At 61.0% G+C, this 57,671-nt stretch carries 41 protein-coding genes, 1 tRNA gene, 2 pseudogenes and 1 riboswitch (2 of these 45 cut by a window edge); of the genes and pseudogenes, 13 read left to right on the forward strand and 31 right to left on the reverse strand.

Going from position 1 to position 57,671, the window contains the following annotated elements:
- Both T518_RS11950 and T518_RS12420 read right to left on the reverse strand, forming a co-directional pair.
- Nucleotides 1-3,948: the 5' end (the start) of an S-layer homology domain-containing protein gene (locus T518_RS11950; RefSeq protein ID WP_248617143.1), read on the reverse strand. It extends 4,749 nt beyond the left edge of the window; 3,948 of the gene's 8,697 nt are visible here — the first part of the coding sequence; its start codon is at nt 3,946-3,948; its stop codon lies beyond the left edge, outside the window.
- 198 nt (nt 3,949-4,146) lie between these two features.
- Nucleotides 4,147-4,668 (reverse strand): annotated as a pseudogene (locus T518_RS12420) (hypothetical protein); the annotation flags it as partial.
- Here T518_RS12420 and T518_RS12300 point away from each other — a divergent pair.
- Nucleotides 4,618-4,875: a hypothetical protein gene (locus tag T518_RS12300; RefSeq protein WP_244881877.1), complete on the forward strand. Its 258-nt coding sequence runs from the start codon at nt 4,618-4,620 to the stop codon at nt 4,873-4,875. The pseudogene T518_RS12420 and the gene T518_RS12300 overlap by 51 nt on opposite strands.
- A 141-nt stretch (nt 4,876-5,016) precedes the next feature.
- Here T518_RS12300 and T518_RS12425 read toward each other — a convergent pair.
- Nucleotides 5,017-5,334 (reverse strand): annotated as a pseudogene (locus tag T518_RS12425) (ESPR domain-containing protein); the annotation flags it as partial.
- Nucleotides 5,335-5,568: 234 nt separating this feature from the next.
- On the opposite strand from T518_RS12425, the gene T518_RS03000 reads away from it, so the two are divergent.
- Nucleotides 5,569-6,744 (forward strand): class I SAM-dependent methyltransferase, encoded by a 1,176-nt coding sequence (locus tag T518_RS03000; protein ID WP_036375110.1) that lies wholly within the window; start codon nt 5,569-5,571, stop codon nt 6,742-6,744.
- A gap of 338 nt (nt 6,745-7,082) precedes the next feature.
- On the opposite strand, the gene nifJ is transcribed toward T518_RS03000, so the two are convergent.
- The 5 genes from nifJ to T518_RS03025 all read right to left on the reverse strand — a co-directional run bounded on the left by nifJ (nt 7,083) and on the right by T518_RS03025 (nt 17,290).
- A complete protein-coding gene (gene nifJ, locus T518_RS03005) occupies nt 7,083-10,607 on the reverse strand; it encodes a pyruvate:ferredoxin (flavodoxin) oxidoreductase (RefSeq protein WP_036374927.1) in 3,525 nt (1,174 codons plus the stop codon).
- A 207-nt stretch (nt 10,608-10,814) separates the two neighbouring features.
- Nucleotides 10,815-12,203, reverse strand: a complete 1,389-nt coding sequence (locus tag T518_RS03010; protein WP_036374931.1) for an amino acid permease — start codon at nt 12,201-12,203, stop codon at nt 10,815-10,817.
- A 112-nt stretch (nt 12,204-12,315) separates the two neighbouring features.
- Nucleotides 12,316-12,392: transfer RNA gene (locus T518_RS03015), tRNA-Pro, on the reverse strand.
- A gap of 534 nt (nt 12,393-12,926) precedes the next feature.
- Nucleotides 12,927-16,004, reverse strand: a complete 3,078-nt coding sequence (locus T518_RS03020; RefSeq protein ID WP_036374934.1) for an efflux RND transporter permease subunit — start codon at nt 16,002-16,004, stop codon at nt 12,927-12,929.
- The gene (locus T518_RS03025) at nt 16,001-17,290 is read right to left on the reverse strand and encodes an efflux RND transporter periplasmic adaptor subunit (protein WP_036374937.1); all 1,290 of its coding nucleotides are present in this window, start codon (nt 17,288-17,290) and stop codon (nt 16,001-16,003) included. Before T518_RS03025 ends, T518_RS03020 begins: the two co-directional genes overlap by 4 nt.
- 195 nt (nt 17,291-17,485) lie before the next feature.
- Between T518_RS03025 and T518_RS03030 the strand changes: the two genes are divergently transcribed.
- From T518_RS03030 to T518_RS11955, 11 genes are all read left to right on the forward strand, one after another.
- Nucleotides 17,486-18,652 (forward strand): FprA family A-type flavoprotein, encoded by a 1,167-nt coding sequence (locus T518_RS03030; RefSeq protein ID WP_036374940.1) that lies wholly within the window; start codon nt 17,486-17,488, stop codon nt 18,650-18,652.
- Between the two features lie 169 nt (nt 18,653-18,821).
- Nucleotides 18,822-19,571 carry a nucleotide-binding protein gene (locus T518_RS03035; RefSeq protein ID WP_036374943.1) on the forward strand — a complete coding sequence of 250 codons (750 nt, stop codon included), beginning with the start codon at nt 18,822-18,824 and terminating at the stop codon, nt 19,569-19,571.
- A 51-nt stretch (nt 19,572-19,622) separates the two neighbouring features.
- Nucleotides 19,623-22,130, forward strand: coding sequence for a nitrogenase component 1 (locus tag T518_RS12095; RefSeq protein ID WP_072003561.1), 2,508 nt, complete (start codon nt 19,623-19,625; stop codon nt 22,128-22,130).
- Nucleotides 22,127-24,472 (forward strand): carbamoyltransferase HypF, encoded by a 2,346-nt coding sequence (gene hypF, locus T518_RS03045; RefSeq protein ID WP_036374946.1) that lies wholly within the window; start codon nt 22,127-22,129, stop codon nt 24,470-24,472. Before T518_RS12095 ends, hypF begins: the two co-directional genes overlap by 4 nt.
- A 37-nt stretch (nt 24,473-24,509) precedes the next feature.
- Nucleotides 24,510-24,728 (forward strand): HypC/HybG/HupF family hydrogenase formation chaperone, encoded by a 219-nt coding sequence (locus T518_RS03050; RefSeq protein WP_036374949.1) that lies wholly within the window; start codon nt 24,510-24,512, stop codon nt 24,726-24,728.
- Entirely contained in the window at nt 24,725-25,786 is a 1,062-nt protein-coding gene (gene hypD, locus T518_RS03055; protein WP_036374952.1) for a hydrogenase formation protein HypD, read from the forward strand. Before T518_RS03050 ends, hypD begins: the two co-directional genes overlap by 4 nt.
- Complete coding sequence (gene hypE, locus T518_RS03060; RefSeq protein WP_248617144.1) at nt 25,783-26,832, forward strand: hydrogenase expression/formation protein HypE; 1,050 nt, start codon at nt 25,783-25,785, stop codon at nt 26,830-26,832. Before hypD ends, hypE begins: the two co-directional genes overlap by 4 nt.
- A 40-nt stretch (nt 26,833-26,872) precedes the next feature.
- Entirely contained in the window at nt 26,873-28,219 is a 1,347-nt protein-coding gene (locus tag T518_RS03065) for a nitrogenase component 1 (protein ID WP_036374954.1), read from the forward strand.
- Nucleotides 28,216-29,415, forward strand: coding sequence for a nitrogenase component 1 (locus tag T518_RS03070; RefSeq protein ID WP_036374956.1), 1,200 nt, complete (start codon nt 28,216-28,218; stop codon nt 29,413-29,415). Before T518_RS03065 ends, T518_RS03070 begins: the two co-directional genes overlap by 4 nt.
- A gap of 48 nt (nt 29,416-29,463) precedes the next feature.
- Nucleotides 29,464-29,745 carry a hypothetical protein gene (locus T518_RS03075; protein ID WP_155948051.1) on the forward strand — a complete coding sequence of 94 codons (282 nt, stop codon included), beginning with the start codon at nt 29,464-29,466 and terminating at the stop codon, nt 29,743-29,745.
- A 141-nt stretch (nt 29,746-29,886) separates the two neighbouring features.
- On the forward strand, nt 29,887-30,057 hold the full coding sequence (locus T518_RS11955; protein ID WP_155948053.1) for a hypothetical protein: 171 nt from the start codon (nt 29,887-29,889) through the stop codon (nt 30,055-30,057).
- A gap of 85 nt (nt 30,058-30,142) precedes the next feature.
- Here the strand turns inward: T518_RS11955 and T518_RS03080 are convergent, their stop codons facing one another.
- The 23 genes from T518_RS03080 to T518_RS03190 form a co-directional block, all read right to left on the reverse strand.
- The gene (locus tag T518_RS03080) at nt 30,143-34,120 is read right to left on the reverse strand and encodes a PolC-type DNA polymerase III (protein ID WP_036374961.1); all 3,978 of its coding nucleotides are present in this window, start codon (nt 34,118-34,120) and stop codon (nt 30,143-30,145) included.
- A 126-nt stretch (nt 34,121-34,246) separates the two neighbouring features.
- Nucleotides 34,247-35,287, reverse strand: a complete 1,041-nt coding sequence (locus T518_RS03085; RefSeq protein ID WP_248617145.1) for an ABC transporter substrate-binding protein — start codon at nt 35,285-35,287, stop codon at nt 34,247-34,249.
- 38 nt (nt 35,288-35,325) lie between these two features.
- Nucleotides 35,326-36,114, reverse strand: coding sequence for an ABC transporter permease (locus tag T518_RS03090; protein WP_036374967.1), 789 nt, complete (start codon nt 36,112-36,114; stop codon nt 35,326-35,328).
- Nucleotides 36,114-36,947, reverse strand: a complete 834-nt coding sequence (locus T518_RS03095; protein ID WP_036375119.1) for an ABC transporter permease — start codon at nt 36,945-36,947, stop codon at nt 36,114-36,116. The genes T518_RS03090 and T518_RS03095 overlap by 1 nt, the downstream gene beginning before the upstream one ends.
- Nucleotides 36,940-38,010 carry an ABC transporter ATP-binding protein gene (locus tag T518_RS03100; protein ID WP_036374970.1) on the reverse strand — a complete coding sequence of 357 codons (1,071 nt, stop codon included), beginning with the start codon at nt 38,008-38,010 and terminating at the stop codon, nt 36,940-36,942. Before T518_RS03100 ends, T518_RS03095 begins: the two co-directional genes overlap by 8 nt.
- Nucleotides 38,011-38,180: 170 nt before the next feature.
- On the reverse strand, nt 38,181-39,635 hold the full coding sequence (locus tag T518_RS03105) for an alanine/glycine:cation symporter family protein (RefSeq protein ID WP_036374973.1): 1,455 nt from the start codon (nt 39,633-39,635) through the stop codon (nt 38,181-38,183).
- A gap of 169 nt (nt 39,636-39,804) precedes the next feature.
- The gene (locus tag T518_RS03110) at nt 39,805-40,206 is read right to left on the reverse strand and encodes a methylglyoxal synthase (protein ID WP_036374976.1); all 402 of its coding nucleotides are present in this window, start codon (nt 40,204-40,206) and stop codon (nt 39,805-39,807) included.
- Nucleotides 40,207-40,392: 186 nt separating this feature from the next.
- On the reverse strand, nt 40,393-41,598 hold the full coding sequence (locus T518_RS03115) for an L-lactate MFS transporter (RefSeq protein WP_036374979.1): 1,206 nt from the start codon (nt 41,596-41,598) through the stop codon (nt 40,393-40,395).
- A gap of 67 nt (nt 41,599-41,665) precedes the next feature.
- Nucleotides 41,666-41,748: riboswitch (ZMP/ZTP riboswitch) on the reverse strand.
- A gap of 77 nt (nt 41,749-41,825) precedes the next feature.
- Nucleotides 41,826-42,260 (reverse strand): hypothetical protein, encoded by a 435-nt coding sequence (locus tag T518_RS03120; RefSeq protein ID WP_036374982.1) that lies wholly within the window; start codon nt 42,258-42,260, stop codon nt 41,826-41,828.
- Nucleotides 42,261-42,380: 120 nt separating this feature from the next.
- The gene (gene hisIE, locus T518_RS03125) at nt 42,381-43,100 is read right to left on the reverse strand and encodes a bifunctional phosphoribosyl-AMP cyclohydrolase/phosphoribosyl-ATP diphosphatase HisIE (protein WP_036374985.1); all 720 of its coding nucleotides are present in this window, start codon (nt 43,098-43,100) and stop codon (nt 42,381-42,383) included.
- Nucleotides 43,100-43,858 (reverse strand): imidazole glycerol phosphate synthase subunit HisF, encoded by a 759-nt coding sequence (hisF, locus tag T518_RS03130; protein WP_036374988.1) that lies wholly within the window; start codon nt 43,856-43,858, stop codon nt 43,100-43,102. Before hisF ends, hisIE begins: the two co-directional genes overlap by 1 nt.
- Before the next feature lie 5 nt (nt 43,859-43,863).
- The gene (gene hisA / locus T518_RS03135; RefSeq protein WP_036374991.1) at nt 43,864-44,595 is read right to left on the reverse strand and encodes a 1-(5-phosphoribosyl)-5-[(5-phosphoribosylamino)methylideneamino]imidazole-4-carboxamide isomerase; all 732 of its coding nucleotides are present in this window, start codon (nt 44,593-44,595) and stop codon (nt 43,864-43,866) included.
- Nucleotides 44,596-44,616: 21 nt separating this feature from the next.
- Nucleotides 44,617-45,228 (reverse strand): imidazole glycerol phosphate synthase subunit HisH, encoded by a 612-nt coding sequence (hisH, locus tag T518_RS03140; RefSeq protein WP_036374994.1) that lies wholly within the window; start codon nt 45,226-45,228, stop codon nt 44,617-44,619.
- Between the two features lie 31 nt (nt 45,229-45,259).
- Nucleotides 45,260-45,853, reverse strand: a complete 594-nt coding sequence (gene hisB, locus T518_RS03145) for an imidazoleglycerol-phosphate dehydratase HisB (RefSeq protein WP_036374997.1) — start codon at nt 45,851-45,853, stop codon at nt 45,260-45,262.
- On the reverse strand, nt 45,850-46,917 hold the full coding sequence (gene hisC, locus T518_RS03150) for a histidinol-phosphate transaminase (RefSeq protein WP_036374999.1): 1,068 nt from the start codon (nt 46,915-46,917) through the stop codon (nt 45,850-45,852). The genes hisB and hisC overlap by 4 nt, the downstream gene beginning before the upstream one ends.
- 47 nt (nt 46,918-46,964) lie before the next feature.
- Entirely contained in the window at nt 46,965-48,308 is a 1,344-nt protein-coding gene (gene hisD / locus T518_RS03155; RefSeq protein ID WP_036375002.1) for a histidinol dehydrogenase, read from the reverse strand.
- Nucleotides 48,309-48,350: 42 nt separating this feature from the next.
- Nucleotides 48,351-49,025: an ATP phosphoribosyltransferase gene (gene hisG, locus T518_RS03160; RefSeq protein ID WP_036375004.1), complete on the reverse strand. Its 675-nt coding sequence runs from the start codon at nt 49,023-49,025 to the stop codon at nt 48,351-48,353.
- A 142-nt stretch (nt 49,026-49,167) separates the two neighbouring features.
- Complete coding sequence (locus T518_RS03165; protein ID WP_051652170.1) at nt 49,168-49,707, reverse strand: HD domain-containing protein; 540 nt, start codon at nt 49,705-49,707, stop codon at nt 49,168-49,170.
- Between the two features lie 2 nt (nt 49,708-49,709).
- Nucleotides 49,710-50,894 carry an ATP phosphoribosyltransferase regulatory subunit gene (hisZ, locus tag T518_RS03170; RefSeq protein WP_036375007.1) on the reverse strand — a complete coding sequence of 395 codons (1,185 nt, stop codon included), beginning with the start codon at nt 50,892-50,894 and terminating at the stop codon, nt 49,710-49,712.
- 53 nt (nt 50,895-50,947) lie between these two features.
- Nucleotides 50,948-51,265: a YerC/YecD family TrpR-related protein gene (locus T518_RS03175; protein WP_036375010.1), complete on the reverse strand. Its 318-nt coding sequence runs from the start codon at nt 51,263-51,265 to the stop codon at nt 50,948-50,950.
- 230 nt (nt 51,266-51,495) lie between these two features.
- Complete coding sequence (locus tag T518_RS03180; RefSeq protein ID WP_051652171.1) at nt 51,496-52,758, reverse strand: HlyD family secretion protein; 1,263 nt, start codon at nt 52,756-52,758, stop codon at nt 51,496-51,498.
- Nucleotides 52,759-52,852: 94 nt separating this feature from the next.
- Nucleotides 52,853-55,468, reverse strand: coding sequence for an alanine--tRNA ligase (gene alaS, locus T518_RS03185; protein ID WP_172674682.1), 2,616 nt, complete (start codon nt 55,466-55,468; stop codon nt 52,853-52,855).
- A gap of 165 nt (nt 55,469-55,633) precedes the next feature.
- Nucleotides 55,634-57,671: the 3' portion of an FtsK/SpoIIIE family DNA translocase gene (locus tag T518_RS03190; RefSeq protein ID WP_081828398.1), read on the reverse strand. Its footprint extends 710 nt past the window's final position; 2,038 of the gene's 2,748 nt are visible here — the last part of the coding sequence; its start codon lies beyond the right edge, outside the window; the stop codon is at nt 55,634-55,636.

Raw genomic sequence — 57,671 nt, forward strand, 5'->3', positions numbered from 1 at the left:
GTCGTTGAGCTTGATGTTGTAGGTTGTCTTGCCATTTTCATCCTTAGATGCGATAAGCAGGTTTCCTTTGGTAGAATCGCTATAGGCACCATATTTTCCGTTGGTTCCAACAGTAGCTGTTGTTTCACTACTATCTTTATCGTTGACCGTAACGACTGTATGCTTACCAGCTGTCGATGCAGCCTTATTGACCGCGTCACTGATTGTCTTGAGCTGGTCTTCTGTAGCCGCGCGACCGCTAACATAGGTCGGATTGCTTACATCCCAAGCCTTATTATCAAGGCCCGTGACATAGTCACCAGCCTTACCTTCCTTAGCGGTAATCAACTTGCCATTCTCGTCGACGCCTGTGATTACATCGAGCGTCTTATCGTCAAAGTGCTTGATGACAATCGGATCATCCACCGTTTTAGAACCATCCTTCTTATCGCCGCCGACGGTCAAGGAACCAGCCTGATGCAGGTTGATCGTGTCGCTCAGCGAAACCTTGACAGCACCATTGTCGACAGACGTCTTGATGTTGCCATCATCAGCTACAGTATTCTGTTTCTCATCATAACTACCGTCGCCGCGAATCTGCAGGGTTTCGTTGAGTTTCTTGTCAACTGTCTTAGAAATGTCATCACCAGCAAACTTCAGGCCATCACTCAGAGTAGCCACGGTCTGAGGATTGCTGCCATCCTTATCGGTATAGACAATGCGGTTGATGTCCGTGCCGCCAAGATTTTCCTTGCCGGTCTTCCCATCTTTGCCTGCCTGTCCTTTTTCCGTCTTGATAATGGTAGTGCTATATCCCTGCTTGCCATCAGTGCCCGGAAGACCATCTTTACCGGTGAGGCCAATGGTGCCTTCCTGGCCATCTTTGCCGTCAGAGGTATCCTTGCCAAGAATGACATTATCATTGAGTTTCAGGTCATAGGTAATCTTGCCGGTAGTAGTATCTTTCTTCTGTGCCAGGAGCAGGTTGCCTTTTTCTTTATCCGTATAGTTCCCAAGTTTTCCATCAGCAGCGACAGCAGGAGCTTCCACGCTACCATTGACGGTAACAGCCGTATGGGCAGAAGTGACGGCATTCTGTACGTTTTTCAGGTCTCCTACATTGACTGCATTGTTCAGCACATCACCGGTAGCATTTTTCAGTTCAACCTCATGGCCAGCTGCATCTTTCAAGCCGCTATCAACATGGGTAATCTGATTGCCGCCGTTGCTGAGGCCATTGTCTGTCAGCGATACAGTCGTCTTTCCAGCGCCCAACGTAGACGGAATGATTGTGATGCCCTTGCCATTCTGAACCGTCTCGCTCGTCTTATTCCCCTTGGCATCCTTTGTTACCGTGGTGACGCTGGTCAAGTCAGTGAGTTCTTTAGCGAGGCGAATGGTCAACGTATCTGTACCATTTGAAACAACGCCGACGTTATTTCCTGTCGACAGAGCATCCAGCTTTGTGACTCCACCGACAATATTGGTCTGTTCATTGAGCTTGCGGCTGAATGCATTCGCCTTTGCATCGATGGCCTGTACATCACCGGCATACTTCTGACCGTCATCCATCGTGGCGACTTCATAGGTAGTGTTGCCGTTCTTGTACTGGATGCGCGGAGCTTGGGTCGTGGTTGTCTGCTGTTCCCCTTCACCACTGGTCGTTTTGGTATTCTTACTATCATCCAGTGTAGGATCAGACATGATTGTCGACATCTGGATGGACGTGCTCGTGCCATCTGTCCCCTTCGGACCGGTCAGGCCGATGGAACCATCCTGGCCGTTGATGGCAACGGAAGAACCGTTCTTGCCATTGACCGTAATAGAACCATTAGTGCCCGGCACATCCTGCTGCTTATCATCTTTGCTATCAGCAGACCCCAAGTTGAGGTTGTCCTTCGTGGCGATCGAGATCTTGCCTTTATCCTGGGTCAAGGAAATATTCTTGCCGGCATCGATTGTCACGGTATCGCCCGGATGGATTAAGGTCTCTTTGTTGCCAGTCACCGCACCTTCGGACGATGATGCGGTCAGCTTGAAGCCGGAGTTGTTGATGGCATCTGCCACGCTATTGCCTGTTACATAGGCATTCTCGTTTGTAACAGGTTTTCTGTCACTGCCTGTATATGTCGGATTGGTAACGGTAACCTTACCAGTTGCCACAGCACTGTTTCCCGAGCCATTCGTTTCCGGCGACAAGGTGGCCGTGGCAATCTTCAAGTCATAGTTCTTGTGATAGTCTGTTAAATCAGTGGATGTAGCAATGGTCACAGAGTGGTCATTCGACGTGACAGTCGGCTGAGCGGCTTTGAGCTGGGCGACATTGACGGCGTCAGTATCATCGGAACCGGCTGCTACGTTGGTAATCTGACGGGTGAGCAGCTTCGTTTTCTTAACAAGGTTTCCATTGTCGTCATATTCTTTATATGTGGCCTGACCGCCAACCGACACAGCACCTGTGGTCGATTCCCAGGTACTTATCTTGTCCGTGGAGAGAGTATCCGGTTTCAGATAAGCCTTCTTTTCATCACCATAGGTTATGGTTGTCTTACCTGTATTAATATCGGTGGAGACGATGCTTTCCTTATTTCCTGCACCTCTCGTTGCAATGGATCCGGCACCGATGGCCACACTGCCTTCAGCCTGAGCTGTCGTAGAATCACCAACGGCAGTAGTGAACTGCGAATCTGCTGCTGTTGCACCGGTACCGATGGCAATACTGCGGGAGGCTTCAGCTGAAGCAGCATAACCTATGGCTACGCTACCGCCGCCATCCAGCGGATTTTTCTCATCATTTGTTTCCGTGCCGGCAATCGAACTCAGGCCCAGAGCTACCGAGTAGCGGCCAGCTGCCTTTGTACCACTGCCGATGGCCACAGACGAATCTTCGACGGCATGCGTGTCAAAGCCAATGGCCACCGACGAGTCTTTGGCTGCATCGGTATGAGAGCCCATGGCTATAGAATGTTCCCCTTTAGCGCCGGTATTGATACCAATAGCAATGGCCCCTTTGGCAGCAGCCTGTGTTGCGCTGACAGGATATGGCGTGTTTCCGGACTGATTGGTCTCAGACACATTGCCAAAACCGATGGCCAAGGATTGTGCACCGGAAGCCTCTGCATTCTGTCCAATGGCTACGGAGACTGCACTATCTGCATTATCAGCCTTGGTATCCTTACCGAGTGCAATCGAGTTCTCGTTACTTGCGGTGCCGCCCAGACCGGCGAGAGAATTGTTACCCGAAGCGGTGGAATCGATGCCGAAGGCGGTTGCGGCTTCGCCGGAGGCAGTGCTGTTTTCGCCGAAGGCGGTGGCGTTGTCACCGGAGGCAGTTGTCGAACTGCCGAAAGCCGTGGTCTGTTTGCCGGAAGCTGTAGTGCTGAGACCGAAGGCCGTGGCATTGTCGCCCGAAGCCGTCGTTGTCTTACCAAAGGCCGTAGCAGCTGCCGCCTTGGCCTTAGTGTCGTTGCCGAAGGCCGTGGCGTTGTTGCCGGAAGCTTCAGTGGAATAGCCGAAGGCGGTGGCATTCTTGAAACCGTTCAGCGTATAGCCATTGCTGCCCGGTGTTGCTTTGTCCAGGGTGACGGGAATGCTCTTCATATCCGCAGACGCCGTTACCACAGGAATTCCCTTTGCATTTCTTACTAATTTTTCATTTTCGTCATACTGGTACCAACCGCCATATTTACCGCTATAGAGATCCTTGACCTTGGTGACAGTTCCATCGGCATTGACCTTGACTTCCGCAATGCCGCCCTGATAGTCCTCTACGTAGGTCCCAGTCGTACGATCGGCCTTGGTGCCGGTCACTACCACATAATCATGGATATCGCCGCCACTGGGGATGCCCATGCCTTTGATGGAGTAAGTAGTCGTTTTTCCTTCTGCACTGGTTGTCGTATACGCCTTGTTGCCGTAAGAATCCATGCGCGAGCCATCGGTCAGCTCAAGGGCTCCATTATCGTCCAATGCCGCACCGGCTATGTTATCTGTGCCAAAGGCAAAGGACATGGAGCCGGCTGATACTGAATTGTCACCGAATGAAGTAGCGTACTGCGACAGCGCCCGTGAACGATTGCCAAAGGCCGTAGCGCCGCTGGAAAAAGCAGCAGCTCCATTGCCAAAGGCCACAGAATCATTATAGTTAGCTGTTGTGTTTTCACCAAAAGCCAGAGAACGTCCGCCAAGCGCCTTGGTTCCGTTACCAAAAGCCACGGCATTCTGGCCGGTATACTTGCCATTTTTATCTGTTATCGTATTGCCTGCCTGGGTGCCATAGCCAAAAGCAACGGATCCCTCAGACACTGCCCACGAACCTTCGCCAAAAGCAACTGATGCTGTGCTGCTGGCTTTGTTCCCTTTGTTCGCATCATTATAGCCGCCGCCAAAAGCCAGCGAGTTCTGGCCTTCCGCAGTATTATACTGGCCAATGACCATCGCTCCCTGTCCAGTTGCGACAGCATTCGTGCCAATGGCAATAGAGTCTACCCCTTGTGCCTTCGCACCATTACCAACAGCTACAGAGCGCACCCCAGTTGCCTTGGCGCTGACACCGGCTGCAAGGGCATTGCTGCCGGTATCGGCATCGTAATTATAGTTGGTATCGGTCGTGGTGTTAGTAGAGTTGACGCTGTAATCGTGGATGGTGCCGGTGCCGGTCTGTCTCAATGCGGCTTTGAGCTGGGCCACGTTGACGGCATCCGTATCCTCCGTACCAGCGGCAATGGAGTTGCTGGCAGCCTGATAGAGGGTGACGGAATAGAGTTCGTCCGTGTTGTCCTCTTTCTTGTAATTGTATACCAGATTTCCCGCACTGTCCTTGTCGGCCTTTGTGGCATCGCTGGTGGCGACAGTTTCCTCGTTGCCAATGACAAGATCGCCCTTTCCATCATATGATGTGGAACCGTCGTTGCCGAGGTCGATGGTCGTATCCTCTGCTGCCTGGGCGGCCTGGCTGGACGACGGCAGGCCGAAGTTCAGGGCCAGGGCCAGCGGCAGTATGTACACACCTCCCGGCATCTTTTTGGCATGTCTGGAGTGCTCCTTGCCGCCATTTCTGGCAATCTCGGAGACGACGACGTAGCAGTTCTTGACTTTGCTCCATACGACTTTGTAAATGTGGTTCATCTTGCTTCCCCCATCCGACATATTTTTAGTTCTTCTCGTGTTGATTTCCCTTGTGTCGCCGGATGTGGAGCGTGTCCTCCATGACTGGCCTATGCCGTGCTCAACAAACCGGTTCCATTGTAAAGTTGCAATCCATCTTGTTACAAACTTTATGTTTTTATTATTATCATACATCATTTTAAAATAAAAGTCACGTGTACCCTTAATGAAGCAATGCGATTTCGACATATATACCTTATCTTCTTTGACTTTTATCACGTTCGATTAACATTGCTCCAAACAAGCGGTCTATTCGGAGTCTTTCTCGCGTCTTTCGCTGTTGCAGGAACAGAATGCAGCATGAGGGTCCTTCTTCCCGCTCTTTTTACTCAAAAGAGGATTTTGCTTGCACGATGTCGAAGATTCCTGAAACACTTGAGAGAGCCACATGAGGTGGCTCCCAGCAGAAGGGAGATTTTTTTGATGCATTTCCAGAAACTCATGGATGATTTCCTGCTTCACTATCTCAATCACTTCGACAAGCACTGCTTCAATGTGAAGCTGCACGACCGGGAGTACACGATCGGTCAGGGTGAGCCGGAGTTCACGGTAATCGTGCACAAGGATGTCCCGAAGAAGGAGCTCCTGGAATCGACGGAGCTGGCGCTCGGCGAGGCCTACATGCGCGGCGACATCGAGATCGAGGGCGACCTCTTCCACATGCTCTGCACGTTCCTCGAGCAGGCGGACCGCTTCTCGCTCGACCGCAAGGGACTGCGCAACATCCTCTACATGTCGGAGAAGAAGAAGGACCAGGCCAAGGAGGTCTCGTCCCATTACGATTTGGGCAATGAATTCTACAAGCTCTGGCTCGACCCGACGATGAGCTATTCGTGCGCGTACTTCAAGCACGAGGACGACACGCTCGAGCAGGCGCAGCGCAACAAGGTGGACTACATCCTCGAGAAGCTCTACCTCAAGAAGGGCATGACGCTCTTAGACATCGGCTGCGGCTGGGGCTTTTTGCTCATCGAGGCGGCGAAGAAGTACGGCGTCAAGGGCTACGGCTGCACGCTCAGCAAGGAGCAGTGGAAGAAGGGCCAGGAGCGCATCAAGGCGGAGGGGCTCGAGGGCCAGGTGCAGATCGAGCTCGTGGACTACCGCGACCTTGAGGACAAGGGGCTGATCTTCGACCGCATCGTCAGTGTCGGCATGATGGAGCATGTGGGCCGGTCGAACTACGCGACGTACATGGAGACGGCAAACCACCTGCTGAAGGACGGCGGCATCTTCCTCCTGCACACGATCACGGGCCACGATGAGGTGGTATCGGAGCCGTGGATCCGCAAGTACATCTTCCCGGGCGGGACGCTGCCGTCGCTGCGCGAGCTCATCTCGCACGCCTACGATGCGGACTTCCGCGTGCTCGATGTGGAGAGCCTGCGGCGCCACTACTATCGGACGCTGATGTGCTGGTACCACAATTTCCTCAAGGTCCACGATGTGGTCGCGGGCTGGAAGGACGAGTCGTTCGTGCGGATGTGGGATCTCTATCTCGCGGGGTGTGCGGCGGCGTTCTACATCGGGTACATCGATATCCACCAGGTGCTGATGACGAAGGGCAACAACAATGAGCTGCCGATGACACGCTGGTATTAAGGAGCGGTTCCGGTGGCGCGCAGGGATGGATTCCGGCTTCGTCGCTCCGTTGAAATGGCCCTCATCTCGGCTGTGTGCATGGAGGCGGTGCGCCGCCTGCCGCGGCGGACTTTCATCGACTGCTCTTGCGCATGCGACTGAGGGCCAGCCCTGCGGGCGGTCACTTCGCTTCTGCAGGCGGAATCCATCCCTGCGCTGAAGGTACGCTACTGCAAACGAGGGCGCTCGGGGCCCCCCCCTGCCCCATTGCGCGATTGCCTTGACTTGGTTCGCGAAACATTGGCAAATAAAAAAGGCCTGTCCAAATGGACAGGTCTTTTTCTATGCCCTGCTGGCGATTATTTGCCGGCGAGGGTCTTGTAGTTGTTGTAGCGGATTTCGGCGTCGCGCTGGGTTTTCTCGAAGAGGGCTTCGGCTGCTTCTGGGAAGGTGCGCTTGAGGTTGATGTAGCGGTTCTCGCCCATGAGGAAGTCCTGGAACTTGGAGAAGTCTGGCTCTTTGGAGTCGAGGCTGAACGGGTTCTTGTCGGTGCCGACGAGCTGCGGGTTGTAGCGGTAGTTTGCCCAGTAGCCGCACTCTACGGCGAGTTTCTCCTCGAGCTGGCTGCAGCCCATGCCCTTGCGGATGCCGTGGTTGATGCACGGTGCGTAGGCGATGATGAGGGACGGGCCCGGATAAGCCTCGGCCTCGGTGATGGCCTTGAGCAGCTGGTTCTGGTCTGCGCCCATGGCGACCTGGGCGACGTAGACGTAGCCGTAGGTCTTGGCCATGAGGCCGAGATCCTTCTTGCGGGTCTTCTTGCCCGTGGCGGCGAACTGTGCAATCGCTGCTGCCGGCGTTGCCTTGGATGCCTGGCCGCCGGTGTTGGAGTAAACTTCGGTGTCGAAGACGAAGACGTTGACGTCTGCGCCGGAGGCGAGGACGTGGTCGACGCCGCCGTAGCCGATGTCGTAAGCCCAGCCGTCGCCGCCGAAGATCCACTGGGAACGCTTGACGAAGTAGTCGCGGTTCTCGTAGAGCTTATTGAGGAGTTCATCCTCACCCTTCTCGGCTGCGAGCAGGGCTTCGAGGCGGTCGGCGCGGTCGCGCGTGCCGTTGCCGTTGTCGAGGTTCTCTACCCAGTCCTTGAGGGCTGCCTGGAGGTCTTCGCTGCCAAGGCCTTCTTCGATGGCCTTCTTGGCGTCATCGGCGAGGCCGTTGCGGACGGACTGCGTGCCGAGGAACATGCCGAGGCCGAACTCTGCGTTGTCCTCGAACAGGGAGTTGTCCCAAGCCGGGCCGTGGCCCTTGGCGTTCGTCGTGTACGGCATGGCCGGTGCGCTGCCGCCCCAGATGGAGGTGCAGCCCGTGGCATTGGCAATCATCATGCGGTCGCCGAAGAGCTGCGTGATGAGCTTGGCGTACGGCGTCTCGCCGCAGCCGGCGCAGGCGCCGGAGAACTCGATGAGCGGCTGCTCGAACTGGCTGCCGATGACGGTCTCTTTCTTCATCGGGTTCTTCTTCGGCGCGACTTTCTCCGTGTCGACGCCGTAGTCGAAGTAAGCCTGCTTTGCCTTGAGGTCGTCGTCAAGCGGCGTCATGTCGAGCGCCTTGACCGGGCAGACCTGCGCGCAGTTGCCGCAGCCGAGGCAGTCCATCGTGGAGACAGCCACCGTGAAGTGGTAATCCTTGACGGCGCGGACTTCCTTGGACGGGAAGCCATCCGGTGCTGCAGCGAGCTCTTCGTCCGTCGTGAGGACCGGGCGGATGGAGGCGTGCGGGCAGACGTAGGAGCACTTGTTGCAGCCGATGCACTTCTGGGCGTTCCAGACTGGCACGTTGATGGCCGTGCCGCGCTTCTCGTAGGCGGCACCGCCGAGCGGGTACGTGCCGTCGGCGCGGTCGCCGGCGAACTTCGAGACCGGCAGCTTGTCGCCTTCCTGGCGGTTCATGACCTCCTGGACCTCGGTGATGAACTCCGGCAGGTCGCGCTTCTCCTGCGGCTCGTCTTCGGCATCAGCCCACGAGCTCGGCACTTCGACCTTGTGCAGGGCCTCGATGCCCTGGTCGATGGCGCCGTTGTTCATGTCGACGATGTTCTGGCCCTTGCGGCCGTACGAGGTCACGACGGCTTCCTTGAGGTAGGTCACGGCCGTCTCGATCGGGATGATGTTCGCAAGTTTGAAGAACGCGGACTGCATGACCATGTTGAAGCGGCCGCCGAGGCCGAGGCCCTTGGCAATCGACACAGCGTTGACCGTGTAGAACTGGATCTCGTTCTTGGCGATGTAGCGCTTCATGGCCGCCGGCAGGTGCTTCGTGAGCTCCTCGTCGCTCCAGACCGTGTTGAGGAGGAACGTGCCGCCCTTCTTGAGGCCGGCGAGCAGGTCGTACTTGTAGACGTACGACTGCTGCGAGCAGGAGATAAAGTCGGCCTTGTTGATGAGGTACGGGCTCGTGATTGGGGACTTGCCGAAGCGCAGGTGCGACATCGTGATGCCGCCCGACTTCTTGGAGTCATAGGCGAAGTACGCCTGGGCGTACATGTCCGTCTTGTCGCCGATGATCTTGATCGCGCTCTTGTTGGCGCCGACCGTGCCGTCGGAGCCGAGGCCCCAGAACTTGCAGGCCGTCGTGCCCTCTGGAGTGAGGTCGACATCCGTCAGCGCCGGCGTCAGGCTCGTGTGCGTGACATCGTCGTCGATGCCGATCGTGAAGCCGTCCTTCGGCGCGTCTTTCTTGAGTTCTTCAAAGACGGCGAAGATCTGGTCCGGCGTCGTGTCCTTGCCGCCGAGGCCGAAGCGGCCGCCGATGATCGTCGGGTGCATGTCAGAATGGTAGAAGGCTGCCTTAACATCGAGGTAGAGCGGCTCGCCGAGCGAACCCGGCTCCTTCGTGTGGTCGAGGACGGCGACTTTCTCGATCGTCTTCGGCAGGAACTTGAAGAAGTGCTCGATGGAGAACGGACGGTAGAGGTGTACGTTCAAGAGACCGACCTTCTCCCCCTTCGCGTTGAGGTAGTCGACCGTCTCCTGGACCGTCTGGCAGACGGAGCCCATGGCGATGATGATGCGGTCGGCATCCTTCGCGCCGTAGTAGTCGAAGAGATGATGCTCGCGGCCCGTGACCTTTGCGAGGTCAGCCATGGCCTCCTCGACGAGCTGCGGCAGCGCGTCGTAGAAGCTGTTGGCCGCTTCACGCGACTGGAAGTAGATGTCCGGGTTCGTCGCGGAGCCGCGCAGGACCGGGTGGTCCGGGTTCAGCGCGCGGCGGCGGAAGGCCTTGACGGCATCCCAGTCGAGAAGCTTTGCAAGGTCTTCGTAGTCGATCGTCTCGATCTTCTGGATCTCGTGCGACGTGCGGAAGCCGTCGAAGAAGTTGATGAACGGCACGCGGCCCTTGATGGCGACGAGATGCGCGACGGCCGAGAGGTCCATGACCTCCTGGACGCTCGCCTCGGCGAGCATGGCGCAGCCCGTCTGGCGTGCGGCCATGACATCCTGGTGGTCGCCGAAGATGTTCAGGGAGTTGGCAGCGAGTGCGCGCGCGGAGACGTGGAAGACGCCCGGCAGCAACTCGCCGGCTACCTTGTAGAGATTCGGGATCATCAGCAAGAAGCCCTGGGAAGCCGTGTACGTCGTCGTCAGTGCACCGGCCTGCAGCGAGCCGTGCACAGCGCCGGCAGCGCCGGCCTCGGACTGCAGCTCGATGACCTTGACCTTCTGGCCGAAGAGATTCTTCGCTCCCTTGGCAGCCATTTCATCTACATGCTCAGCCATCGGCGAGGACGGCGTGATCGGGTAGATCGCCGCGACGTCGGTGAAAGCATAGGAGATGTAGGCGGCAGCTGTGTTGCCGTCCATGGTTTTCATCTTTTTGCTCATGTGTTTTGTTACTCCCCTCTGATATTGGATTTGACAGATGGGGCCTGTCCCCCATCGCATAGTCAGGAATAAATAGAAAAACCTGATGGCAAGATTGAAGTGCCATCAGATTTCATTATACGTGCTATGCAAAAAAATGTAAAGATATATTCCTCACACCCACTTCCCTGCCGTCATCTGTACAGGCAGACTGCACACCAGGCGGGATCAGGCCTCGCCCTGCTTGTTCTCGCGGCTGTGGCGGTAGCCGTAGAGGAAGTAGACGAGGATGCCGAGGGCGCTCCAGATCCAGAAGCGCTCCCAGGTCATCGAGGAGAGGTTGTACATGATGTAGCCGCAGCTCACGATGGCCAGCGTGCCGACGACGTAGATGGCCGGGCAGCGGAACGGGCGCGCAAGGTCCGGGTACTTCTTGCGCATGATCATGACGCCGACGGACGAGACGATGAAGGCAAAGAGCGTGCCGACGCTGCACATCTCGGCGATGACGTTGATCGGCGTGAAACCGCTGATGACAGCGACGGCGAGGCCGACGATGATCGTGATGCGGTGCGGCGTCGCGAAGTGCGGGTGGACCTTGCAGATGGACTGCGGGATGAGGCCGTCGCGGCTCATGGCGAAGAAGGCGCGCGTCTGCGCGTACATCATGACGAGCAGCACCGTCGTGAGGCCCGCGATGGCGCCCGTGCCGACGAGCGCGGAGCCGAAGCGGTAGCCGAGCTGGCGCAGCACGAAAGCGACCGGCTCGGCGTTGTCGAGCTCGGTATAGGGCACATTGCCCGTCATGACGGCCGTCACGGCGATGTAGAGCACCGTGCATATGAGCAGCGACGCGATGATGCCCGTCGGCATGTCGTGCGCCGGGTTCTTCGTCTCCTCTGCCGCCGTCGCGATGGAGTCGACGCCGAGGTAGGCAAAGACGATGACAGCGGCGCCTGCCGAGACGCCGGAGAAGCCGAACGGCATGAAGGGCTCCCAGTTCGTCGGGTCGACGGACGGCGCGGCGAGGAACAAGAACAGGAAGATGGCGGCGAGCTTGACGCCGACGAGCACTTTGTTGACCGTGACGCTCTCGCGCACGCCGCGCACGAGCAGGAAGGTCAGGAAGAGCGTGATCAGCACGGCCGGCAGGTTGACGATGCCGCCGTCGGCCGGCACGCTCGTCCAGGCGGCCGGCAGCTCGATGCCGGCGGTCTTGAGGAGGCCGACGACGTAGGCGGACCAGCCGCCCGCGACGGCACTGGCGCCGACAGAGTACTCGAGCACGAGGTTCCAGCCGACGAGCCAGGCGAAGAACTCGCCGACGGAGGTGTAGGCGTAGGCGTAGGCGCTGCCGGCGACGGGCACCATGCTGGCGAGCTCGGAGTACGCCATGCTGACGAAGCCGCAGGCAATGCTGGCGAGTAGGAAGGACAGCATAAGCGCCGGGCCGGCGTACTTGGCGGCAGCGACGCCGGTCAGGACGAAGATGCCAGTGCCGACGATGACGCCGATGCCGAGCAAGGTGACGTCAAGGGAGCCCATGGCGCGCTTGAGGTGGGACTGGTGGGCATCGGCCTTGTACTCGGCGATGCTCTTGGTCCGGAAGATATTCACGATACAACAACTCCTTCTATTGGGCATTACAGGTATACATTTTATCATCAATGATGGATTAGGGCAACAAAAAAGACCAGCCCGCTTGGACTGGTCTCTGCTCTCTTGTAAATGGTCGGGATGACAGGATTCGAACCTGCGGCCTCATCGTCCCGAACGATGCGCGCTACCAAACTGTGCCACATCCCGACAACGTAGATTAGTATAGCGTAAATCGCGGGGTTTGGCAAGGGGGAATTTGAAAAAAGTTTTGGTTGCGGGGGCGGGGGGACCTGTTTCGGCTTCGTCGCTCCGCTAAATGGCCCTCATTTTGCAGAGTGCATGGAGGCAGGTTCGCCGCCTGCCGCGGCGGTTTTCATCGACTGCTTTTGCGAGGTGCCGTTTGAGGGCCAGCCCTGCGGGCGGTCACTCCGCTCCTGCAGGCGAAACAGGTCCCCCCGCCCCTAGCTGCGTCCGTTCGACTTGCCGCTCCGCTAAATGGCCCTCATTTTGCGGAGTGCATGGAGGCGGGTTCGCCTCCTGCCGCGGCGGTTTTCATCGACTGCCTTTGCGAGGTACCGTTTGAGGGCCAGCCCTGCGGGCGGTCACTCCGCTCCTGCAGGCGGAACAGGTCCCCCCGCCCCTAGCTGCGTCCGTTTTTTCGGTTGGAAGCTAGGCTTGTGGTCGGGGACGGACGCTGCGCTGCGTCCCCGACTCGGCTCGTCTTTGATTACCTTCTCTTCCCTACTTTACCTGTCTCGCCTTTTTATGGTTGGCGAAGAACAGGAAGATGATCGGGATGACGATCAGGGTGAAGACGGTGGAGGTCAGGAGGCCGCCGATGATGACCCAGGCCATGGAGACGCGGGATTCGGAGCCGGGGGTCATGGCGAGGGCCATGGGTGTCATGCCGACCATCATGGTGATGGTGGTCATGAAGATCGGCTTGAGGCGGACGCGGCCGGCTTCGATGACAGCTTCCAGCGGGCTCTTGCCCCGATCCATGAGGGTCAGGGTGTAGTCGATGAGCAGGGTGCCGTTCTTGGCGACGATGCCGTCCATGACGAGGATGCCGATCATGGAGAAGAGATTGAGGGTGTTGTGCGTGAGGAAGAGCATGAGGATGGAGCCGATGAGGCCGAGCGGCAGGGAGAACATGCGGATGAAGGGGGTGATGGTGGATTCGTAGAGGACGGCGAGCAGCATGTAGATGAGGATAAGGGCGAGGAAGAGCGCTGAGAGCAGCTCGCTGAAGGTCTCGTCCATGCGGGTGGCCTGTCCTTTGAACTGGTAGGTGACGTTATCGCCGAGGTCGGCTTTGGCGAAGGCTTTCTTGACATCGCGGGTGACATCGCCCATGGGGCGGCCGCTGAGGTTGGCGCCGATGGCGACGGAGCGCTGCTTGTTGACGCGGCGGATGGTGACGGGTCCCCTGCCGTTCTGGATGGCGGCGACGTCGCCGAGGTAGATGAGCTTGCCGGAGGCGGAAAGCGGCACGCGGGCGATGTCGGAGGCCTTGTAGCTGTCGGCATCCTTGAAGCGGACTTTGATCGCGGTGTCCTGGCCGCCGTTCCTGGGGTCGCTCTTGAGCTCGCCGGCAGAGAGGCCAGAGATGGCGCTCGCAAAGGCTGTGTCGACGTCCTGCAGGGAGGTGCCGTAGGCCTTGAGCTTCTCGCGGTCGACGGTCAGGCGCAGTTCTGGCATGCCCTCGACATAGGAGGAGTTGACGTCCGTCACGCCGTCGATGGCGCGCAGGGTGTCCATGGCTTTCTCGGCGGCCGCGTCAAGCGCCGCACCGTCGTTGCTGCGCAGCTCGACCTGCAGGGCGCCGCCGCCGTTCTTCGCTCCCCCGCCGCCCGCGATGCCGGCGACATTCGTCTGTGTCTCGGCGACGCGCACGTCGGCCGTCTTGATGCCGGCGGCGAACGCGCGCACATCGTTGGCGACCTGCCAGACGGTGCGGCTGCGCTCACGGCGGTCCACGAGCTGGACCTTGATGCGGCCTTCATAGGCCGTGCTGCCGCCCGCCTGCGTCATGTAGTACTTGACTTCAGGGATCTCGGCGAGCCTGCCCTCGATGCGCTCGGCGACGCGGTTCGTCTCGGCCGACGAAGAGCCGACGGACGCCTGGATGTTGACGGTGAAGCTCGACTCATCCGTCTGCGGCATGTACTCCATGCCGACGAGGCCGAGCGGCACCAGGGCGACGACAGCAGCAAAGACGGCCAGGATGGAAAGGAGCAGCTTTTTCGTATGGCGCAGGCTCCAATTGAGCACCTCGACGTAGAGGCGCTCGGCCCGCGCCTCCACGCGGTCCATGAAGGCAAAGGCGCGGTTCTTCGCGGGGTGGTAGCCCTTGCGGAAGAAGCGCGAGGCGAGCATCGGCGTCAGGGTGAAGGAAACGAAGAGCGAGAAGGCGCCGGCGAAGACGATCGTCAAGCCGAACTGGCGGAAGTACTGGCCCGTCATGCCCTGCATGAAGGCGATCGGCATGAAGACGGCGGCGTCGCAGAGCGTGATGGCGATGGCCGCCATGCCTATCTCCGTCCGCCCCTTCTCGGCCGCCGTATCGGGCGCCTCTCCGAGCTTCAGGTGGCGCACGATGTTCTCGAGCACGACAATCGAGTCGTCGACGAGGATGCCGACACAGAGTGTCATGCCCATCAGCGACATCATGTTGAAGGTGAAGCCCGCGAGGTACATGACGAAGAACGTCGCGATGAGCGAGGTCGGAATCGCGATCATGACAGCTGCCGTCGAGCGCCAGCCGCGCAGGAAGAAGAAGAGCACAAGGCCCGTCGTGATGAGCCCTTCTATGAGCGTGTTCATCGTGCTGTGCAGCGAGTCGCGGACGTAGTCGGCGTCATTCGAGACGACGACGAACTGGTAATCGGGATACGTCTTGCGCAGCTTCTCGACGCTCTTCATGATGTTGGCCGCCGTCTCGACGACGTTGGCGTCGCTGTTCTTGTAGATGAGGACATTGATGGCATCCTCGCCGTTGAGCCGGCCGTAGCGCTCCGTGCGGGCCTCGCGCTCGCGGACAGTCGCGACGGCCGTCAGCGGGATCATCTTGCCCGCCGTGTTCTCCACCTGCACCTTCTCGATATCGCTGGGCTTCTGGAACTGCGCGACGACGCGCACGTCCGACTTCGTCGTCTCCGTGTAGACAGAGCCCGACGGCACGAGCTGGTTCTCATCCTTGATGGCCGCGGCGATCTTGGCGAGCGTCAGCTTGTAGGCCGCCATTTTCTCGCGGTCGACATCGATGGCGACTTCCCTGTCGCGGCCGCCGTGCAGCTCGACCTCCGAGACGCCGCCCGCCTGCTGGATGACCTCCGAGAAGACGTTGTCCGTCTCCGTGTAGGTGTCGGCTAGGCTGTGATTCGAGAGCACGGCGAGCTCCACGATTGGCTTCGCGTTCATGTCGCGCTTGATGACGACGGGCGAGTCGGCCTCGTCGGGCAGCTTGTTGGCGATGGCCTCGACCTTCTTGCTCGCGTCGATGGCCGCCGTGTCGGCATTCGCCGCGAAGTCGAGCTCGAGCGTCACGCGCGCCCGCTCATAGCTCGCCGTCGAGGTGATCTTCTTGACACCCGACACCGAGGACAGCGCGTCCTCGACCGGCTTGACGACCTCCTGCTCCACCGACTCCGCGCTCGCGCCCGGGTACTTGACCGATACCGTCACGTACGGCGTGTTGAGCGCCGGCAGGAGCTCTACGCCGATGCGGTAATAGCTGTAGAGGCCGAGCACGACAAAGAAGGCGACGATCATCGAGATGCCGACCGGCCGCTTGATGGAAAGGCGTGTCATGTTCATGATGCACTCGCCTCGTCATCGCTGCTGTCCTCGCCCTCATACGGCTCCATCTCGACCTTCTTGCCGTCCTGCAGCTTGTCCTGATTCGTCACGACGACCGTATCGCCTGGTTCAAGGCCATCGAGGATCTCGACCTCCGCATCGTTCATCAGGCCGACCTTGACCGCGCGCTCCTCGACCGTGCCGTCCTCGCGCACGACAAAGAGCACCTGGCGGCCCGTGCGCGAGAGCAGCGCTTCCTTCGGCACGCAGAGCGTCGCGCGCCGCTGCAGGATGTCGACGGCCGTGTGGGCAAAGAGGCCCGCCTTGATCGTTTCGCGCGCCGCCTCGTCCGTCAGCTCGATGCGCACCTGGTACGTCTTGCTCGCCTCGTCCATCGCCGGGCTCACGTAGACAATCTCGCCCGCATAGTCCTCGCCGAGCGCGTCGATCGTCACCTCGACGGGCAGGCCCGCCTTGAGGATGGCGGCATCTGCCTCCGCGATCGTGCAGTCGACGTTGATGTGGCTCGTGTCGACGAGCGAGAAGACCTTCGTGCCGGCCGAGACGATGGCGCCGGCCTCCGCATTGCGGTAGCCGATCACGCCCGCGCGCGGCGCGCGCAGGTACATGTCCTCGCGCTGGCGGCGCAGCGCCGCCGTCGCGTGCTGTGCTTTCTCTGCCGTATAGGCCTTCGACTCGACGCTCGCCGCACTGCCGCCCTCGACCTGGTCCGCCAGCACATCGAAGGCCGCCTTCGAGGCCAGGTACTCCTGCTTGACCTTGTCGAGCGTGTCCTGCGAGATGGCCCCGATCGAGTAGAGGTACTCGTTGCGCTCGTACTTGCTCTGCTCGAGATCGAGGTCGTTGCGCGCCTTGAGGTAGTTCGCGTCGTACGAGGCCCGCGCCTCGCGCGCATCGGCCTGCGCCGCGCCCGCAGCTGCCGCGTTCTCGGCAATCGAGATGTCGAGGTCCCCTGTATCCTGCACCATCAGCACATCGCCGGCCTTCACTTCGTCGCCGAGCTTCGCGCGCACTTCCGTGACGCGCCCCGTGTACTTCGGCGCAAGCGGGATATCTGCATCCGCCACCGTCTGCCCCGAGAGCGCGATGTGGCGCATCATGTCCGCGCGCGCGACCGTCACCACCTTGACGAGCGGCCTGCCGTGCGAAACCTTCTTCTTCTCCTCGCTGCCCCCGCCCATGTAGGCGCGCAGGGCCAGCGCCAGCAGCACGAAGCAGACTGCCCCCACAGCGGCGAGCCTCTTCCTGTCCATCCGCCCCAGCTGACCGGATTGATGGCGCATATCCTCACATCCCTTCCTGATTATCGGTTGACTGTTTCCCTCTATTATATAAAATTCTACTCATTTTCGGAATACGACATCTTGTGAAATGTGACAATCGATATTTACAAGATAATGAAGTCGATATAAAATAGAGGCATAATGTGAAAATTTAAGGCCCTCCGCCTTGAAATACCCAAAGAAAGAGGTACCATCATGAAAGCAGTTGAAATCCGCAAAGATATCTACTGGGTCGGCGCCATCGACTGGTCCATGCGCAGCTTCCACGGCTACGAGACGAGCCGCGGCTCGAGCTACAACGCCTACCTGATCCTCGACGAGAAAATCACCCTCATTGACACCGTCAAGGAGCCGTTCAAGGAAGAGCTCCTCGAGCGCGTCGCCTCTGTCATTGACCCTTCTAAGATCGACTACATCATCTCCAACCACGTCGAGCCCGACCACTCCGGCGCCCTGCCCTTCATGATGGCCCACTGCCCGAACGCCAAAGTCATCACGAGCATCCCGCAGGGACTCAAGGGCCTCAAGGCGCGCTACGGCGACATGACGTACGAGGGCGTCAAGGCTGGCGACACGCTCTCCATCGGCAAGCGCACGCTGCAGTTCGTGCCGACCCCGATGCTCCACTGGCCCGACAGCATGGTCACCTACTGCCCCGAGGAGAAGATCCTCTTCTCCAACGACGCCTTCGGCCAGCACCTCGCCTCCGGCAGCCGCTTCGACGACGAGAACGACCTTTCCGTGCTCTACTACGAGGCCAAGAAGTACTACGCCAACATCCTCACGCTCTACGGCCGCCAGGCACAGGCCGCCCTCAAGGCGCTCAAAGGGCTCGACATCGAGATGATCGCAACGGGCCATGGCATCATCTGGCGCTCCCACGTCCAGGAGATCCATGACCTCTACGAGAAATGGTCCACAGGCACCCTCGAGAAGCGCGCCGTCGTCGTCTTCGACACCATGTGGCACTCCACCGAGCAGATGGCCCGCACCATCACCGAAGCCTTCCAGGAAAAAGGCGTGCCCGCCGTCTTCTACGACCTCAAGGAGAACGCCCTCTCCGACATCATGACCGACATCCTCACGAGCGAATACCTCGCCGTCGGCTCCCCGACCATCAACAACCAGATGCTGCCGACCGTCGCCTCCTTCCTCTGCTACCTCAAGGGCCTCACCGCCAAAGGCCACAAAGCCTTCGCCTTCGGCTCCTACGGCTGGGGCGGCCAGAGCATCGCCCTCGTCGAAGACGAGCTCAAAGCCGCCGGCTGTGACATCGTCCTCGACAAGCAGCGCCTGCTCAACACCCCGGACAAGGACACCCTCGAAGCCCTGCGCGAGGCCGTCCACACGATCATTGAGTGAGCCCGCAGGAACAAGCAGGAAAAAAGAAGAACCGCCCTCCGGCGGTTTTTTTATTGACAGTTTCTCTGGAAAAACGGAATGGCAAAGCAATAGCAGCAGAGGATTTGACATGGCAAATCTGGAACAATGGCTTTATAATAGAAGATAGTTATCTTAAAGGAGGGGTATCATGCAGAAAATTGCGGTGTACGGGAAGGGCGGCATCGGGAAGTCGACGCTGACGAGCAATCTGGCGGCGGCACTGGCGATGCAGGGGAAGAAGGTCATCCAAATTGGCTGTGACCCGAAGGCGGATTCGACAATCAACCTGCTCGGCGGCAAGCCGCTGCAGTCCGTCATGGGCTACATGCGGGAGTTCGATGAAGAGCCCGCTTCGCTCGAGACAGTCTCGGCGCGCGGCTTTGGCGGCGTGCTCTGCATCGAGACGGGCGGGCCGACGCCGGGACTCGGCTGCGCAGGGCGCGGCATCATCGCAACGTTCAACCTGCTCGAGGACCTCGAGCTCTTCGAGCGGGAGCAGCCGGACGTCGTGCTCTACGACGTGCTCGGCGACGTCGTCTGCGGCGGCTTTGCCGCGCCGATCCGCGAGGGCTATGCGGAGGACGTGCTGATCGTGACATCCGGCGAGAAGATGGCGCTCTACGCGGCCAACAACATCGCGACGGCCGTCGAGAACTTCGCCGACCGCGGCTATGCCAAGGTCCGCGGCGTCCTGCTGAACCGCCGCAATGTGCCACGCGAGGAAGAGAAAGTCCAGGAGTTCGCGCGGGCACATCAGCTGCCCATCCTCGCGGATATCCCGCGCAGCGATGCGATCAGCGAGGCCGAAGAACGCGGCATGACCGTCGTCGAGTACGCGCCGGACGACCCCGTCAGCCAGGCTTTCTTCGCACTTGCAAACGATATCCTGAAAACCTGAAAGAACGAAAAAGGGAGAATGGTGTACCGAAAAAATGAGGGACGGTGAATCATGAACGAACAGGATGCAAAGCAGAAATACGGGGCGTACTTCATCACGGCCGAGGAGCTTGCCGCCCGCCTCGACGGCAAGCAGGCCATGCCAGATGAGCTGCGCACCGACGCGCATCTCATCTGCAACACGCCTGCCGCCATCGACTTCAATTCGCCGGGCGCGCAGGGCTTTGGCGTCAAGCGCGCGGGGCTCAGCGTGCCGGGCAGCATCATGCTGCTCGTCTCGCCCGGGTGCTGCGGCCGCAACACGGCGGCGCTCTCGGGCAGTGGCCATTACGGCGAGCGCTTCGCCTACCTAGCCCTCGACGAGACGGACATCGTCACAGGCAGCCACCTGACGAAGATTCCCGAGGCCGTCCGCGCCTTTGTCGCCAGCCGGGCGGAGCGCCCCTCTGTCGTCATGATCTGCCTGACCTGCGTCGACGCGCTGCTCGGCACGGACATGGAGCGCGTCTGCCGCAAGGCTGAAGCAGCTGTCGGCCTGCCCGTTCGCCCTTGTTACATGTACGCGCTGACGCGCGATAGCCAACATCCGCCGATGCAGGCCGTGCGCGAGACGATCTACGGCCTATTGCAGCCGCGCCGAAAAGATCCGCGCCAGGCCAATCTTCTCGGCTTCTTCACGCCCGTCGCGGCAGACTCCGAACTCTTCTCACTCCTCGAGCGTGCGGGCATCCGCAAGGTCGCCGAGCTCGCCCGCTGCCAGACATACAGCGACTTTGAAGCTCTGGCCGCGGCCAACTTCAATCTCGTGCTCGCCGACGAGGCGATGAGCGCCGCCCTCGCCCTCGAGAAGCGTATCGGCATCCCCGCCATACGCCTGCGCCGCCTCTACGCGACCGACAAGATCGCAAACCAGTACAGGGCACTCGCGCACATCCTCGGCTTGGGAGCAGAGGCTATCGCCATGGAGAACGAGCGCGAGCACGCCGAGCAGGCCGCTGCCGACTTCTGCGCGCAGTACGGCAAGAAGGCGGTCATCGCCATCGGCAGCCGGCTCAATGCCAATCCCTTCGAGCTCGCCTTGGCACTCGTGCGCCGCGGCCTCGCCGTCCGCGAGCTCTTCGCCGTGCCGACCGCTGCCGACGCATTCTACATCCGCCAGCTCGCCAAACTCGCACCCGCAACGCGCATCTACTCCACGCTGGAGCCGGCCATGCTGCACTACCGGGAGGACGCCGCCGTATCACTTGCCATCGGCGCAGATGCCTGCGCGCTCCACCCCCATGCCAAGAAATTGCCGTGGAACGACGCTGTGCAGCCCTTCGGCTACCAGGCTGCCCAAGCTCTCTTTGAAAATATGAAGAATGCTATGCGTCAGGAGAGCTCAGGCGCGGCAGAGAAAAAAGTTGAGGCGGAGACTGATGACCCGCATCGCCCCGTCTCCCCCATACCAAAGCTCTCGCTCGCCCTGCCGCCATTCGCGCCGGACACAGCTGGCGCTGCCTCGGTGCTCTACCCGCTCGGCGGCATGACAGTCATCGTCGATGCAGGCGGCTGCGCGGGCAACATCTGCGGCTTCGACGAGCCGCGCTGGCAGGAGGGCGGCACGCCCTCGGCCGTGTTCAGCGCGGGCCTGCGCGACATGGACGCCATCATGGGGCGCGACGAGCATCTCGTCGAGAAGGTGCGCGCGGCAGCAGCCTGCCTGCCCGTCTCCTTCGTCGGGCTCGTCGGCACGCCCGTGCCCGCCATCATCGCGACCGACTTCCGCGCGCTCTGCCGCATGATCGAGAAGAATACATCTCTGCCCGCCATTGCCGTGCGCACGGATGGCACCCACCTCTACGACAGAGGCGCCGGGGCCGCCTACGATGCACTCGTGCGGGAATTCGCGGCTGAGTTGCCCGCCGGCGCGCCCCGCTCCGGCCTCGGCGTGCTCGGCCTGACGCCGCTTGACTTCTCGAAGGGCGAGCGTCAAGCACTTCGGGAGACGCTGTGCCGGGATGCGGACGGGCCTGTCCTCTTTTTCGACAAGCTCGAAGACTTCCAGCAGGCCGCGAAGCTCCAAAGCATTCTCGCCGTCTCGCCAAGCGGTCTCAAGGCGGCGCGCCGCCTCGGACGCCAAGCCAGCATCCCCGTCAGAGCCGAGCTGCCGCCCGCCTTTATCCGCAAGGTATTTGCGACGCTGCTGGCCCGTCTCGACAGCGTGATGGATAGTGACGCACACAGGGAAATCCTTATCGTGCACCAGCAGGTCCTCGCCAATGCACTGCGCCGCGCCATCTGCCAGCGCTTCCCCGAGCTGCCCGGAAGGGCTTTGACTGTCGGCACCTTCTTTGCGCTTGACCGCGCCTTAGCGCAGCCAGGAGACTGCTGCTTCCGCGCGGAGCAGGAGTTTCACCGCTATCTGCAGGCGCATCCAGAAGCCGTCGTCATCGGCGACAGGCTGCTCGCGCGCGCCGTGCCGGAGGATTTCGGCGGCGCCGTCATCGACCTGCCGCACTTCGCCCTTTCAGGGCGCAATACCACAGTGAATACAGCAAGCAAGGATAGAGAGCTATGAAACGTTTGAACATCAAGATCTACGGCATCGTGCAGGGCGTCGGCTTCCGCCCCTTCATGAGCCGACTGGCCGACGCCTGCCGGATACGCGGCACGGTCTGCAACAAAGGCCCCTATGTCGAAGTCTTCGCCGAGGGCAGGGACGCATCATTGCAGCAATTCGTCGCGGGCATCCCGGAACAAGCACCGGAGCGCGCGGCCATCCTCAAGGTCGACGTGCACGATGTGACCGATGACAATGCCGCGCCTTACGAGGATTTTTCCATCATCGAGAGTGCCAAGGAGCGCGGCGACATCTTCGTCTCGCCCGACATCGCGACGTGCGACAAGTGCCGCGCGGAGCTCTTCGACCCGCACGACCGCCGCTACCTGCACCCCTTCATCAACTGCACGGCCTGCGGCCCGCGGCTGACCATCCTCGAGGCCATGCCGTACGACCGCGAGCGCACGAGCATGAAGGAATTCCCGATGTGCGAGGCCTGCCACGAGGAGTACGTCTCGCCCGAGAGCCGCCGCTACGATGCGCAGCCCGTCTGCTGCAATGACTGCGGCCCCGAGGTCTACCTGCTCGGCCATGAGGCGGTGCGAGGGGCCGCTGCCATCAAGGAAGTACGCCGCGTCCTCGCTGCGGGCGGCATCGCGGCCATCAAGGGCATCGGCGGCTTCCACCTCGCCTGCGATGCGACGAGTGAAGAAACCGTGAAGCGGCTGCGCGCGCTCAAGCACCGCCCGCAGAAGCCCTTTGCCGTCATGATGCGCGACGAGGCGGCCGTGCGGAGCGCCTGCCACCTCGAGCCCGGCGAAGAGGCGATGATGACGGGGCACCAGAAGCCCATCCTGCTGCTGCGCCGCCGCAAGGACAGCCCACTCGCGCCGAGCGTCGCGCCGGGCAATCCCAAGGTCGGCGTCATGCTGCCGTACGCGCCGGTGCAGATGCTGATCTTCGACTACCCTGGGGACACGTCAGAGGTGCCCGCCATGCTTGTCATGACGAGCGGCAACCCCTCGGGCGCGCCCATCTGCCACAACGACGAAGAAGTACAGGAAGCGCTCGCGCCGCTCTGTGACGTCATTCTCTCGCACGACCGCCGCATCCGCCTGCGCGCCGACGATTCCGTCATGGACTGGTTTGAGGGAAAGCCCTACATGATCCGCCGCAGCCGCGGCTTCGCCCCGCTGCCCTTCATGCTCAGCGCACCGCTCAAAGGCCAGGTGCTCGGCATCGGCGGCGAACTCAAGAACACCTTCTGCCTCGCGAGCAACCACCTCTTCTACCCCTCGCCCTACATCGGCGACATGAGCGACCTGCGCACCGTGCTCGCGCTCAAGGACTCCGTCCAGCTCATGGAATCCCTGCTCGAGAACAAGCCCGCGACCATCGCCTGCGACCTGCACCCGCGCTACAACACGGTGACCGTCGCCGAGGAGCTCGCCAAAAAATCAGGCGTGCCCCTGCTCAAAGTCCAGCACCACTACGCGCACATCCTCTCGTGCATGGTCGAGAACGACTGGCAGGAGCACGTCATCGGCGTCTCGTTCGACGGCACGGGCTACGGCACAGACGGCACAATCTGGGGCGGCGAGTTCCTGCTCTCCGACTACAGGGGCTTCCGTCGGCTCGGCTCGGTCGAGCCCTTCCAGCAAGCCGGCGGCGACCGCGCCTCGCGCGAAGGCTGGCGCATCGCCGTCAGCTTACTCAGGGACAGCCTGATGAGAGAGTTGCAGGGCAGCAGCCCAGCAGATATCGATGCGGCCTGGAAGGAGCAGTGCCTCGCGCTCGGCCTCTGCGACGAGAAGGAATTCGCCGCGCAGTCCTTCATGCTGCAGCACCGCGTCAACTGCATCGAGTCGACGAGCGCCGGGCGCCTCTTCGACGGCGTCAGCGCCCTCCTGGGCCTGCGCCACAGTGCCACCTTCGAGGGCGAGGCCTCGATGGCCCTGCAGTTTGCGGCCGAACGCGGGGAGGGCTCAGCGGAGGACCTCCACTACACGCTGCACGAGGCAGCAGACGGCCGCTTCCTGCTGCCGACGACAGCGCTCTTCGCCGAGTTAACTGCCCTGCACCAGGAGGGCAGCCCGGACGAAGCGCTCGCCTACCACTTCCACGATGCGCTCGCCGCAATGATTGGTGCAGGCTGCGAGAGAGCGCGCCAGCAGACAGGCGTCACCACCGTCGCCCTTAGCGGCGGCGTCTTCCAGAACCTCCTGCTGACGCGCCTGACAAAGGAGCGCCTCGAAGCCACAGGCTTCAAGGTCCTGCTGCACAGCCTGCTGCCGCCAAACGACGGCGGCATCTGCGTCGGCCAGGCCGCCTTTGCCATGTACGCCCTGCAAGAAAGCTGATTCTATTTTATCGGATTGATACGAAAGGAGTCTTATCATGTGTGTTGGTTTACCCGCTAAAGTCGTGCGCATCCAGGATGGCATGGCCCTCGTCGACGCCTCCGGCGCCCGCCGCGAAGTCTCGGCAGAGCTGCTCTCTGACATCGACCCCGGCGACTACGTCATGGTCCACGCGGGACTTGCTATCGCCAAGATCACCGCAGAGGACGCAGAAGAGACGGACGAGGTCCTACGCGATGTGGAGGACGCCGAATGAATACCGCTATCGAAAAGGCCCGCGCCATCATCACGGGGTATCGCGGGCCGAAAATCCGCATCATGGAGGTCTGCGGCACTCACACGCACGAGATCTTCCGCCTCGGCATCCGCAGCCTGCTGCCCGAGAATGTCGAGCTCATCTCGGGGCCGGGCTGTCCCGTCTGCGTGACGCCCGTCTCCTACATCGATGAGGCAATTTTCCTTGCTGAAGAGCGCCATGCCACCATCTGCACCTTCGGCGACCTCGTGCGCGTGCCGGGCACGGCTGGCAGTCTCGCCGAGGCGCGCAGCCGCGGCGCCCGCATCCAGGTCGTCTACACGCCGCTCGACGCGGTCACCTACGCAGAGGAGCATCCCCGAGAGGAAGTCGTCTTTCTCTCCGTCGGCTTCGAGACGACGACGCCTTCCGCCTGCCTGGCACTCAAGCGGGCCGAAGCACAGGACATCGCGAACTTCTCGCTGCTGACGGCCAACAAGACCATGCCGGCTGCCTACGAGGCGATGGCCAGCCACACGGATGCCTACCTCTATCCCGGCCATGTCTGTGCCATCACAGGCACAAGCCTGCCAGAGTCCCTGACGCAGCAGGGCATCTCGGGCGCCGTGGCCGGCTTTACGGCCAGCGAGCTCCTGACGGCACTGGCCGTCATCCTCGAGAAATCGCGAAGCGGCGAGCCGTTCTTCGTCAACGCCTACCCGCGCGTCGTGCGCCCCGCGGGCAACCCGGCTGCCCGTGCACTCGTCGAAACGTACATGGAGCCGTGCGATGCGATCTGGCGCGGCCTCGGCACCTTAAAGGCGAGCGGCCTGAAGATACGCTCCGCCTTCGCGCCGCGCGATGCCAGGGTGCGGTTTTCCCTGCCGTCGATGAGCGGGCGGGAAAATCCCGCCTGTCACTGCGGTGCCATCCTGCAGGGGCTCGAACGGCCGGTGGACTGCCCGCTCTACGGCAGGGCCTGCACTCCGGACCACCCCATCGGCGCCTGCATGGTCTCGCGCGAAGGTGCCTGCTCGGCCTACTATCTCTACGGAGGACTTGGGAGGAATTTTGCATGACAACAGACGATATGCACAGCGACAGGGATGCCTGCATCACGCTGGCTCACGGTGCCGGCGGCCGCCAGACGGCAGCGCTCATCGCGCGCGTCTTTGCGCGCCACTTCCAGAACCCCGACTTCACCGCCGACGATGCGGCCATCCTGCCCGTCGGTTCCTTTGCCGCGGGCAGGGCCGCCTTCACGACGGACGGCTTCATCGTCTCGCCCTGGCAGTTCCCCGGCGGCAACATCGGCAAGCTCAGCATCTGCGGCACGGTCAACGATCTCGCCTGCATGGGCGCTGTGCCGCGCTATCTCTCCTGCGCCTTCCAGATTGAGGAGGGCTTTCCGCTGCAGGATCTCGAGGCCATCGCGGCCGCCATGGCCAAGACAGCTAAGACGGCCGGCGTCCGCATCGTCGCGGGCGACACGAAAGTCGCCGGGCGCGGCCAGGTCGACAAGGTCTTCATCACGACGACGGGCATCGGCGAGTGCATGGAGGGCGCTCATCCCTCCGGTTCGCGCGCCGAAGCGGGCGATGCCATCATCGTCACGGGCGACATCGGCCGCCATGGGGCCGCCATTCTCGTCGCGCGCCGCGACTTCGCCATCGACGCCGCCATCACGAGCGACTGCGCGCCGCTCGCCGCTGCCGTCAAGGCCATGTTCGACGCGATCCCCGACCGGGCGGCCATCCACACGATACGCGATGCCACGCGCGGCGGTGTCGGCACCGTCCTGCACGAGATTGCCGCCGAGAGCCAGGTCGGCATCGAACTGAATACCCCAGCCATCCCAGTCGCGCCCGAAGTGCGCGGCGTCTGCGGCCTGCTCGGCCTCGAGCCGCTCTACCTCGCCTGCGAGGGACGCCTCGTCATCTTCGCGCCACAGGCCATCGCGCCGACGCTCGTCGAAGTCCTCCGCACCCTGCCCGACTCGCGCCAGGCCGCCGTCATCGGCAGAGTCACGCCGGATTTCTCGGGCCGGGTCGTCCTGAACACCGAGATCGGCACGAAGCCCCTGCTGCCCGAGCCGTCGGGCGAACTCCTGCCGCGCATCTGCTGATGGATTCCCTGATACTTGCTGACAGATTGAGGTGACCTCCATGCTCAAACGGATTTCCCCCCTGCCCGGCCCTTTGCCCGAAAGCGCGGTCTGCGTGCCGATTGGCAGGGCCGGCTTCCCCGCGCCTTTCCCGCACGGGCTCGAGTACTCGCCGCCCTGCCGCGGCACCTGGAACATCGTCCACACCGGTATGCTCATCCCCGAAGCCCACCAGATCTTCATCTGCGCCGCAGGCTGCCTGCGCGGCGTCGTCCTGACGGCTGCCGAGATGGGTCTTATGGAGCGATTCTCGTCGATTGAATTGCGCGAATCCGACCTCACGGGCCGCGACAACGAGCAGCTCATCCTCGCAGGCGTCGCAGACATCCTCGCACACCTGCCCGAAAAGCCGCGCGCCGTGCTGCTCTTCCCCGCCTGCGTCCACCACTTCCTCGGCTGCAACCTGCGCTACGTCTACCGCGAACTCCGCCGGCGCCATCCGGGCATCGACTTCGCCGAATGCTTCATGGACCCCATCCGCCAGACACGCCACCTGACCCCCGAGGAGCGCCTGCGCCGCGCGATCGGCCGCCTGCTGCCAGAGCTTCCGAAAAAGAAGCAGGCCTCCTTCTTCGGAAACAACCTCAGGGCACCCGCCGAACACGATGCCACCCGCCTGCTGCGCGAGAACGGCTGGGCCGTGCGCGATATGGCGGACTGCGCGAGTTACGACGAGTTCCGGGAGCTCGGCGCCTCCTCGCTCCAGCTCTACACGAACCCCTTCAGCCTGCCCGCCGTGCGCGACCTCAGGGAACGGCTGCAGCAGGACTACTTCTACCTGCCGCAGGTCTGGGACGAAGATGCGATCGAACGGCTCTTGATGCAGCTTGCCGAGCGCCTCGGCGCCAAGGCCCCCGACTGCACAGAAGCACGCCAGAGGGCCGAGCAGGCGCTAGGCGAGGCACAAGACCTCATCGGCCAGACGCCGATCGCCATCGACCTGACGTTCACCTTCCGCCCGCTCTCGCTCGCCTGCCTGCTGTTGCGCCACGGCTTCCATGTCACCAAGATCTACGCCGACGCCATCAGCCCCGAAGAAGAAGCTGACTTCCGCGATCTGCAGGAACATCACGATGATATCGAGCTCTGGCCGACAAAGGCACCGCTGCTGCGCGAGCTGTCGCGCCCCGTGCATGCAGAGGGAGCACCGGCCTGCCTGTCCCTCGGGCAGAAAGCCGCCTTCTTCCAGAACACGCCGCATTTCGTCAACATGGTCGAGGGCGGCGGCCGCTGGGGCTTCTCTGCCATCGAGGCACTGGCCCATGATATGATCGCCGCCTACCGTACACCCAAGGACATCGAGGCAAATGTCCGGCGCAAGGGATTAGGAGGCCCTTCCCTGCTATGAAACACGTTTCCCGCATCCTCTCGACATACTCTGCAGACACCTTCGGCGTCTGCTCCGCCCTCTACGAGCTCGGCGGCATGATCGTCATCCACGACCCTTCGGGCTGCAACTCGACGTACACGACACACGACGAGCCGCGCTGGTTCGCAGAGCCGAGCCAGATCTTCGTCTCTGCCCTGACGGAGCAGGACGCCATCCTCGGCAATGACAGCAGGCTTATCACCGACATCACGGCCGCTGCCAAAGAGCTGCAGCCACGCTTTATCTGCCTGATTCCCTCGCAGATTGCCCACATGATTGCCACCGACTGCCGCGCCATCTGCCGCATCCTCGAGAAGAAGACCGGCATCCCCGCCTTCACGCTGCCGACGAACAGCATGCACTACTACGAGCGCGGCATCTTCTTCGCCCTGCAGAAGCTCGCAGAGATTACCTGCCAAGCCTTGCCGGAATCGGCTGCCCCCACGCACCTTCCAGAGGCCAAATGGCTCAGCGAAGAAGAGCTCCACAAGCTCCGCCAGAAGAAAGGCAAGGCCCTGCGCGTCAACGTGCTCGGCGCCACACCGCTCGACTTTGCCATGAATGGCAGCATCGATTCCATGCGCCACTGGCTCGAAGCGCGCGGCTGTCATCTCGCAAGCTGCTGGGCCATGGGCTCCGACCTCGACACCATCCTCGCCTCGCATGAGGCCGACCTCGACCTCGTCCTGAGCTATGGCGGACTCGGCGCCGCGCGCGTCCTGCGCGAGCGCGCCGGCATCCCCTACCGCATCGGCATTCCTTTCCCGCACTGCGCCTCAGCCAGAGGCGATGCGGCCTGCCCACCGGAAGGGCCCGCCTATATCATCGGCGAGACCGTCTTTGCCGAGTCACTATCGCGCGCCCTGGAAGCAGCTATCGGACTGCCCTTCACCGCCATTGTGCCAATGGAGACGGATGATGAACTGCTGCTGCCCGGCACTCTCTGCCTGACCGACGAAGACGAGCTCTCCCCCGTCCTGCGCGAGGCCGCGCTGATCATCGCCGACCCGCTCTACCAGCCCATCTGCCCCGCAGGCGCAGCTTTCCTCTCTCTGCCACATATCGCCTTCTCGGGACGCCTCTACGAGGAACACATCCCCAACCTTATCGAAGCAGACTGTTTCGCGGATTTCACCAAAAAAATCCTGGGCAAATTCCAGCAGAATCGAGTATAATAGAGAGTACATTAACCGAAACTATTTCTCATTTTCAAAGGAGTTCCCATGATATTGACCATCGCCCACACCTTCGCCTACGCGCTCATCCAGACCTTCGGCGTCTCGATCTTCACACTCGCCCTGCAACGCCTCGGACGACTCAAGCGCCTCTACCGCCTCAAGGCATTCTTCTTCCTGCTGCTCATGAACGCCGCCGGCACCATGACGTACGGCGAAGCCGCCTGGCAGCGCGTCACCACGCCCATCGCCGCCGCCCTCTTCCTCATCGGCATGGCCTTCTTCTTCGCCAGCCACCTCTACCTCGGCTGGAAGCGCCTCAGGAAATGATTTCTATAGTTTAGCTTCATAGTAAAATACTATTTACCATAAAAAGGAAGTATTTCACAGATCCCGAAATCCATGTCATAATGTACGTAAATAGAGTTTGTTGATATTCATAAACAATGATAATAAAAGGGAGCGATACTTATGATGGATCTCTGGTTCAATCACGTGAAGAGCTATACGCAGGATATCCTGGCGGAGAATGCGGACAATCTGAAGCAGTTCGAAATTCGTCCTGGTGTCTACTCCAACGTAGATCCTGCTGACCTGCGCGATGTAAAGGCGGCAGATTTCGACTTGCTCGACAAGAACTGACCGACAAGCATCGATAGACAAGCGACGACAAAAAGCGGACCACATGCTCGATTGAGTATGTGGTCCGCTTTTTGCTGTGCCTGCATCAGCTGAACAGCGCGATCTGGTCGCTCTCGCTCATGCCGTCGAGGCAGCCGTGGCTGCGCAGGATCTCGATATTTGTCTTGGAGATGCCCGAGCGGCGGCGCAGGTCTTCGATAGAGGTGAAGGAACCGTCCTTGCGCGCCTCGACGATGCCCTGGGCGGCCTTCTGGCCCATGCCGGCGAGAGCCGCAATCGGCGGCAAGAGTGCGTTGCCGTCAATGATGAACTTGTCGGCGCCGGAGCGGTAGAGGTCGACGCGCTCACAGGAGTAGCCGCGCAGGTACATCTCCCAGGCGAGCTGGAGGACGATGAGCGTGGCGTTCTGCTTGGCGTCGAGCTTCTTCTCCTTGCCCATGGCCTCGAGCTCCTTGATCTGCTGGCCGACGTAGTCCTTGCCGCGCGCGACGACATTGGCGTCGAATTCGGCCGCGCGGATGGAGAAGTATGCCGCATAGTAGGCGAGCGGGTAATGGACTTTGCAGTAGGCAATGCGGTAGGCCATCATGACGTAAGCCGTCGCATGGGCGCGCGGGAAGAGGTACTTGATCTTCTGGCACGACTCAATGAACCACTCGGGGATGCCGCCCTTCCTGAGGATCTCGACGACATCCTCCGCGATGCCCTTGCCCTTGCGGACTTTCTCCATCGTCTTGAAGGAAAGCAATGGGTCGATGCCGTTGTGGATGAGGTACATCATGATGTCGTCGCGCGCAGAGATGGCGTTCTTGATCGTGCACTGGCCGCTCCTGATGAGGTCCTGTGCATTGCCGAGCCAGACGTCCGTGCCGTGCGAGAAGCCCGAGATGCGCACGAGGTCCGAGAAGACATCGGGCTGTGTGTCGTCGATCATCTGGCGCGTGAACGGCGTGCGGAACTCAGGGATGCCGAAGGTGCCGCTCGTCGCGCCGAGTTCCTCCGGCGTGACGCCGAGGGCCGTCGTCGAGTTGAAGATGGACATTGTGGCCTCATCGTCGAACGGGATGGTCTTCGGGTCGCGGTGCGTGAGGTCTTCGAGCATCTTGATGACGGTCGGATCATCGTGGCCGAGGATGTCGAGCTTGACGAGACGGCTGCTGATCGAGTGGTAATCGAAATGCGTCGTGATCGTGCCGCAGTTCATGTCGTTGGCCGGATGCTGGATTGGCGTGAAGAAGTGGACGTCCATGTTGCGCGGCACGACCATGATGCCGGCCGGATGCTGACCCGTCGTCGACTTGACGCCCATGCAGCCATGGGCCATCTTGTCGATGTAAGAGATGTGCTTCTTGACGCCCTTCTCCTCGTAGAATTTCTTGACGTAGCCGAAGGCCGTCTTGTCGGCGACGGTCTGGATGGAGCCAGCGCGGTAGACGTTGTCCTTGCCGAAGAGGATCTCTGTGTACTTGTGGGCAACGGGCTGATAGGCACCGGAGAAGTTCAGGTCGATGTCCGGGACCTTGTCGCCGTCGAAGCCGAGGAATACGGCGAACGGGATGTCGTGGCCGTCCTTGATGAGCGGCGTGCCGCAGACCGGGCAAACCTTGTCCGGCAGGTCGTAGCCGCAGCCGTAGGAGCCGTCGGTGATGAACTTGCTGTACTGGCAGTGCGGGCAGCGCCAGTGCGGCGGCAGCGGGTTGACCTCGGTGATGCCCGTCATCGTGGCGATGAAGGACGAGCCGACGGAGCCGCGCGAGCCGACGAGGTAGCCATCGTCGTTCGACTTCTTGACGAGGCGCTGCGCGATGAGGTAGAGCACCGAGAAGCCGTGGCCGATGATGGGCTTGAGCTCCTGCTTGAGGCGGTCCTCGACGATTTTCGGCAGATTCTCGCCGTAGAGCTCGCGCGCCTTCTTGTAGGACATCTCGCGGATTTCCTCGTCAGCGCCCGGGATCTGCGGCGAGTAGAGATCATCCGGGATCGGCTTGAAGCGCTCGATCTGATCGGCGATCTTGCGCGGATTCGTCACGACAGCTTCATAGGCCGCTTCCTCGCCGAGGTATGAGAACTCCTGGAGCATCTCATCCGTCGTGCGCAGGTAGAGTGGCGGCTGCAGCTCGGCATCGTCAAAGCCCTTGCCCTTCATGAGGATGGCGCGGTAGATGCTGTCCTCGGGGTTGAGAAAGTGGACATCGCACGTCGCAACTAGCGGCTTGCCGAGCTTCCCCGCAATCTCGGCGACCTTGAGATTGATCTGGATGAGATCGTCGTCCGTCTGGATTGCGGGGTACTTGTCGCTGCGCTTGAGGAAGTCGTTGTTGTGGATGGGCTGGATCTCGAGGTAATCGTAGAATGAGGCGATCTCCATGAGCTCCTCATCCGTGCGCTGCTCCTCGATGGCGCGGATGAGCTCGCCGGCCTCGCAGGCGGAGCCGATGAGCAGGCCGTTCCTGTACTCCTCGATGATGTGCTTCGGCAGGCGCGGCTGGCGGTGGAAGTAGCGCAGATGCGCGAGTGAGACGAGCTGGTAGAGATTGCGCAAGCCGTTGGGATTCTTCGCGAGCATGATGATGTGGTTCGCACGCTTCTGCAAATGGTCCTGCTGCACGAGATAGCCCTCCATGCCGTAGATGACCTTGAGGTCGCTCTTGCAGCTGCTCAGGGCCTTGGCGGCATCCGGGAATGCCTGCACGACGCCGTGGTCCGTGACCGCGACGGCGGGCCAGCCCCAGCGGTCGGCCGTCTTGATGAGGTCCTTGACGGAGACGACGGCGTCCATGCTGCTCATCGTCGTGTGCGCGTGGAGCTCGACGCGCTTGACCTCGGCGTGGTCCTCGCGGCTCTTCTTCTCCTTCTTGGCGAGGCTGTTGACGAAAAGCACGTACTCGTTCATGAAAGTGTCGAAGCGCACGGAGCCCTGCACGCGCACGGCCATGCCTTCCTTGAGTGCGGCCATGACCTCGTCGCAGTCGGGCTCCGGTTCGCCGCTCTTGCGGCGGCGCCCCTTCGTGAAGAACTTCTTGCAGGCGATGCCGTCGGTATCGTCGGAGATGCAGAAGGTCAGAAGCTTCGTGCCCGACTTGAACTCGAGCAGGCGGATGCCCGACCCAGGGCCCTCGCCGATCGTGCCCTCGACGACGACACTCTTGATCTCGCCGACGAGTTCGGTGATCTTATGCAGCGCACCCGAGACGCCGCGGCCAAAGATGAGATTGCCCCTGTCCTGCACGACGACCGGCTCACTCTCGTGGGCCGTATGATCCGCAGGCTTCACCGTCTTCTTCGCAGGCTTCGGCGCAGCCGCCTTAGACGCAGCAACTTCATGGGCGGGAGCGGCCGCTTCATAGCGCGAAAGCGGTGCGCGCTCGTCTGCCGTGCTCGCTGTGCGGGCAAAGGTCGGCGCAGGAATGCCGCCCTCCTCCACTTCGCCTGCGGAGCGCTCTGCCGCTTCTTCAGCAGCGCGGGCTTCCTTGGCGCGGCGGGCCTTCTCGTGCTGCAGTGCCTCGATGTAATCGGGATTCTGGAAACTGTCGTCGACCTCGAGGTTCTGCAGCACTTCCTCGCTGGCCTCGCACTCGACGTGGCAGCGGTATCCGACCGTCTTCTCGATGATCTGGCTCATGACCTGCGTGACGGAATGCGCGCGCATGATCTCGCCGCCGAGCTCGCCCGGCACATCGATGAGGATGTGGCTGCCGTCAACCGTGTATTTCGAGCGCTTCAGGAGCTCGTAGACCGTCGGATTGCCCTCCGCCGTCTCGTAGACAAGCCTTGGCCAGATCTTCGCGAGAGCGTCCTCGATGTTGACGACATCCTGGTAGAAGACGACAGCGTCGAGCTGGCACTTCTTGGCGATCTGGTCGGCTGCCGATTCGAGCAGTGCTTCCGGCAGCAACGTCTGCGTGCTCAGCGCGATCTCCCAGCTGTTTGTGCGCGTGCAGACCTCGACGTGGCGGATCGTGGCCTCGCGCAGGAGTGCCTTATCCCCCTCTTCCAGCCGCATGCCCTGCACGAGCTGCCAGAACATATTCTTCCGACTCGGAACAATCCGGAATTTCTGCATCTGCTGCCATCCTTTCGCATGTATAGATATAGAAAACCGGCACAAAGTGCCGGCATTTGATTCTGCTACCCTATATTATATGGGATACGGCGGGAGACTGCAATAGGCAGTTCTCGCCATTCGACTTTATTCAACCTTGACCTGGAGCCAGAGCTTGGTGTAGAGCTTGTCGATGGCTTCGCCGAGATACTGGTATGTCTCCTGACCGCGGTAGACCGCGGGGTCGGGGAAGGCAATCTCTATTTCGTCCTCGTCCATGTCGTCCTCGACGAGCGCCTGGACGGCAGTGTTCGGCGTGGAGTAGCCGAGTGCCTCGAAGTTCTTCGCGGCGATGTCCGGGCGGCAGAGGAAGTCGATGAACTTATGGGCATTCTCGACATGCTTGGCCTTCTTCGGGATGACCCAGCCATCCATCCAGAGGTTCGTGCCCTCCTTCGGTGCGGGACAGAATGCGAGGTCTGGATTGGCCTTGAGGAGATTGATGGCCTCGCCCGAATAGATGACGCCGAGCGCGGCCTCGCCCGAGGCGAGCTTGTCGCGGATGTCGTCGACGCCGTAGGCCTGGACGAGCGGCTTCTGCGCGATCAGCATGTCGCGCGCCGCCTCAAGCTCCTTCGGGTCCTTCGTGTTCATCGAATCGCCCATGAGGCGCAGCGGGATCATGAAGGCATCGCGCGCGGAATCCTGCATGAGGATCTCGTCCTTGTAGGCCGGGTCAAAGAGAACAGACCAACTGTCGACATCGCCGTGCACGAGCTTCTTGTTGTACATGAGGCCGACCGTTCCCCAGCAGTACGGGATGGAATAGCGGTTGCCCGGGTCGTACGACTCAGCCTGCTTGAGGAAATCCTCGCCGATGTACTTCTTGGCATTCGGCAGCTGGTCGTAGTCGAGCGGCTGCAAGAGGTCGTTCTCGGCCATCTTCTGGATCATGTAGTCCGACGGGCAGATGAGGTCGTAATTCGTCGCTCCCTCCTTGACGCGCGGGTACATGCTCTCATTCGTGTCGAACTCGTCGAGCACGACGTGGATGCCCGTCTCCTCCTCGAACTGCGCGATGACGTCCGGGTCGAGGTAGTCGCCCCAGCTGTAGATGTAGAGCGTGTCATCCCCCTCCTCTTCCTCCTCGGCCAGGCTGTCGCAGCCAGCCGTTAGGAAGGCCGTCATGAAACACAGGAGCAATAATAGAGCCGATAGTTTCTTCATCATACCCACTCCTTTCCCTGGCGGCGTTTCAGCAGGCGCCAGTTGACCATGAGCAGTGCCACAAAGGCGATGACGCCGAGGAAGAACAGTGTGGAGAGCGCGTACATCTCGGGATGGATGCCGAGCTTGAGCTGCGCGTAGATGGCTGTCGTCAAGGTGTCGATGCCCGCGCCCTTCGTGAAGTACGTCACGATGAAGTCGTCGGCCGACATGGCAAATGACAGCAGGAAGGCCGCGGCGATGCCGGGGCGCAGTTCCGGCAGGATGACCTTGCGGAAGGCCTGGAAAGGTGTCGCGCCGAGATCTAGCGCGGCCTCGTAGCAGACGTGGTCGAGTCCCATGACCTGCGGCAGAATGCAGAGCATCGCGTAGGGCAGGTTGATGACAACGTGCGCCATGAGGATCGTGTCGTAGCCGAGGCGCAGGCCGAGGCCGAGAAACAGCAGCATCAGCGAGATGCCCGTGACGATGTCGGCGTTGAGGAGCGGCACATTCGCGAGGCCGCGGAAGACGAGCTGGCTCTTCTTCGAGAAATTGCGGATGGCAAGCGCCGTGATGAGCCCGAGTAGCGTCGCGAAGAACGCAGCCGTCAGGCCGATCGTCAATGTGTTGAGGAATGCCTCAATGATGTCCTCGCTCGTGAAGAGCTTCTCGTACCACTGCAGGGTGAAGCCCGTCCACTGGCCGCGGTAGCGGCTCGCATTGAACGACTGCGCGATGAGGACAAGGATTGGCGCGTAGAGGAAGACGATGATGATGCCGAGATAGATTTTCTTGAGCTTTGCCATCACGAATCCACCTCCTGCTCCTTCGCATTGCGCTCCGAAAAGGCTTCTACCACAATATTGAGGATGATGAAGACCATGAGGATCATCGAGAGGGCGCTGCCGAGCTGCCAGTCATAGGCGGCCGTGAACTCCTGCTCGATGATGTTGCCGATCAGGAGGATCTTGTTGCCGCCGAGGAGCGCACTGATGACGAAGGTCGTCAGCGCGGGGATGAAGACCATCGTGCAGCCGCTGATGACGCCGGGAAGCGAGAGCGGGAAGACGATGCGGCGGAAGGTCTGCCAGCGGCCCGCGCCGAGGTCGTGCGCCGCTTCGATGATGCTCTTGTCGATGTGCGAGAGCGAGACGTAGAGCGGCAGCACCATGTACGGCAGGAAGTTGTAGACCATGCCGATGACGATGGCCAGCGGCGTGTTGATGAGCGTGACCTCCGGCAGCGCGAGCGCGTGCAGCACCATGTTGATGATGCCGTTCTTCTCGAGGATGGTCTGCCAGGCCATCGTCGTCAGGAGCGAGTTCATCCAGAGCGGCAGCAGGAACAAGAGGAAGATCAGGACCATGCGGCCGCGCTTGATCTCCTGCAGGATCATGCAGAGCGGATAGGCGAGCACGAGGCAGATGACGGTGCTGACGAGTGCGAGCTCCACCGAGAGGCCGAGCGCCCTGAGATACTCCATCTGCACGGCCTCCCAGAGGTTCGCGAGCGTGAAGGCCCCTTCCCCATCCGTCAGACCGTGATAGAGGACGAAGAAGAGCGGCAGCACGATGAAAAGGACGGCCCAGACCGTGAACGGCGCTGCAAACAGCCGCGCAACGCTTTTGCTGTCATGCATCATGCGCCGCCTCCTCATCTTCCGAAGCAGGCTTGGCCATGATCTGGATGTTCGCCGGCGCCAGGCGGATGCCGACTTCCCTGCCCTGCTCGTGGCCCGTGATTGTCTGGACAAGCCACGAGAAGCCGCCCGCCTCGATCGTGATATCGTAGACCGTGCCCTTGAATACGACAGAGCGGATGGTGCCGCGGTACTGGCCGTCCTCCGGCGCACAGATCTGGATGTCTTCCGGACGGATCTGGACATCGACAGGGACATTCTCGCCAAAGCCCGTGTTGATGCAGGGGATGTCCTTGCCCAGGAGATGGACGAGCTTGTCGCGCACCATGATGCCGTCGATGATGTTGCTGTCACCGATGAAGTCTGCGACAAAGGCGTTCTCCGGCTCATTGTAGACGCTCTCCGGCGTGCCGATCTGCTGAACCCAACCCTGGTTCATGACGACGACCGTGTCCGACATCGAGAGGGCCTCCTCCTGGTCGTGCGTGACGAAGACGAAGGTGATGCCGAGCTCGCGCTTGATCTTGACGAGCTCGCGCTGCATGCTCTGGCGCAGCTTGAGGTCGAGCGCGGAGAGCGGCTCGTCGAGCAGCAGGACCTTCGGCTCATTGACGACAGCGCGCGCGATGGCGATGCGCTGCTGCTGACCGCCCGAGAGCGCCGTGACATCTGCATGCTCGTAGCCGTCGAGATTGACGAGCTTCAGCGCGTACTTGATCTTGTCGCGTATGTAGGCGGCGGACTTGCCCTTGATCTTGAGACCGAAGGCGATGTTCTCGGCCACATCCATGTTCGAGAACAGGGAATACTTCTGGAAGACGGTGTTGACCTGCCGCCTCTCCGGCGGCAGCTTCGTGATGTCCTGTCCGTCGAACAGGATGCGCCCCTTGTCCGGCCGCTCAAAGCCGCCAATCAGGCGCAATGTCGTCGTCTTGCCGCAGCCCGACGGCCCTAAGAGCGTCAGGAATTCGTTTTCGTGAATGACGAGGTTCAGGTCCTCGAGGATCTGACGGCTGCCATAGAATTTGTCGATATGCTCGAGTCTCAGCAATTCTTTCTCCAATTTTCACTCTCCCATCTGATACAGTCGCATTACAAGCTCGCGTTACTGAAATCGCAATATAAAAAGCCGAAAAACGGCCCTTCTATTCTATCATAGAAGAGCCATTTGTTTCAATTCACAATTCAGTTGTCGTTGTGTCAAGCGCTGATGACCTGTCGCAAAACACGGCTTCAGGACTTCTGGCTGGCGAGCTCGTCCTCGGCTGCCTCGCCTGCGCCCTGGTAGTCGATCTGCTGGCCCTTCTTCTCAAAGGCCACGACGTGCTCTTCGTAATCGAAGCACTCCTGCGCGATGTCCTTGTTGAGCCAGAGCAGGCAGATGAGGTTCGGGATGATCATGAGGCCGTTCATCGTATCGGAGAAGTTCCAGACGACCTCGAGCGTCGTCGTCGCGCCGACAAAGGTCACGAGCGAGAAGATGACGCGGTAGGCCATGATGACTGGACGCTTCTCGATCAGGTATTCGAGCGCCTTCTCGCCATAGTACTCCCAGCCGAGGATGGTCGAGAACGCGAAGAGCGCAATCGAGACGGAGACAATGAGCTTCGCGTACGGGCCAAAGACCGTCGAGAACGCGAGGATCGTCAGCTGGACGCCAGAGACGAGCTTGCCCGTCGCCGGGTCGACCGTGCCGAGCACACCGGATGAGGCGATAACGAGGCCCGTGAGCATGCAGATGATCATCGTGTCGAAGAAAGTGCCCGTCATGTTGACGTAGCCCTGGCGCGAAGCGTGGTCCGTGCGGGCCGCGGCCGCTGCAATCGGCGCGGAGCCGAGACCGGCCTCATTGGAGAATACGCCGCGCGCGACGCCCCAACGCATGGAGGTCAGCATCGAAGCGACGATGGAACCGCCGATGCCGCCCGCGACAGAATCAAACGAGAAGGCCATGCGGAACATCTCCGCGATGCCGGATGGCACGGCCTCAAAGTTGGCGCAGATGACGACAATCGAGATCAGGAAGTAGAAGGCGGCCATGACCGGCACGATGATGCTCGAGACGAAACCGATGCTGCGGATGCCGCGCACGAGGACGCTGAGCGCCATGACTGCGATGACGCCGCCGATGAGCCACGTCGGGATGCCGTAGCTGCTCGAGAGCGCTGCCGCGATCGAGTTGGCCTGCGTCATGTTGCCGATGCCGAAGGAGGCAAGCACGACAAAGAGCGAAAACAGGAACGCAAGCGTGCGGCCGACGTACTTGTTCTTGATGCCGTTCTTCATCGCGTACATCGGGCCGCCGGCCATCTCGCCGACGCTGTTCGTCTCGCGGTACTTGACGGCCAGGACCGACTCACCGTACTTCGTCGAGAGGCCAAAGGCCGCGCTGATCCACATCCAGACGAGCGCACCCGGGCCGCCAAGGACCATGGCCGTTGCGACACCGACGATGTTGCCCGTGCCGATTGTCGCCGACAGCGCCGTCATGAGCGACTGGAACGGCGAGATATCGCCGGCGTGCTTGTCGCGCTTCGAGAAGACCATGTGGATTGCGTAGCCGAGATTGCGCCACGGCAGGAACTTCAGGCGCACCGTCAGGAAAATGCCCGTGCCGACGAGCAGTACCAGCATGACGGGGCCCCAGACAAAATTGTTGACATCCGCCAACAGCTTCGATAAATCCATAATACCCACCCCTTCAGGTTTCCGTTACGTTTGATGATGCCAGAAAAGAAAAAGCAATGTTGCTGTGATGGATGTCTCAAGCAACATTGCTTTGTGGATTATTATAGGAGTTTTTGAGCGCGTTGTCAATTGATTTCCTTTATGTATACACAGATGTACACGCATGAAATCATTCTGCTGCGGGCTCTTCCTTGTCCTCCATATGTGCAGCGGCATAGGCGAGCAGGATGTGGCCGCTCTTGCGGTTCGTTGCGAGCGGCACGTCGTGGACGTCACAGAGGCGCAGCAGGGCGTTGATGTCCGGCTCGTGCGGCTGGGACGTCAGCGGGTCGCGCAGGAAGATGACATAGTCGACATCGCCGACGGCGACGCGCGCGCCAATCTGCTGGTCGCCGCCCATCGGGCCGGAGAGCATCGTCTCGACGCCGAGGCCGAAGGTGTCGTTGATCAGGGTACCTGTCGTGCGCGTCGCGATCAGGTGGAACTTCGAGAGGAGTTCCTTGTGGTGGCCGACGAACTCGAGCATCTCGCTCTTCTTCTTGTCGTGGGCAATCAGGGCAATCGTTTTCATTAATAAATCATCCTTTCGTTACTCTTGCTCCCTATTCATTCGCCGCAGAATACCAAAAATCCTGCTTCATCCGGAGATGAAGCAGGATTTGCTGACCCCGGCGACGCCAACCAAGCGTGACGCTATGCCTAGCGCCACGCGCCAACCATAGGGACCGGAGTCAAAGGGGTTGTCTGTATCAAGGTATCAGAGTGCCGTGCGCGTCTCCTTCTTGCGCTGGCCGTACTGCTTGAGCACGGCGGCGATGATGAAGTTGAGCATGAAGCAGGCGGCAAAGAAGTAGAGCGAAGCTGTGTAGCCGCCCGTCTGTGCGTGGAAGAACGAGACGATGGACGGACCGGCGACGCCGGCGAGGCCCCAGGCCGTCAGGATGCGGCCGTGGATGGCGCTGAGCTGGCGCGTGCCAAAGATATCCGAAAGGTATGCCGGCATGCACGAGAAACCGCCGCCATAGCAGCTGATGATCAGCAGCACGAGGAGTTCAAAGACGAGGGCTTCCTTCGTCTGGCCGAGCTGCCAGAACGCGAGGACCTCGAGTAGGAAGAAGAGCATGTAGACGCGGCCGCGGCCGATGTAATCCGAGACCGTCGACCAGACGATGCGCCCGCCGCCATTGAACACGCCGATGATGCCGACCATCGAGGCGGCAGCTGCGGCATCCATGCCGATGACTTCCTGGGCCATCGGCGAGGCAACAGCCAGGAGACCGATGCCGCACGTGATGTTGACGAAGAAGATCCACCAGAGCGAGGCGAACTGCCACGTCTTGAGTGCCTCATTGGCCGTCACACCCTGCTGGATGTGCGTGACCTTGCCCGTGCTGTCCTTGAGGACCGGCGGCTTCAGATAGAGCGAAGACGCACCCATGATGAGCATGTAGGCGCAGCCGAGGATCAGGAAGTTGTTGACGAGGCCGACCGTCGCCGTCAGGTACTGCATGACAGGACCGGCGATCAGTGCCGCAAAGCCGAAGCCCATGATGGCGAGGCCCGTCGCAAAGCCGCGGTGATCCGGGAAGTATTTGACGAGTGTCGAGACCGGCGTGATGTAGCCGACACCGAGACCGATGCCGCCGATGACGCCGTAGAAGAGATACAGGAGCGTGAGACTCTGTGCCGAGATGGCGTAAGCCGTGCCGAGCATGCCCGCGCCGAAGAACGTCATGGCAATCAGGCCGCTCTTCTTCGGGCCGATCTTCTCGACGAAGCTGCCGAGGAAGCCCGCGGAGAATCCGAGGAACAGGATGGCCAGCGAGAAGGTCCAGGTCGTCTCGGCGAGCGAGAAGCCCATCTCCTTCATGATGGGGCGCGTCAGGACGCGCCATGCATAGACACTGCCAATCGAGATGTGGATCCCGACGGCGCTCAGCGCGATAAGCCAGCGATTTCTCATTTGATCTACCTCCAGAAATGCCTTGGGCATCCATCCGCGGAGAATCAAAAAAGACCGTCCGGAACAGATGCCCTGCCCAGACAGTCGGCTGATCATAACGTTGCAGGACATGTGGTCAATTCCACTCATCCGTCAGCCCTGCAAGGCTTCTTTTTTGTTTTTACATCTTCATTATATGAGCCCTGCAGCGCGGCGTCAAGAGAGAAACGTCACAAAAAGAAAATTTTCTACTGCTGCTTGTGCTGCTGCTCTTTCTGATAGGCGGCACGCGCGAGTTCGCCGCGCAGGCCCTCGTAGAACTGCACGAGGCCGCTCGTGATGCTCTCACGCACATCGTCATCGATCTTGGACCGCTTCTTGAGCTCGCGCGTCGTCTCGATGATGTTGCCGATGGTCAGGATGTAGTTGTACTCATCCTCGAGTACGGCAGCGGCATCAAGGGGCGGCAGGCAGTGCACTTCCTGGGCGAGCGCATCGTACTCGGCCGAGAGCGCGCGCAGGTTCTTCTTCTGCGTCAGCGCGAGGTCGAGGTTCGCCTCCGTCACGCGCGCGAGGCCCGCGTTCATCTTGTCGCGCAGCGCGTGCATCTTCTGGATGCGCTTCTGGAGCTGCGCGAGGGCGCGCCCCGTCTGGCGCTGCTCTGGTGTCATCTCATTCGTCATTTCTCGTTTCCTTTCGATTCCCGGTTCACCTACTCATCCGATCCACAAAAAAGCCCCCGGAAAAACCGAGGGTCTTTGCAAACTCTGTACAGTATACCACAAGACGGGCCGATGCCGCAATCAGAGGTCCGGGCGGACGCCTGTTTTGCCGGTGAATTTATGGTAGGCTGCGCCCTGTCTGCGGCCCATGAGCTCCGCGAAGAGCTCTTCCGGGGAGATGTTGTGATAGGCGAGCAGGACGAGGCAGTGATACCAGAGGTCGCCCATCTCGTAGAGGATCTCCTTGCGCACGTTGTTCTTCGAGGCGATGATCGTCTCGACAGCCTCTTCGCCGACCTTCTTTAGGATCTTGTCCTGGCCCTTCTCGAAGAGGTAGTTCGTGTACGAGCCCTCGACCGGGTTGAGGCGGCGGTCCTGGATGACGTTGTAGAGATCGTAGAGGACGGCAGCGAGGTCGGCCTTCTTCTCCGGCGGCACGACAGCGATGCCCTTCTCCTCCCCGCCTGCGAGCTTGCGGCCGCTGAAGCAGGTGTACGTGCCCGTATGGCAGGCGACACCCGTCTGATGCACGCGCACGAGCAATGTGTCGCCGTCGCAGTCGTAGGAAATTTCCTTGACCTTCTGGACGTTGCCGGACGTCTCGCCTTTCTGCCAGAGCTTCTGGCGGCTGCGGCTGAAGAACCAGGTGTAGCCCGTCTCCAGCGTCTTCTTGAGGGATTCCTCGTTCATGTAGGCCAGCATGAGCACCTGGCCGTTCTCCTCCTGCACGACAGCAGGCACGAGGCCCTTCTCGTCAAACTTGACCATCGAGATGTCAATCGTATTTTCTGCATTTGCCATTAGAATCGAACCTCCACTCCGCGGGATTTCAAGTATTCCTTGACCTGACGCACGGTGAACTGGCCGTAATGGAAGACGGATGCCGCGAGCACGGCGTCGGCATGGCCGAGGGTCAGGACGTCGTAGAAGTGCTCGAGCTTGCCGGCGCCGCCCGAGGCAATGACCGGCACGTTGACGGCGTCGGAGACGGCGCGCGTCAGCTCGATGTCGTAGCCATCCTTCGTGCCGTCGGCATCCATGCTCGTCAGAAGGATCTCGCCGGCGCCGAGCTCGACGGCCTTCTTGACCCACTCAAGGCAGTCGAGGCCAGTCGGCGTGCGGCCGCCGTTGACGTAGACCTCCCACTTTTGGTCGCCCGCGCGGCGCGCGTCGACGGCGAGCACCATGCACTGGCGGCCAAACTTCTCCGCGCCCTCCTTGAGGAGGCCCGGATTCTTGACGGCTGCCGTGTTGAGCGACGTCTTGTCGGCACCGGCCTTGAGCATGCGGCGCATGTCCTCGACCGTGCGGATGCCGCCGCCGACCGTGAACGGGATGAAGACCTTCGAGGCACAGTCGCGCGCGACATTGACCATCGTGCCGCGGTTGTCGCTCGAGGCCGTGATATCGAGGAAGACGAGCTCATCCGCCCGCTCCTCGTCGTAACGGGCAGCGAGCTCGACGGGATCGCCCGCGTCGCGCAGTCCGACAAAGTTCGTGCCCTTGACGACGCGCCCGTCCTTGACATCAAGACAAGGGATAATGCGTTTCGTATACATCTATTTTAGTCCTCCTTCGCCGCGATTTCAATAGCCTTCGCGAGGTCCAGCGTCCCCATGTAGATGGACTTGCCGACGATAACGCCCTCGATGCCGTCCTTCTCATAGGGCTTCAGCGCCTCGATGTCGGCGATGGACTTGACGCCGCCCGAAGCGACGATGGCGACGCCGCTCTCGCGCGCGAGCTTGGCCGTCGCTTCGACATTGACGCCCGAAAGCGTGCCGTCGCGCGAGATATCCGTGTAGATGATCGTCTTGACGCCGGCCTTCTTCATCTCCTTGGCGAGTGCCGTGGCTTCGACATCGCCCGAGACGCCCCAGCCATCGACAGCGACGATGCCGTCCTTGGCGTCGATGCCGACGACAATGCGGTCGCCGTACTTTGCGCAGGCCTCGCGGACGAGCTCCGGATTGCGCACGGCAACGGAGCCGAGGATGACGCGGCGCACGCCGAGCGCGAGGACGTCATCGATGTTCTCCATCGTGCGGATGCCGCCGCCGAGTTCGACGGGGATGTCGACGGCCGCGAGGATCTTCTCGACCGTCGCAAGGTTCTGCGACTTGCCGGCAAGCGCCCCGTCGAGATCGACGAGGTGCAGGAACTCGGCGCCCTGCGCCTGCCATTTCTTTGCCATCTCCTCTGGTTTGTCCGAGAAGACTGTCTCCTTCTCAAAGTCGCCCTTCAAGAGGCGCACGCACTTGCCGCCACGGATATCGATTGCTGGGAATATGATCATGGGATTCTCCTCTTAACCTTCTTAACCTTCAACAAAATTCTTCAGGATGGCGAGCCCGACGTCGCCGGATTTCTCCGGGTGGAACTGTGTGGCCTGGATGTTGCCGCAGGCGACGGCGGCCGTCAGCTGCTCGCCGTACTCCGTCGTGGCCGTGATGACGCTCTTGTCCTCCGGCACGGCGTGGTAGCTGTGCACGAAGTAGACGTAGGGCTTGTCCGAGAGGCCTTTGAAGAGGTCAAGCTTCTCGCGCGGCTCGCGGACCTTGATGGAGTTCCAGCCCATGTGCGGGACTTTTAGGCCCGGCGCCTGAATCTTCTTCACCATGCCGTGGATGAGGCCGAGGCCTTTCGCCCCCGGGCTCTCCTCGCTGCCGTCGAAGAGGACCTGCAGGCCGACACAGATGCCGAGCAACGGCTTTCCTGCAGCGACAGACTCCTTGAGCACGGGGATGAGGCCGCTCTCTTCGAGATTCTTCATGCAGTCGCCGAAGGCACCGACGCCCGGCAGCACGATCTTGTCGGCCTGGCGGATGGTGCTCTCGTCACTCGTCACGCGGACATCCGCGCCAAGCGCGGCAAAAGCCTTCTCCGCGCTGAAGAGATTGCCGACGCCGTAATCAATGATTGCAATCATGCATATTCCTCCTATCGTATCGGGCACAGACTCAGAGCGAGCCCTTCGTCGACGGGATGCCGTCAACGCGCGGGTCCTTCTCGACGGCGATGCGCAAAGCGTGGCCGAGGGCCTTGAAGATGGCCTCTACCTTGTGGTGCGAGTTCTTGCCGTAGAGTACGCAGACGTGCAGGGTGATGCCAGCATTGACGGCGAAGGCCCGCAGGAATTCCTCGGTGAGCTCTGTATCGTAGCCGCCGATCATCGGGGCCATCTCGCCGCCGTCGTCGTAGACGAGGAACGGGCGGCCGCTGATGTCTAAAGAGACGAAAGCCAGCGCTTCGTCCATCGGCAGATAGAACGTACCGTAGCGGCGGATACCCTTCTTATCGCCGATGGCCTGCTTGAACGCCTGCCCCAGCGTGATGCCGATGTCCTCGACGGAATGATGGCCGTCGACGTCGATGTCGCCGTCGCAAGCGAGTGTGAGGTCCATGAGGCCGTGGGCCGTCATGAGGTTGAGCATATGGTCAAAGAAGCCGATGCCCGAGTCGATGACACCGTGGCCGTTGCCATCGAGATTGAGGATGAGCTTGACGCTCGTCTCTGCCGTCTTGCGCTCGACGGTCGCTGTGCGGATACTCATGCTCTCCCCTCCGTGAATGCCTTGAAGTAGCTGTACCAGATGTCGTTCTCCTCGCGGCGGCCCATCGAGATGCGCAGGCAGTCCTTGAGGCCCGGCGCATCGCCGAAGTGGCGCACGCCGATGCCCTTCGACTCGAAGAGCGCGTTGAGCTCCTGCGCCTTATCGTAGTGGACGAGGATGAAGTTCGTCTCCGACGGGAAGACTTTGACACCCGGCAGCTTCTTGAGCTCTTCCTGCATGCGCTTGCGCTCCGAGATCATGATCTGGATGTGCGGCACGAACTCCTGGCGCATCTGGTAGCAGATGTCGGCCGTGACGAGTGAGAGCACATTCATGTGGTACGGCATGTAGGACTTGTCGATCATCTCGACGATCTTCTCATCCGCGAGCATGTAGCCGACGCGGCACGAGGCGAGGCCGTACGCCTTCGAGAAGGTGCGCGCGATGATCATGTTCGGGTATTTCGCCAGCAGGCGCACCGCCGTCTGGCCGTAGAACTCCATATAAGCCTCGTCGACGAGGAAGGCGCAGTCGATATTCGAGGCAATCTTCTCGATCTCTTCGACCGTGAAGGCATTGCCCGTCGGGTTGTTCGGATTGCAGATGACGGCGAGCGTCGCCTTCTCTTCGTTGACCGTCTGGATGAACTTGTCGATGTCGAGCGAATAGTCCTCCGGATTGAGGTCGACGGGCACGCCCGTGGCCTCAGCCGCCTTGGCGTAGATCTTGTACATCGAGAACGACGGCTGCGGATAGACGATCTTGGCCTCCGGGCTGCCGCCGAAGCAGTAGAAGAGCTTCTCGATGATCTCAGACGAGCCGCTGCCGATCAGCACGTTCTCGCGCTGCATGGAGAAATTGCGCGCAATCTGGTCGCGCAGGTCATCGTACTGCTCATTCGGATAGCGGTTGAACGCGACCGTCCCGAGGCGGTTCATGACGCGCTCCTCGACGAGCGGCGGCAGGCTCATATTGCACTCATTGGCGTTAATCTTGATCTCCCAGGGACGCTCGACGACGTCGTAGGATGGCATATCGGCAAGGCCGTTGCGGTAATTCAGCATAGTCCCCTATCCCTTCTATATCAGATATCGATTATTTACCTATCGTTTCACTTCTGCTCGCGGCGGATGCGGATGGCATTGGCATGTGCCTGCAAGCCCTCGGTCTCCGCGAGGCGGATGATGTCCTCGCTGACATCGGAGAGCGCCGGCTGCGTGTACGAGATGATGCTCGTGCGCTTCATGAACGTCTCGACATTGAGCACGGAGTAGTAGCGCGCCGTACCGCCCGTCGGCAGCACGTGGTTCGGGCCGGCGAAGTAGTCGCCGAGCGGCTCCGGCGAATAAGCGCCGAGGAAGACGGCACCGGCATGGCGCACGTACGGCAGCAGCTGGAACGGCTGCTCTGTCAGGAGCTCCATGTGCTCCGGCGCCGAAACATTGGCAAAGCGCATGGCCTGCATCATGTCCTCGGCGACGACGATCAGGCCGTTGCGGTCGATCGACGCCTGCGCGATCTCGCGGCGCGGCAGCTTGGCGAGCTGTTTCTCCGCTTCCCTTGCGACCTTGCCGGCCAGCTCCTCATCGTCCGTGATGACGATGCTCGAAGCCAGCGGATCGTGCTCGGCCTGGCTCAGCATGTCGGCCGCCGTGTAGACAGGATCCGCCGTCTTGTCGGCGACGATGAGAATCTCGCTCGGCCCTGCGAGCATGTCGATGTCGACATGGCCGTAGACCTCTTTCTTGGCCAGCGTGACGAAGATGTTGCCCGGGCCCGTGATCTTGTCGACGCGCGGGATGGTCTCCGTGCCGAAGGCCATCGCAGCGATGGCCTGAGCGCCGCCGATCTTGTAGATCTTCTTGACGCCGGCCGCACGCGCGGCGATGAGGACGTAGGGATTGATCTTGCCGTTCTTCGGCGGTACCATCATGATGATCTCACCGACACCGGCGACCGAGGCCGGCACAGCGTTCATGATGACGGATGACGGGTAGGCAGCCGTGCCGCCCGGCACGTAGATGCCGACGCGGTCGAGCGGGATGATGGACTGGCCGAGGATGGAGCCCTTCTCGCGGTACGTCATCCACGAGTTCGGCTTCTGCTCCTGATGGTAGCGGCGCACGTTCTCAGCCGCCTTGCGCAGCGACTCGACGACGGCGGGATCTGCCGCCTTCTCAGCCGCTTCGTACTCGGCTTCCGTCACGAGAAAGTCCTCGGGCTTGTAGTCGACCCGGTCGATGAGGCTCGTGTAGCGGATGACCGCGGCGTCGCCCTCGCGGCGCACATCGCCGACAATCTGGCGCACGAGCTCGGCTGCCGTCATATCGCGGCCAAACGTCTTCTTGTTGGCCTCGCGGATCTTCGGGCTGAGCTCAACCTCATCAAAGGATGCCTTCGTCAGCATCCTCTCAATGGCATATTCTCCGACTTCACTGGCTTTTACGATCTTCATCTATACTTCCTCGCTTTCCACTGTCTATCCCTGCTGCTGTGCTTACGCCTCAGCCTTTGCCTGCTGCTCGAGCTCGAGGATCCTGCGCAACTCTTCCGTGAGCTGGCTGATGCGGTCGAACTTGAGCTTGAAACTCACGCGGTTGACGATGAGCCGCGCCGTCGCGTCGAGGATGTAGGCAATCTCCTCGAGGTCGTTTTCCCGGAGCGTCGTGCCCGTCTCGACGATATCGACGATGCTCTCAGAGAGCCCGACGATCGGGCCGAGCTCGATCGAGCCGTTGAGCTTGATGTACTCCATCTGCATGCCGTGCTTGTTGAAGAACTGCTCGGCGATGTGCGGGAACTTCGTCGCGACGCGCGTGTGGTCGTAGTCGACGAGCTTCTCGCGCTTCTCGGCCTTCGGCACCGCCATCATGAGGTGGCAGCGGCCAAAGCCGAGGTCTAGAAGCTCGTAGACATCCTTGCCCGACTCCAGCAGCACATCCTTGCCGATGACGCCGATGTCGGCCGCGCCGTACTCGACGTACGTCGGCACATCTGCCGTCTTGGAGACGATGAAGCGGATCTTCTTCTCTTCATTCGAGATGACGAGTTTGCGCGACTTATCCGAAAGACCTTCCGCCGTATAGCCCGCCTTGGCTAAGAGGTCAGCCGAGAGCGAGAAGAGCTTGCCCTTCGGCAGGGCGATGGTCAGGTAATCCATGGTATTTTTCATATTCCCTCTCCTGAGATGATTCTACGATTTTCGTTCTTTATCTTGCTAAAGGATTCGATGAACCCTATGTTAACACCAAAATCCAGATTCGTCAAGAAATCTTTGCAAAATGTTTCTCAATCCACACAGTGCGCACAAACGCCTAATTCCTGGCGTCCGCTTCGCGCAGCAGCCGGAGCACCTGCCTGTCGCCCGCTGCATCCGCCATATCATCTGCCATATGATGGCGCTCGATGATGCGGGCCTCCTCGGCCATGCCGATCTCACGCAGCAGGGCCGCGCCGATGGCCGGATGATGACGGTAGACGTAGAGCGCGTGGCCAAGACGGCCCTCATGCTCCATGAGCCGCTCCGAGGCGTGCGGCAGATAGTGCATCATCAGGACAGCAAAGACCTTGCCGAGGATGTCGAGGTCCCCCCTGCGGCGGCCGACATCATGCAAAAGCGCACAGCGGATGAGAAAGGCGCGCTGCTCTTCTGGCAGGCCGTGCCGCTCAGCGAGCGCACGCGCCGTATAGGCGGCATTGCGCGCGTGGACCTGGTCGGCCGGATGCATCGCGTAGAAGAGCGGCAGTGCCTTCGCTGGCAAGTTCGCGCGCACAAAGGCGTGGTCAGCCTCCCCCATATGCTGCGTGACAGCGCGCACGAACTGGCGCACGCGCCCGTACATCTGCTGCAGCATGGTCAGGCGAGATAGACGAGGCTCTCGTAGCCCTTCGTCTGCTGCATCTCGCGGGCATCCGCCTCATCCTGGCACATGAGCGCGAGCTCGACGACCTTGCCGTCTGCGCGCAGCTCCTGTGCCTTCTGGATGGCGTCGTGCTCGCGGCCTGGCGCGTAGCCGAGGTAGACGTCTTTCGGCTGATCCGGCTTCTCGAGCCCCTGGCGCGTCAGCGCGAGCAGGATGCGCTCGATACCGATGGCAAAGCCCGTGGCCGGGCAGGCATTGCCGAAATCCGAAAGCAGGTGGTCGTAACGACCGCCGCCAGCGAGCGGGAAGCCGAGCTCCGGCGTGTAGGCCTCGAAGACCATGCCCGTGTAGTAGCTGAAATCGCGGATGATGCCGAGGTCAAAGCGCACGTACTGCTCGACGCCGTACGACTTCAGCAGGCGGTAGATCTCCGCGAGGTTGTCGAGTGCGCGGCGGCTCTGCTCGTTGAGTGCCAGCGTGTAGCTCTTCTTGAGCATCTCCTCGCCGCCGTTCAGAAGCGGCAGATAGCCGAGCGTCTTCTTGGCCTTCTCCGGAAGTCCGAGCGCCTCGATCGCGCGGTGGAAGGAGACGAGGTCGTGCTTCTCGAGCGCCGTCTGGAGCTTCTGCTTCGTCTCGTCGGCGAGCTGGTACTGGTTCATGATGCCCGAGACGAACTCGACCTGGCCGAGGCAGATCGTGAAGTCCGTGAGGCCGGCGCGTAGCAAGCCCTGGATGGCGAGCGCGATGACCTCGGCATCAGCAAAGGCCGTCGCGCTGCCCATGAGCTCGACGCCGGCCTGATGGAACTCACACTGGCGGCCAGCCTGCGTCTGCTCATAGCGGAAGGCACTGCTGACGTAAGAAAGCTTCAGCGGCTGCGGATAGTCGCGCAGGCGGCTGGCTGCGAGGCGCGCAATCGGTGTCGTCATCTCATGGCGCAGCGCGAGCGTGCGGTTGTCCTTGTCGAAGAGCTTGAAGAGATGCGGCTCTAGTGCGCGGCTCGTGCCGAGCGTCAAGTTGTCGAGGTACTCGATCGTCGGCGTGACGACCTCATCGTAGCCCCACTCGGCGAACAGCGAAGCGAGCTCCGTCTCGATGGCGCGCTTCTCCGCAGCCTCCACCGGCAGGAAGTCGCGCATGCCGTACGGGATCTCCAGTGTCAGTCTTTCTTTATCCATGGGTCTGTCTCCTTTTATCTTGATTACATTCTTTTCCTATTATAAGAACTCATTCAGTCGTCTGAAGAGTCCTCCCCCTCATCCGGGTCCAGGCGATCGAGGACAATGTTGTAGCCGTCTGCGCCGTAATTGAGGCAGCGCTTGACGCGGCTGATCGTCGCCGTGCTCGCGCCTGTGCGCGCGACGATGTCATCGTACGTATGACCAGCGCGCAGCATCCGCGCAACCTCGAGCCGCTGGCTCATCGCCTTGAGCTCGCTGATCGTGCAGAGGTCTTCAAAGAACTGGTAGCACTCATCCACCGTCTCCAGCGACAGCATCGCCTCACAGAGCTGGTCGTTGAGCTCATCCTTGAGTTTTGGGTTCACCATACCCATTCCCTCCTCATATCGAATCCGAAAAGCAAAACTTTTCGTCTTTAATCCTTTAGTTAGTGAAAATTTATTGTCATTATAACACAGCTATTGCAAAAAGAAAAGGGATTCGCCGAAAATTTGTCACAGAGTATCGCTTGCTGAGAATGCCTGCCCCTCCATGCGATACGCTGCATCAAAAAAAGACTGCCGCTGGGGCAGTCTTTTTTGTAGTACAGAACAGTGTATCAGCCGTTCATCGCGAACTTGACGACGGCTTTCATGCCTGGCTTGAGGCTGAAGTTGAGGCCAGACGGGATGGAGATGCGGATGATCATGACGTCTTCATCCGCATCATCTGCATCTGTGGCCTCGGCAGTTGTCTTGGGCTGATTGCCTGCGGCAGGTTGGCCATTGGCAGCGTCGCCGTCAGCGGCATCAGCTGTCCCAGCCTGCGCGCTCTGCGCATCCTGGCCGTTCTGGCCGGCACCAGCACCATTTGCGCCAGCTGTATCCGCCGCATTGGCGTTGCCGGCGCTGGCAGCTGCATCTGCGCTATCTGCCGAAGCCTGGTCATCTTTCTTGACCGGCTGCTGGATATCCTGGACGGAACCCTGGAGCTGGTGGCCTTCGATCTCGTAGGAGACGAACTGGCCGAGGCGGATCTTCGCGGCCTTGTCGGGGCTGACCTTGGCCTCGATCCAGATGTCGTCGGCATTGCCGACGCTCGCGACCGTCTCGCCTGCCTTGACCGTCGAACCCTCGTCAATGCCCTGCGCGTAGTAGACCGTGCCGGCTACCGGCGCGACGATGTCCGTCTCAGCGGCATCCTGCTTGGCATTGTCGAGCGCGGCCTGCGCCTGCTTGAGCTGGAGCTCTGCATTCTGCACGGCCTTCGGGTCAGGCGGCTGTGTCGTCGTCTGGTAGCGGACGGCCGGCGAAGAAGACGGCGCAGAAGCAGCAGGAGCCGAAGACGAAGCAGCTGCTACGGCTGCATGATAGGCCGAGACGGCGGCATCGCGCTGTACGGCGCTGATGGCACCCATCTCGAAGAGCTCGTTCATGCGATTCATGCGGGACTCAGCACTCGCGACGCTCTGCGAGGAACCGCTGCTGCGCGGTGCGCTCGCAGCCGGTGCCGGCGCAGGGCTCGGCACGGCGACCGTCACGGTCTGCCCCTTCTTGATCTCATCGAGGTTGCGCTGCGAGAGCGCGACGGTCTGCTCGAGGTTCGCAATCTGCTCGTCCGTCACCGTGCTCTTTACATGGGCGATGACATCGCCGGCTTCAACGTGCTCACCGTCTTCGACGACCTTCTCCGTGATCACCGCATTGCCGTGTACTTTCGCCGCGACGAGCGAGCTCGTGACCTGCGCGTCGTAGACGTTGAAGTACTTATGCTGATGCTGGTAGTAGTAGATGCCGCCAGCACAGAGCACGGCAATGAGAATCAGGCCGACGAGGCCGTATTTCATCAAATACTGTACTTTTTTTGTGATATCGACTTCCAAGATTCAGGACCCTCCATCATCTATCATCTGTTTATAAGGTGCCAAGATATCAAGGAACCTCCCTCATAAGGAGGGAGGTTCCTGCTGTAATCTCTTAAGCAAGCTGTGCTTCGATGACGGCCATTGCCTTCTCGAATGCCTGCGGCAGGGCTTCTGCCTTCTTGCCGCCAGCCTGTGCCATGTCCGGACGTCCGCCGCCGCCGCCACCGACGACTGCTGCGGCTTCCTTGATGATCTTGCCGGCATGGATGCCGCGCTTCACGGCATCCTTCGATGCCTTGACGACGAGGTTGACCTTGCCATCGTTGGCGCAGCCGAGCACGACGACGCCGCTCTCGATCTTGCTGAGCGTGAGGTCGGCGACTTCGCGCAGGGAGTCCATGTTCTCGACGTTGGCCTTGCCCGTGACGACGGAGATGCCGTTGACTTCCTTGACGCCAGCGATGAGCTGCTGAGCATCGGCCTTCTCCTGCATCGCCGCAACATCAGCGAGCTTGCCGGCCATCTCCTTGTTCTCGGCCTGCAGCTTCTCGACAGCTGCGGGGACATCGTCCTCGTTCGCCTTGAGCAGGGATGCTGCCTTCTGCAGGACAGCGAACTTCTCATTCGCGTAGTCGAGCGCAGCCTTGCCCGTGATGGCCTCGATGCGGCGCACGCCCGAGGCGATGCCCGTCTCGCCGACGATCTTGAACATGCCGATCTGGCCGACGTTCTTGACGTGCGAGCCAGCGCAGAGCTCCATCGAGAAGCCCGGCACGCGGACGACGCGCACGACATCGCCGTATTTCTCCGAGAAGAGCGCCATGGCGCCGGCCTTCTTGGCTTCTTCAAGGCTCATGTGCGAGATCTCGACGTCCTGGCCCTTGAGGATGACCTTGTTGACGAGCTCTTCGACATCCGCGAGCTGCTGCGGCGTAACCGGCTCGAAGTTCGTGAAGTCGAAGCGCAGGCGGTCCGGCGTGACGGAGGAACCGGCCTGGTTGACCTGGTCGCCGACGACCTGCTTGAGGGCTGCCTGCAAGAGATGCGTTGCCGTGTGGTTGCGCGCCGAAGCAAGCTTCTTCTCCTGGTCGACCTCGATCTTGACCGTCTCGCCGACCTTGAGCTGGCCTTCCTCTACGTACGAGACATGGTAGACCGTGCCGTCCGGCAGCTTCTTGGCGTTCGTGGCCTTGATGCGGCCGAATTCGCCGAGCAGCATGCCTTCGTCACCGACCTGTCCGCCGCCCTCTGCGTAGAACGGGGTCTTGTCGAGGATGATGCCGGCCTCTTCGCCGTCCGTGATCTCGTCGACGAGCTTGCCGTCCTTCCAGATGGCGACGACCTTGCCTTCTTTGGCCTCCGGGTCAACCGTGAGCTTCGATACGTCGATGCCCGAGAGGTCCGGCACAGCGACGCGCTGGTTCTCGGCGCGGGCATTTCTCGCGCGCTCGCGCTGCTCGTTCATGGCCTTGTCGAAGCCCTCTTTGTCGAGGTCGAGGCCGTTCTCGTGTAGGATCTCCTCGGTTAGCTCCCACGGGAAGCCGAACGTGTCGTAGAGGCGGAAGCCGACTTCACCCGGCAGCTCCTCCTTGCCGTCAGCTTTCAGTGCCTTGATCTCCTCGTCGAGCAGGTCCATGCCCTGGTTGAGCGTCGCGGCAAAGCGGTCTTCCTCGATGCTGATGACTTTCTTGATGTAGTCGTGCTTAGCGACGAGCTCGCCAAAGTCGCTGGCATCGCGATAGATTTCAACGACGGCGTCAACAGCGCCCTCGAGGAACTTGCCCTTGATGCCGAGCATGCGGCCGTGGCGGATGGCGCGGCGCAGGATGCGGCGCAGCACGTAGCCGCGGCCCTCGTTCGACGGCAGGATGCCGTCCATGATCATGACAGCCATGGAGCGCGCGTGGTCGGCGATGACCTTCAGCGAGATGTCAGTCTTCTCGTCCTTGCCGTACTCGACGCCTGCGACCTTGGCCGCGTACTCGATGATCGGGTAGAGAAGATCCGTCTCGAAGTTCGTCTTCTTGTTCTGCACGACGGACGTAAGGCGCTCGAGGCCGCAGCCCGTATCGATGTTCTTATGGGCGAGATTCTTGTAGGAGCCGTCCTCCTGGCGGTCGTACTGCGTGAAGACGAGGTTCCAGATCTCGAGGTAGCGGTCGCAGTCGCAGCCGACGGCGCAGGTCGGCGAGCCGCAGCCGCGCTCCTCACCGAGGTCGATGTAGATCTCGGAGTCCGGGCCGCACGGGCCAGGGCCGATTTCCCAGAAGTTGTCGTCCATCTTGACGATGTGGTCCTGCGGGAAGCCCGGCTGGGACTTCCAGATCTCGATGGCTTCCGTGTCATCCGGGTAGACCGTGACCCAGAGCTTGTCCTTCGGCAGCTCGATGACCTCCGTCAGGAATTCCCAGGCCCAGGGAATGGCCTCGCCCTTGAAATAATCACCGAACGAGAAATTGCCGAGCATCTCGAAGAACGTCTGATGGCGCGCCGTGCGGCCGACATTCTCGATGTCGCCCGTGCGGACGCAGCGCTGGCTCGTCGTCACGCGCGTGCGGGGCGGCTTCATCTTGCCCGTGAAGAAAGGCTTCAGCGGAGCCATGCCGGCGCCGATCAGCAACAAGGTCGGATCGTCCTGCGGGATCAGCGAGAAGCTCGGCAGACGCAGATGACCTTTCTTTTCCGAAAAGAACTGCAGATAAGCTTCACGCAGTTCGTTACCACTCATGTACTTCAAAAAAATCTACCCCCATAAGAGAAATCCTGATGATTATCTCTGGTATTACGCATGGAATTTACTGGAAATTACATAACCATTCTCAAGTATACCACAAGCATCCTGTGCTTTTCCAGTCTGTTGACCATTTTTCAGCCGATTTCGTGAAAGTTTTCGTCAGCTGTCACTGCACTCGGCCAGCACGGCAGCGGCCTGCTCAGAGTTCATGAGGATCTCGCGCGGCTTGCTGCCGATGTTCGGCCCGACGATGCTGAGATCCTCCATCTCGTCGATGAGGCGCGCAGCGCGCGTATAGCCGACGCGGAAGCGGCGCTGAAGAGACGAGGCCGATGCCTGGCCCGTCGACATGACGAGATTGACGGCATCCGGCAAGAGTTCGTCGTACTTCGAGGCGCGGCGCCCCTTGCCCTCATCCTTCTCCTCGTCCTCTTTCATGGCATTCTCGGTGAAGGTGATGATCTCCTCGTTGGCCTCCATCTCCTGCCCCTGGCTGCGGATGAAGTCCAAGAGATGCTCGACCTCCTCGTCGCTGATGAAGGCGCCCTGCACGCGCATGGGCTTCGCCGCGCCGACCGGATAGAAGAGCATGTCACCGCGCCCGAGGAGCTTCTCGGCGCCGCTGCGGTCGAGGATGGTGCGCGAGTCGATCTGGCTTGAGACGGCAAACGAGATACGCGACGGGATGTTGGCCTTGATGATGCCTGTGATGACGTCGACGGACGGGCGCTGCGTCGCGAGCACCATGTGGATGCCGGCGGCGCGGGCCTTCTGCGCCAGGCGGCAGATGGCGTCCTCGACGTCGTGCGGCGCGACCATCATGAGGTCGGCCAGCTCGTCGATGATGATGACGATGGCCGGCATCTTGTCCTCGGGGAACTTTGTGTTGTAGGTCTCCATGTTGCGGACGTTGTGCTCGGCAAACTTCGCGTAGCGCTTCTCCATCTCCTGCACCGACCAGTTGAGCACGGAGGCCGCCTTCTTGGCCTCCGTGACGACGGGGACCATGAGGTGCGGGATGCCGTTGTAGTTGGAGAGCTCGACCATCTTCGGGTCGACGAGGATGAACTTGACCTCCTCCGGCTTCGCCTTGAAGAGGATGCTCGTGATCAGCGTGTTGATGCAGACAGACTTACCGGAGCCCGTAGCACCGGCGACGAGCAGATGCGGCATCTTCGCGAGGTCCGCGAAGATGGCCTGGCCGCCGATGTCCATGCCGAGGCCGACCGTCAGCTTCGACTTCGCCTTGAGGAACTTCTCGTTCTCGAGGACTTCTCGCAGCTGCACACCCTCGAGCTCCTTGTTCGGCACCTCGATGCCGATGGCTGCCTTGCCGGGAATCGGCTCGATGCGCACCGATGTCGCGGCGAGGCTCAGCGCGAGGTCGTCGGCGAGGTTCGTGATCTTGCTGACCTTGACGCCCGGTGCCGGCTCGAGCTCATAGCGCGTGACGGCCGGGCCGTGGCAGGCGTTGATGATCTTTGCCTTGACGTGGAAGTCCTCGAGCGTCTTCTGCAGGATGTGTGCCTTGTCGGCGATTTCCATCTCGAGCGCGGCATTGTGCTTCTTCGCGTGCTTCGAGAGAATCTCCGTGACCTGCGGCAGCACGTAGGGGCGCGGCGGCGCAGCAGGTGCTGTTGCCGCCTCAGACGAGCTGGCAGCAGCACCCTGCGAACCACTGCCCTGCCTGCTCTCCATGCTCTTGGCCGAGCCGTCGAGCAATGCCGCGGCCGGCATGATCGGCGCGATCTCGTCGTACGAGGGCATGGCCGTCGGCTTCTTCTTCATCGGGCTCGGCGAAGGCGGCACGACGGGCTCTGTCTTGGGCACGATGAAAGGAGCTGCGGGCGCCGGGGCAAACTGCTCTGGCTCGCCAAGTGGCTCTGAAGGATCTTCTGGAGGTGCCGCAGGGCTCGTTCCCCTGCCTATCGGCCCCTCGACGAAGGGGCTTCCCGCGCGCAGGCTCGCCGGTGGTACGGCCATGCCGATTGGCTCGATGGAGTCCGGCAAGCCCATCGGGCGCTCCTCTGCGGACTCTGCTGCCTGTTCATGTGCTGTGCCGTACTCGATCGTGAAGTCCGGCATGGCACTTTCCACATTGCCTATATCGCCTTTCGCCTCCGCAGTCTCGGCCGCCATGCGAGGCTCTGCTGCAGCAGCCGTCTCTTCGGGCGCATCGGCAAAGCGCTTGTCCGCC

This window comes from Mitsuokella jalaludinii DSM 13811, assembly GCF_000702905.1.
GTDB classification, from domain to species: domain Bacteria; phylum Bacillota; class Negativicutes; order Selenomonadales; family Selenomonadaceae; genus Mitsuokella; species Mitsuokella jalaludinii.

Coding starts and splice junctions, on each gene's coding strand:
- T518_RS03000 (WP_036375110.1), top strand. CDS start 5,569: ATGCATTTCCAGAAACTCATGGATGATTTCCTGCTTCACTATCTCAAT.
- nifJ (WP_036374927.1), bottom strand. CDS start 10,607: ATGAGCAAAAAGATGAAAACCATGGACGGCAACACAGCTGCCGCCTAC.
- T518_RS03020 (WP_036374934.1), bottom strand. CDS start 16,004: ATGAACATGACACGCCTTTCCATCAAGCGGCCGGTCGGCATCTCGATG.
- T518_RS03025 (WP_036374937.1), bottom strand. CDS start 17,290: ATGCGCCATCAATCCGGTCAGCTGGGGCGGATGGACAGGAAGAGGCTC.
- T518_RS03030 (WP_036374940.1), top strand. CDS start 17,486: ATGAAAGCAGTTGAAATCCGCAAAGATATCTACTGGGTCGGCGCCATC.
- T518_RS03035 (WP_036374943.1), top strand. CDS start 18,822: ATGCAGAAAATTGCGGTGTACGGGAAGGGCGGCATCGGGAAGTCGACG.
- T518_RS12095 (WP_072003561.1), top strand. CDS start 19,623: ATGAACGAACAGGATGCAAAGCAGAAATACGGGGCGTACTTCATCACG.
- hypF (WP_036374946.1), top strand. CDS start 22,127: ATGAAACGTTTGAACATCAAGATCTACGGCATCGTGCAGGGCGTCGGC.
- T518_RS03050 (WP_036374949.1), top strand. CDS start 24,510: ATGTGTGTTGGTTTACCCGCTAAAGTCGTGCGCATCCAGGATGGCATG.
- hypD (WP_036374952.1), top strand. CDS start 24,725: ATGAATACCGCTATCGAAAAGGCCCGCGCCATCATCACGGGGTATCGC.
- hypE (WP_248617144.1), top strand. CDS start 25,783: ATGACAACAGACGATATGCACAGCGACAGGGATGCCTGCATCACGCTG.
- T518_RS03065 (WP_036374954.1), top strand. CDS start 26,873: ATGCTCAAACGGATTTCCCCCCTGCCCGGCCCTTTGCCCGAAAGCGCG.
- T518_RS03070 (WP_036374956.1), top strand. CDS start 28,216: ATGAAACACGTTTCCCGCATCCTCTCGACATACTCTGCAGACACCTTC.
- T518_RS03075 (WP_155948051.1), top strand. CDS start 29,464: ATGATATTGACCATCGCCCACACCTTCGCCTACGCGCTCATCCAGACC.
- T518_RS11955 (WP_155948053.1), top strand. CDS start 29,887: ATGATGGATCTCTGGTTCAATCACGTGAAGAGCTATACGCAGGATATC.
- T518_RS03080 (WP_036374961.1), bottom strand. CDS start 34,120: ATGCAGAAATTCCGGATTGTTCCGAGTCGGAAGAATATGTTCTGGCAG.
- T518_RS03085 (WP_248617145.1), bottom strand. CDS start 35,287: ATGACGGCCTTCCTAACGGCTGGCTGCGACAGCCTGGCCGAGGAGGAA.
- T518_RS03090 (WP_036374967.1), bottom strand. CDS start 36,114: ATGGCAAAGCTCAAGAAAATCTATCTCGGCATCATCATCGTCTTCCTC.
- T518_RS03095 (WP_036375119.1), bottom strand. CDS start 36,947: ATGCATGACAGCAAAAGCGTTGCGCGGCTGTTTGCAGCGCCGTTCACG.
- T518_RS03105 (WP_036374973.1), bottom strand. CDS start 39,635: ATGGATTTATCGAAGCTGTTGGCGGATGTCAACAATTTTGTCTGGGGC.
- T518_RS03110 (WP_036374976.1), bottom strand. CDS start 40,206: ATGAAAACGATTGCCCTGATTGCCCACGACAAGAAGAAGAGCGAGATG.
- T518_RS03115 (WP_036374979.1), bottom strand. CDS start 41,598: ATGAGAAATCGCTGGCTTATCGCGCTGAGCGCCGTCGGGATCCACATC.
- T518_RS03120 (WP_036374982.1), bottom strand. CDS start 42,260: ATGACGAATGAGATGACACCAGAGCAGCGCCAGACGGGGCGCGCCCTC.
- hisIE (WP_036374985.1), bottom strand. CDS start 43,100: ATGGCAAATGCAGAAAATACGATTGACATCTCGATGGTCAAGTTTGAC.
- hisF (WP_036374988.1), bottom strand. CDS start 43,858: ATGTATACGAAACGCATTATCCCTTGTCTTGATGTCAAGGACGGGCGC.
- hisA (WP_036374991.1), bottom strand. CDS start 44,595: ATGATCATATTCCCAGCAATCGATATCCGTGGCGGCAAGTGCGTGCGC.
- hisH (WP_036374994.1), bottom strand. CDS start 45,228: ATGATTGCAATCATTGATTACGGCGTCGGCAATCTCTTCAGCGCGGAG.
- hisB (WP_036374997.1), bottom strand. CDS start 45,853: ATGAGTATCCGCACAGCGACCGTCGAGCGCAAGACGGCAGAGACGAGC.
- hisC (WP_036374999.1), bottom strand. CDS start 46,917: ATGCTGAATTACCGCAACGGCCTTGCCGATATGCCATCCTACGACGTC.
- hisD (WP_036375002.1), bottom strand. CDS start 48,308: ATGAAGATCGTAAAAGCCAGTGAAGTCGGAGAATATGCCATTGAGAGG.
- hisG (WP_036375004.1), bottom strand. CDS start 49,025: ATGAAAAATACCATGGATTACCTGACCATCGCCCTGCCGAAGGGCAAG.
- T518_RS03165 (WP_051652170.1), bottom strand. CDS start 49,707: ATGCTGCAGCAGATGTACGGGCGCGTGCGCCAGTTCGTGCGCGCTGTC.
- hisZ (WP_036375007.1), bottom strand. CDS start 50,894: ATGGATAAAGAAAGACTGACACTGGAGATCCCGTACGGCATGCGCGAC.
- T518_RS03175 (WP_036375010.1), bottom strand. CDS start 51,265: ATGGTGAACCCAAAACTCAAGGATGAGCTCAACGACCAGCTCTGTGAG.
- alaS (WP_172674682.1), bottom strand. CDS start 55,468: ATGAGTGGTAACGAACTGCGTGAAGCTTATCTGCAGTTCTTTTCGGAA.